Origin of the sequence: Arsenicicoccus sp. oral taxon 190, from assembly GCF_001189535.1 — a bacterium.
GTDB lineage: Bacteria > Actinomycetota > Actinomycetes > Actinomycetales > Dermatophilaceae > Arsenicicoccus.
Genome location: NZ_CP012070.1, coordinates 57,672 through 113,017, shown reverse-complemented (window position 1 = coordinate 113,017; position 55,346 = coordinate 57,672). Strand labels below are relative to the sequence as shown.

58 protein-coding genes, 1 tRNA gene and 1 riboswitch (1 of these 60 only partly in view) are annotated in these 55,346 nt (G+C 73.4%); of the genes, 47 read left to right on the top strand and 12 right to left on the bottom strand.

Annotated features, from left to right (window positions below):
- From ADJ73_RS00540 to ADJ73_RS00490, 11 genes are all read left to right on the top strand, one after another.
- Nucleotides 1-131, top strand: the final stretch of a protein-coding gene (locus ADJ73_RS00540; RefSeq protein WP_050346635.1) for a hypothetical protein. The gene continues 793 nt to the left of window position 1, outside the view; the window shows 131 of its 924 coding nt (coding positions 794-924); its start codon lies beyond the left edge, outside the window; it ends in the stop codon at nt 129-131.
- Nucleotides 128-1,099, top strand: a complete 972-nt coding sequence (locus ADJ73_RS00535) for a DUF1839 family protein (RefSeq protein ID WP_050346634.1) — start codon at nt 128-130, stop codon at nt 1,097-1,099. The genes ADJ73_RS00540 and ADJ73_RS00535 overlap by 4 nt, the downstream gene beginning before the upstream one ends.
- Nucleotides 1,096-3,633, top strand: coding sequence for a glycosyl hydrolase 2 galactose-binding domain-containing protein (locus ADJ73_RS00530; protein WP_050346633.1), 2,538 nt, complete (start codon nt 1,096-1,098; stop codon nt 3,631-3,633). Before ADJ73_RS00535 ends, ADJ73_RS00530 begins: the two co-directional genes overlap by 4 nt.
- A gap of 68 nt (nt 3,634-3,701) precedes the next feature.
- Complete coding sequence (locus ADJ73_RS00525; RefSeq protein ID WP_156188047.1) at nt 3,702-4,235, top strand: hypothetical protein; 534 nt, start codon at nt 3,702-3,704, stop codon at nt 4,233-4,235.
- A gap of 10 nt (nt 4,236-4,245) precedes the next feature.
- Entirely contained in the window at nt 4,246-4,929 is a 684-nt protein-coding gene (locus ADJ73_RS00520) for a MazG family protein (protein ID WP_050346631.1), read from the top strand.
- A gap of 169 nt (nt 4,930-5,098) precedes the next feature.
- Complete coding sequence (gene eno / locus ADJ73_RS00515; protein WP_050346630.1) at nt 5,099-6,388, top strand: phosphopyruvate hydratase; 1,290 nt, start codon at nt 5,099-5,101, stop codon at nt 6,386-6,388.
- 205 nt (nt 6,389-6,593) lie between these two features.
- Entirely contained in the window at nt 6,594-7,103 is a 510-nt protein-coding gene (locus ADJ73_RS00510) for an FtsB family cell division protein (RefSeq protein ID WP_050346629.1), read from the top strand.
- A gap of 94 nt (nt 7,104-7,197) precedes the next feature.
- Nucleotides 7,198-7,737, top strand: coding sequence for a DUF501 domain-containing protein (locus ADJ73_RS00505; protein WP_050346628.1), 540 nt, complete (start codon nt 7,198-7,200; stop codon nt 7,735-7,737).
- Nucleotides 7,734-8,699, top strand: coding sequence for a Ppx/GppA phosphatase family protein (locus ADJ73_RS00500; protein ID WP_050346627.1), 966 nt, complete (start codon nt 7,734-7,736; stop codon nt 8,697-8,699). Before ADJ73_RS00505 ends, ADJ73_RS00500 begins: the two co-directional genes overlap by 4 nt.
- 74 nt (nt 8,700-8,773) lie before the next feature.
- A riboswitch (FMN riboswitch) is annotated at nt 8,774-8,905 on the top strand.
- 119 nt (nt 8,906-9,024) lie between these two features.
- The gene (locus tag ADJ73_RS00495) at nt 9,025-9,804 is read left to right on the top strand and encodes an ABC transporter permease (RefSeq protein WP_156188046.1); all 780 of its coding nucleotides are present in this window, start codon (nt 9,025-9,027) and stop codon (nt 9,802-9,804) included.
- 39 nt (nt 9,805-9,843) lie between these two features.
- Nucleotides 9,844-10,893 carry an ABC transporter substrate-binding protein gene (locus ADJ73_RS00490; protein WP_050346626.1) on the top strand — a complete coding sequence of 350 codons (1,050 nt, stop codon included), beginning with the start codon at nt 9,844-9,846 and terminating at the stop codon, nt 10,891-10,893.
- 106 nt (nt 10,894-10,999) lie between these two features.
- Here the strand turns inward: ADJ73_RS00490 and ADJ73_RS00485 are convergent, their stop codons facing one another.
- Nucleotides 11,000-11,902 (bottom strand): hypothetical protein, encoded by a 903-nt coding sequence (locus ADJ73_RS00485; protein WP_050346625.1) that lies wholly within the window; start codon nt 11,900-11,902, stop codon nt 11,000-11,002.
- 452 nt (nt 11,903-12,354) lie between these two features.
- Between ADJ73_RS00485 and ADJ73_RS00480 the strand changes: the two genes are divergently transcribed.
- From ADJ73_RS00480 to ADJ73_RS00465, 4 genes are all read left to right on the top strand, one after another.
- Nucleotides 12,355-12,687, top strand: coding sequence for a PadR family transcriptional regulator (locus tag ADJ73_RS00480; protein ID WP_050346624.1), 333 nt, complete (start codon nt 12,355-12,357; stop codon nt 12,685-12,687).
- Complete coding sequence (locus ADJ73_RS00475; RefSeq protein WP_050346623.1) at nt 12,684-13,328, top strand: hypothetical protein; 645 nt, start codon at nt 12,684-12,686, stop codon at nt 13,326-13,328. Before ADJ73_RS00480 ends, ADJ73_RS00475 begins: the two co-directional genes overlap by 4 nt.
- On the top strand, nt 13,325-13,774 hold the full coding sequence (locus ADJ73_RS00470) for a hypothetical protein (protein WP_050346622.1): 450 nt from the start codon (nt 13,325-13,327) through the stop codon (nt 13,772-13,774). The genes ADJ73_RS00475 and ADJ73_RS00470 overlap by 4 nt, the downstream gene beginning before the upstream one ends.
- Before the next feature lie 137 nt (nt 13,775-13,911).
- A complete protein-coding gene (locus ADJ73_RS00465; RefSeq protein WP_050346621.1) occupies nt 13,912-14,739 on the top strand; it encodes a uracil-DNA glycosylase in 828 nt (275 codons plus the stop codon).
- 39 nt (nt 14,740-14,778) lie between these two features.
- Here the strand turns inward: ADJ73_RS00465 and ADJ73_RS00460 are convergent, their stop codons facing one another.
- On the bottom strand, nt 14,779-16,200 hold the full coding sequence (locus tag ADJ73_RS00460; RefSeq protein ID WP_050346620.1) for a tyrosine phenol-lyase: 1,422 nt from the start codon (nt 16,198-16,200) through the stop codon (nt 14,779-14,781).
- Between the two features lie 370 nt (nt 16,201-16,570).
- Here ADJ73_RS00460 and pgi point away from each other — a divergent pair, with 370 nt between their 5' ends.
- The 4 genes from pgi (at nt 16,571) to ADJ73_RS00440 (ending at nt 19,639) form a co-directional block, all read left to right on the top strand.
- The gene (gene pgi / locus ADJ73_RS00455; RefSeq protein ID WP_050346619.1) at nt 16,571-18,250 is read left to right on the top strand and encodes a glucose-6-phosphate isomerase; all 1,680 of its coding nucleotides are present in this window, start codon (nt 16,571-16,573) and stop codon (nt 18,248-18,250) included.
- Between the two features lie 28 nt (nt 18,251-18,278).
- Nucleotides 18,279-18,351: transfer RNA gene (locus ADJ73_RS00450), tRNA-Leu, on the top strand.
- Between the two features lie 107 nt (nt 18,352-18,458).
- Nucleotides 18,459-19,271, top strand: coding sequence for a Bax inhibitor-1/YccA family protein (locus ADJ73_RS00445; protein ID WP_050349161.1), 813 nt, complete (start codon nt 18,459-18,461; stop codon nt 19,269-19,271).
- A 5-nt stretch (nt 19,272-19,276) separates the two neighbouring features.
- Nucleotides 19,277-19,639 carry a hypothetical protein gene (locus ADJ73_RS00440; protein WP_156188044.1) on the top strand — a complete coding sequence of 121 codons (363 nt, stop codon included), beginning with the start codon at nt 19,277-19,279 and terminating at the stop codon, nt 19,637-19,639.
- Here the strand turns inward: ADJ73_RS00440 and ADJ73_RS00435 are convergent.
- Both ADJ73_RS00435 and ADJ73_RS00430 read right to left on the bottom strand, forming a co-directional pair.
- The gene (locus ADJ73_RS00435) at nt 19,632-20,855 is read right to left on the bottom strand and encodes an acetyl-CoA C-acetyltransferase (protein WP_050346618.1); all 1,224 of its coding nucleotides are present in this window, start codon (nt 20,853-20,855) and stop codon (nt 19,632-19,634) included. The two genes, ADJ73_RS00440 and ADJ73_RS00435, sit on opposite strands and share 8 nt — an antisense overlap.
- Nucleotides 20,856-20,875: 20 nt before the next feature.
- Nucleotides 20,876-21,883, bottom strand: a complete 1,008-nt coding sequence (locus ADJ73_RS00430) for an SGNH/GDSL hydrolase family protein (protein ID WP_253272623.1) — start codon at nt 21,881-21,883, stop codon at nt 20,876-20,878.
- Nucleotides 21,884-22,172: 289 nt separating this feature from the next.
- Between ADJ73_RS00430 and ADJ73_RS00425 the strand changes: the two genes are divergently transcribed.
- Nucleotides 22,173-22,697, top strand: a complete 525-nt coding sequence (locus tag ADJ73_RS00425) for a hypothetical protein (protein WP_050346617.1) — start codon at nt 22,173-22,175, stop codon at nt 22,695-22,697.
- Between the two features lie 144 nt (nt 22,698-22,841).
- Complete coding sequence (locus tag ADJ73_RS00420; RefSeq protein ID WP_050346616.1) at nt 22,842-23,624, top strand: enoyl-CoA hydratase-related protein; 783 nt, start codon at nt 22,842-22,844, stop codon at nt 23,622-23,624.
- Nucleotides 23,625-23,712: 88 nt separating this feature from the next.
- On the opposite strand, the gene ADJ73_RS00415 is transcribed toward ADJ73_RS00420, so the two are convergent.
- The gene (locus ADJ73_RS00415; RefSeq protein ID WP_050346615.1) at nt 23,713-24,561 is read right to left on the bottom strand and encodes a helix-turn-helix domain-containing protein; all 849 of its coding nucleotides are present in this window, start codon (nt 24,559-24,561) and stop codon (nt 23,713-23,715) included.
- Nucleotides 24,562-24,615: 54 nt separating this feature from the next.
- Here ADJ73_RS00415 and ADJ73_RS00410 point away from each other — a divergent pair, with 54 nt between their 5' ends.
- The 3 genes from ADJ73_RS00410 to ADJ73_RS00400 are packed head-to-tail and all read left to right on the top strand — an operon-like array spanning nt 24,616 to nt 25,865.
- Nucleotides 24,616-25,176, top strand: coding sequence for a maleylpyruvate isomerase family mycothiol-dependent enzyme (locus tag ADJ73_RS00410; protein WP_050346614.1), 561 nt, complete (start codon nt 24,616-24,618; stop codon nt 25,174-25,176).
- Nucleotides 25,177-25,215: 39 nt separating this feature from the next.
- Nucleotides 25,216-25,473, top strand: a complete 258-nt coding sequence (locus ADJ73_RS00405; protein WP_050346613.1) for a type II toxin-antitoxin system Phd/YefM family antitoxin — start codon at nt 25,216-25,218, stop codon at nt 25,471-25,473.
- Nucleotides 25,470-25,865, top strand: coding sequence for a PIN domain-containing protein (locus ADJ73_RS00400; protein ID WP_050346612.1), 396 nt, complete (start codon nt 25,470-25,472; stop codon nt 25,863-25,865). Before ADJ73_RS00405 ends, ADJ73_RS00400 begins: the two co-directional genes overlap by 4 nt.
- Nucleotides 25,866-25,893: 28 nt before the next feature.
- On the opposite strand, the gene msrA is transcribed toward ADJ73_RS00400, so the two are convergent.
- Nucleotides 25,894-26,610, bottom strand: coding sequence for a peptide-methionine (S)-S-oxide reductase MsrA (msrA, locus tag ADJ73_RS00395; protein WP_050346611.1), 717 nt, complete (start codon nt 26,608-26,610; stop codon nt 25,894-25,896).
- Nucleotides 26,611-26,628: 18 nt separating this feature from the next.
- Entirely contained in the window at nt 26,629-27,594 is a 966-nt protein-coding gene (locus tag ADJ73_RS00390) for an acyl-CoA thioesterase (RefSeq protein ID WP_050346610.1), read from the bottom strand.
- Between the two features lie 64 nt (nt 27,595-27,658).
- Between ADJ73_RS00390 and ADJ73_RS00385 the strand changes: the two genes are divergently transcribed.
- Nucleotides 27,659-29,008, top strand: a complete 1,350-nt coding sequence (locus ADJ73_RS00385) for a glutamate mutase L (protein WP_050346609.1) — start codon at nt 27,659-27,661, stop codon at nt 29,006-29,008.
- Between the two features lie 76 nt (nt 29,009-29,084).
- On the opposite strand, the gene greA is transcribed toward ADJ73_RS00385, so the two are convergent.
- Together greA and ADJ73_RS00375 are read right to left on the bottom strand one after the other, a co-directional pair.
- Nucleotides 29,085-29,576, bottom strand: a complete 492-nt coding sequence (greA, locus tag ADJ73_RS00380) for a transcription elongation factor GreA (protein WP_050346608.1) — start codon at nt 29,574-29,576, stop codon at nt 29,085-29,087.
- A gap of 153 nt (nt 29,577-29,729) precedes the next feature.
- On the bottom strand, nt 29,730-30,158 hold the full coding sequence (locus ADJ73_RS00375) for a DUF4307 domain-containing protein (protein WP_050346607.1): 429 nt from the start codon (nt 30,156-30,158) through the stop codon (nt 29,730-29,732).
- Between the two features lie 104 nt (nt 30,159-30,262).
- On the opposite strand from ADJ73_RS00375, the gene mca reads away from it, so the two are divergent.
- The 8 genes from mca (at nt 30,263) to ADJ73_RS00335 (ending at nt 37,769) form a co-directional block, all read left to right on the top strand.
- On the top strand, nt 30,263-31,285 hold the full coding sequence (mca, locus tag ADJ73_RS00370) for a mycothiol conjugate amidase Mca (protein WP_082177079.1): 1,023 nt from the start codon (nt 30,263-30,265) through the stop codon (nt 31,283-31,285).
- A complete protein-coding gene (locus tag ADJ73_RS00365) occupies nt 31,282-31,533 on the top strand; it encodes a hypothetical protein (RefSeq protein ID WP_050346606.1) in 252 nt (83 codons plus the stop codon). Before mca ends, ADJ73_RS00365 begins: the two co-directional genes overlap by 4 nt.
- A 35-nt stretch (nt 31,534-31,568) precedes the next feature.
- Nucleotides 31,569-32,336 (top strand): isoprenyl transferase, encoded by a 768-nt coding sequence (locus tag ADJ73_RS00360; RefSeq protein ID WP_050346605.1) that lies wholly within the window; start codon nt 31,569-31,571, stop codon nt 32,334-32,336.
- A 318-nt stretch (nt 32,337-32,654) separates the two neighbouring features.
- A complete protein-coding gene (locus ADJ73_RS00355; protein WP_253272747.1) occupies nt 32,655-33,890 on the top strand; it encodes a PhoH family protein in 1,236 nt (411 codons plus the stop codon).
- Between the two features lie 77 nt (nt 33,891-33,967).
- Complete coding sequence (locus ADJ73_RS00350; RefSeq protein ID WP_050346603.1) at nt 33,968-34,213, top strand: FeoA family protein; 246 nt, start codon at nt 33,968-33,970, stop codon at nt 34,211-34,213.
- Nucleotides 34,210-36,336: a ferrous iron transport protein B gene (gene feoB / locus ADJ73_RS00345; protein ID WP_050346602.1), complete on the top strand. Its 2,127-nt coding sequence runs from the start codon at nt 34,210-34,212 to the stop codon at nt 36,334-36,336. The genes ADJ73_RS00350 and feoB overlap by 4 nt, the downstream gene beginning before the upstream one ends.
- Nucleotides 36,333-36,650 (top strand): FeoC-like transcriptional regulator, encoded by a 318-nt coding sequence (locus ADJ73_RS00340; protein WP_050346601.1) that lies wholly within the window; start codon nt 36,333-36,335, stop codon nt 36,648-36,650. The genes feoB and ADJ73_RS00340 overlap by 4 nt, the downstream gene beginning before the upstream one ends.
- Before the next feature lie 114 nt (nt 36,651-36,764).
- Entirely contained in the window at nt 36,765-37,769 is a 1,005-nt protein-coding gene (locus ADJ73_RS00335) for a S41 family peptidase (RefSeq protein WP_050346600.1), read from the top strand.
- A gap of 508 nt (nt 37,770-38,277) precedes the next feature.
- On the opposite strand, the gene coaA is transcribed toward ADJ73_RS00335, so the two are convergent.
- Nucleotides 38,278-39,261, bottom strand: a complete 984-nt coding sequence (gene coaA / locus ADJ73_RS00330) for a type I pantothenate kinase (RefSeq protein WP_050349160.1) — start codon at nt 39,259-39,261, stop codon at nt 38,278-38,280.
- 31 nt (nt 39,262-39,292) lie between these two features.
- Here coaA and glmS point away from each other — a divergent pair, with 31 nt between their 5' ends.
- The 12 genes from glmS to ADJ73_RS00270 all read left to right on the top strand — a co-directional run bounded on the left by glmS (nt 39,293) and on the right by ADJ73_RS00270 (nt 50,980).
- Nucleotides 39,293-41,146 carry a glutamine--fructose-6-phosphate transaminase (isomerizing) gene (gene glmS / locus ADJ73_RS00325; RefSeq protein WP_050346599.1) on the top strand — a complete coding sequence of 618 codons (1,854 nt, stop codon included), beginning with the start codon at nt 39,293-39,295 and terminating at the stop codon, nt 41,144-41,146.
- 31 nt (nt 41,147-41,177) lie between these two features.
- On the top strand, nt 41,178-41,528 hold the full coding sequence (locus ADJ73_RS00320; protein ID WP_050346598.1) for a holo-ACP synthase: 351 nt from the start codon (nt 41,178-41,180) through the stop codon (nt 41,526-41,528).
- 57 nt (nt 41,529-41,585) lie between these two features.
- On the top strand, nt 41,586-43,109 hold the full coding sequence (locus ADJ73_RS00315; RefSeq protein ID WP_050346597.1) for a bifunctional ADP-dependent NAD(P)H-hydrate dehydratase/NAD(P)H-hydrate epimerase: 1,524 nt from the start codon (nt 41,586-41,588) through the stop codon (nt 43,107-43,109).
- A gap of 4 nt (nt 43,110-43,113) precedes the next feature.
- The gene (alr, locus tag ADJ73_RS00310; RefSeq protein WP_050346596.1) at nt 43,114-44,277 is read left to right on the top strand and encodes an alanine racemase; all 1,164 of its coding nucleotides are present in this window, start codon (nt 43,114-43,116) and stop codon (nt 44,275-44,277) included.
- Nucleotides 44,262-45,677, top strand: coding sequence for an alpha/beta fold hydrolase (locus tag ADJ73_RS00305; protein ID WP_050346595.1), 1,416 nt, complete (start codon nt 44,262-44,264; stop codon nt 45,675-45,677). Before alr ends, ADJ73_RS00305 begins: the two co-directional genes overlap by 16 nt.
- Entirely contained in the window at nt 45,674-46,162 is a 489-nt protein-coding gene (gene tsaE / locus ADJ73_RS00300; RefSeq protein WP_253272622.1) for a tRNA (adenosine(37)-N6)-threonylcarbamoyltransferase complex ATPase subunit type 1 TsaE, read from the top strand. Before ADJ73_RS00305 ends, tsaE begins: the two co-directional genes overlap by 4 nt.
- A 5-nt stretch (nt 46,163-46,167) precedes the next feature.
- Nucleotides 46,168-46,557, top strand: coding sequence for a PPOX class F420-dependent oxidoreductase (locus tag ADJ73_RS00295; protein ID WP_050346594.1), 390 nt, complete (start codon nt 46,168-46,170; stop codon nt 46,555-46,557).
- A 28-nt stretch (nt 46,558-46,585) separates the two neighbouring features.
- Nucleotides 46,586-47,824, top strand: coding sequence for an MFS transporter (locus tag ADJ73_RS00290; RefSeq protein WP_253272621.1), 1,239 nt, complete (start codon nt 46,586-46,588; stop codon nt 47,822-47,824).
- Between the two features lie 73 nt (nt 47,825-47,897).
- A complete protein-coding gene (tsaB, locus tag ADJ73_RS00285; RefSeq protein ID WP_050346593.1) occupies nt 47,898-48,569 on the top strand; it encodes a tRNA (adenosine(37)-N6)-threonylcarbamoyltransferase complex dimerization subunit type 1 TsaB in 672 nt (223 codons plus the stop codon).
- Between the two features lies 1 nt (nt 48,570).
- Nucleotides 48,571-49,059, top strand: a complete 489-nt coding sequence (gene rimI, locus ADJ73_RS16765) for a ribosomal protein S18-alanine N-acetyltransferase (RefSeq protein WP_050346592.1) — start codon at nt 48,571-48,573, stop codon at nt 49,057-49,059.
- Nucleotides 49,056-50,105, top strand: coding sequence for a tRNA (adenosine(37)-N6)-threonylcarbamoyltransferase complex transferase subunit TsaD (gene tsaD, locus ADJ73_RS00275; RefSeq protein WP_050346591.1), 1,050 nt, complete (start codon nt 49,056-49,058; stop codon nt 50,103-50,105). The genes rimI and tsaD overlap by 4 nt, the downstream gene beginning before the upstream one ends.
- 44 nt (nt 50,106-50,149) lie before the next feature.
- Nucleotides 50,150-50,980, top strand: a complete 831-nt coding sequence (locus tag ADJ73_RS00270) for a ribokinase (protein ID WP_050346590.1) — start codon at nt 50,150-50,152, stop codon at nt 50,978-50,980.
- Between the two features lie 108 nt (nt 50,981-51,088).
- Here the strand turns inward: ADJ73_RS00270 and ADJ73_RS00265 are convergent, their stop codons facing one another.
- The gene (locus tag ADJ73_RS00265; protein ID WP_050346589.1) at nt 51,089-52,306 is read right to left on the bottom strand and encodes a THUMP-like domain-containing protein; all 1,218 of its coding nucleotides are present in this window, start codon (nt 52,304-52,306) and stop codon (nt 51,089-51,091) included.
- A gap of 214 nt (nt 52,307-52,520) precedes the next feature.
- Here ADJ73_RS00265 and groES point away from each other — a divergent pair, with 214 nt between their 5' ends.
- Together groES and groL are read left to right on the top strand one after the other, a co-directional pair.
- Complete coding sequence (gene groES / locus ADJ73_RS00260) at nt 52,521-52,814, top strand: co-chaperone GroES (RefSeq protein ID WP_050346588.1); 294 nt, start codon at nt 52,521-52,523, stop codon at nt 52,812-52,814.
- A 99-nt stretch (nt 52,815-52,913) separates the two neighbouring features.
- Entirely contained in the window at nt 52,914-54,533 is a 1,620-nt protein-coding gene (gene groL / locus ADJ73_RS00255; protein ID WP_050346587.1) for a chaperonin GroEL, read from the top strand.
- A 161-nt stretch (nt 54,534-54,694) separates the two neighbouring features.
- Here groL and ADJ73_RS00250 read toward each other — a convergent pair whose 3' ends face one another.
- Nucleotides 54,695-54,973 carry a WhiB family transcriptional regulator gene (locus ADJ73_RS00250; RefSeq protein WP_050346586.1) on the bottom strand — a complete coding sequence of 93 codons (279 nt, stop codon included), beginning with the start codon at nt 54,971-54,973 and terminating at the stop codon, nt 54,695-54,697.
- Nucleotides 54,974-55,346: the final 373 nt, after the last annotated feature.

The window sequence follows — 55,346 nt, the reverse complement described above, 5'->3', positions numbered from 1 at the left end:
AGCCCGCGCACAGCTCGTGCATCGGCTTCGGGCTCGAGCGGGTCACCGTCGCGCTCTTCGCGACGCACGGCATGGATGTCCCGTCCTGGCCGGCGGAGGTGCGCGGCCGGCTCGGTCTCGACCCGCGATGAGGCTCGACCACCTCGACGCGCGGACCTTCACCCCTCACCGGCTGCACGCCGACGACCGGGTGTGGACCCAGACCAACTGCTACCTCGACATCTGGATCGAGATCGTGGCCGCGCTGGGGGCCGACCCCGAGGCGCTGGGCGTGGTGGCGTTCAGCGGTGGCACGGTCCCCGGCGCCTGGGCCTTCCTCAAGCCGCAGACCGACGACCTCCGCGCGCTCTACGGCCTCGAGGTCGGCGAGATCAACCTGTGGCGCACCGTCGAGGAGCACGTCCTGGAGCACCTCGCCGCGGGCGAGCTCGTGACCGTCGAGTCCGACGCCTGGTGGCTGCCGGACACCGAGGGCGTGTCCTACCGCACCGAGCGCGTCAAGACCACGATCGTGCCGGTCCGGGTGGACCCGCGTGAGCGCACCATGACCTACTTCCACAACAGCGGCCTCTACGCCCTGTCGGGGGAGGACTACGACGGTGCGCTCGCCGTCGAGGGCACCGAGTCGTGCACCCCCCAGCCGTATGTCGAGCGCGTCCGTCTCGCCGAGCCGGTGCCCGGCGGCGCCACGCTGCGGTCGCGGGCCCGCACCCTGGCCCGGGAGCACCTCGCGCGCCGGCCCGCGGACAACCCGGTGGTCGAGCTCGCCGCGTCGGTGCGGGCGCTGCTGCCCTCGTTGCCCGACCGGGGGATGGACTTCTTCCACCGCTACTCCTTCACCTCCACCCGCCAGCTCGGGCTCACCGCGCAGGCGGCCGCCGACGCCAGCCGCTGGCTCGCGCGGGGCGGGGGCCCGGGGGCCGATGAGCTGGACTCTGCGGCAACGGACTTCGACGTCGTCTCCCAGGAGATGAAGAACCTCCAGTTCGCCCTGGCGCGGATCACCGGCGGGCGCCGGCGCGACGTCGAGCCCACCCTGCAGCGCGCCGTCGAGCACTGGGGCCGGGCCGTCGACCGCGCCGCCACCACGCTCGGATGAGCGCCTCGACCGGGGGCGCCGCCCCGCCCATCCGGTGGCACGTCCGCCGGTCCCCGGCGGGTGCCGACCTCGACCCCGCCACCCTGCCCGACGACGGCTGGCTGCCCGCGACCGTCCCCGGCTCGCTCGCGGCCACCCCGCAGGTCGCCGCCACCTACGGCCCGCAGGCGCTGGCCGACGCCGACCACGCCGCGTGGTGGTGGCGCGGCGAGCTGACCCTCGCAGCACCGCTGCCGGACGCCCAGCTCGTGCTCGACCGCCTCACCACCCACGCCGACGTCCACGTCGACGGCATACGGGTCCTGCGCAGCGACAACGCCTTTCGACGGCACGTCGTCGACGTGGGCGACCTCACGGCCGGGCCGCACGAGGTGGCGGTGCGGATCGCGTCGTTCGACGAGACGCCGGTGCCCCGCAGGCCCCGGCCGCGCTGGCGCAGCTCCCTGGTCCCCGATGCCACGCTGCGCTGGCGGCGGACCCCGCTGCTCGGGCGCATCCCCACCTGGGAGGGGGCGCTGCCGCCGGTGGGGATCCTCGGCGCGGTCACGCTGCGCGCCAGACCGCGGGTCGAGGTGGTCGCGCTGCAGACCGGCGCGGAGCAGCGCGGTGAGGGCTGGCTCGGCACACTGTCGCTGCACCTGCGCGCTCAGGCCGGTGCCGAGCCGCTCGACGACACCCGGGTCACGCTCGACGGGGTCGCGCTCCCCGCCTCCTGGTCCCCGGCCGAGGACGGCGTCCAGCACCTGCGCCTGCGCCACGAGGGGCGCCACGCCGCGCTGTGGTGGCCGCACACGCACGGCGAGCCCACCCTGCACCACCTGCGCGTCGAGGTGGCCGGCGAGACCGTGCTGGACCGACGGGTCGGCTGGTCCCGCACCGAGGCTCGCCGCGACGACGGCCGCTTCGCGCTGGTCGTCAACGGCGTCGACGTCTTCGTCCGGGGCGCCGTGTGGACGATGACCGACCCCCGGGGCTGGGTCAGCGACCGCGGGCAGGTCGCCCGGGACCTCGACGCGCTCGCAGGCGCCGGCCTCAACCTCCTGCGGGTCCCCGGGACCGGCACCTACGCCGACGACGTGCTGCGCGAGCTCGCGGCCGAGCGGGGCCTGCTCGTCTGGCAGGACGCCATGCTCGCGACCTTCGACCCGCCGGAGGACCCGGCCTGGCTGGCCGAGCTGGAGGCCGAGCTGGTCGACCAGCTGACGCCCTGGCAGGGGTGGCCGCACCTCGCGGTGGTCTGCGGCGGGACCGAGACCGAGCAGCAACCCACGCTGCTGGGGCTGCCCGCCTCCCGCCGTCGCATGACCGCCGTCCACGACCTGCTCCCGCGCCTCGCGCGCGAGCTGGCGCCGGGCGCCGTCCACGTCACCTCCAGCCCCTCCGGCGGCCCCCGGCCCGTCAGCCTCCAGCACGGGGTCAGCCACTACTTCGGGGTCGGCGCCTACCAGCGACCGCTGGAGGACGCCCGCACCGCGCCGGTGTCCTTCGCCTCGGAGGCGCTGGCGTTCGGCATACCGCCGGAGGCGTCCGGCCTGGACGCCCTGGGAGCCCCCGACGACCGAGGGCCCGGCTCGGACTGGCGGCGCGCCGCGCCCCACGACCGGGGCGCCGGCTGGGACTTCGTGGACGTCACCGACCACTACGTGCCGGCCGTCGCGGACCCCGCCCGGGTCCACGCCGACCGCGACGAGCAGGAGCGCTGGGAGGACCTGCAGCGGCTGGCCGCGACCACCGCCATCACCCAGACCTTTGCCGTGTGGCGCTCCTCGCTCACCCCGACCGCGGGCGGCATCGTCCTCGCCCACCGGGACCTGGCGCCCGGGCCCGGGTGGGGCTTGCTCGACGCCGCGGGCGCCCCCAAGGCCCCGCTGCTGGCGCTGCGGGACGTGCTGGCCCCGGTCGCCCTGCTGCTCGTGGACCGCGGGCTCGACGGCATCGTGCTCGAGGCCGTCAACGACACCTCCGAACCCGTCTCCGGCACGCTCCTCCTGGCCGCGCAGGACCGGCACGGCTCCACCGTCCTCGACGCCACCCGGGAGCTCGCGGTGCCGCCGCGCGGCCGGGTCCAGGTGGAGGTGGAGGAGGAGCTCGGGGGCTTCCGGGACCTCGGGTGGAGCTGGCGATTCGCGCCCGAGCCGGCCTACTCGCTGCTGCGTGCCACCTGGCGCACGGCCCACGGGGACGTCACCGCCGCCCGGCTCCTCGTTCCCGTCCCCACGGGCAGCGCCGAGCCCGACCTCAGCGCCGTGGCCCGGCGCCACGGACCTGCCGTCCACGTCGACGTGACCGCGATCGGCCCCGGGGTCGCGGGCGTCCACGCCCACCTGCCCGGGTGGCGCGCCGACACGGGCTGGTGGCCGCTCGCCCAGGGTGACACCCGCCGGCTGGTGCTGCGCCCCGAGCGCCCCGACAACCCCGACAACCCCGACAAGCCAGACAACCATGGCGGCCCGCGCCCGGCGAGCGTGGTCGTGGCGAGCCTCACCGGCGCCCCGCTGCGGGTGCCGGTCGAGGCGGACCGGGACACCGACTAGGCTGTGCCGCGTGCCCTGCCGCCGCCGAGCGGGTCGGGCTGTCGACAGAAGGCGAAAGGACCCTGAAGGTGCCTGCTTCCCAGCGCGTGCTCACCGGCACGATGGTCGTGGTGGTCGCCGCCACCGGACTCCTCTCCGCGTGCGACGAGCGCGCCGAGTCGCGAGCCGCGGCGATCGTCGACGGTCAGACGATCCTCGAGTCGGATGTGCAGAAGGCCACCCGGGAGTTCAACACGGGGTCCAGCCAGGCGACGCAGCCGGTCCAGCCGTCCAACGTCGTGAGCCTGCTGACCTACGGTCACTTCGTGCTCCCGGCCATGCAGCAGGCCGGCAAGGGCATCTCCGACGACATGGCCAAGAAGTACCTCGACAAGATCGACGACCCGAGCCCGGCCACGCTGGCCTTCGTGAAGTCGGCCGTCGCGCTCAACAACATGGACGACGCGACCCGGACCAAGGTCGCCGAGGAGCTCCGCGGCGCGTCGATCAAGCTCAACCCGCGCTACGGCACCTTCGACCCCAAGGCGCTGGAGATCAAGCCCGAGGCGCGCAACTGGCTGGTCGCCGACGCGACCGCGACCACCGCCCCCGGCGCCCCCTGACCCGCCCGCGATGACCGGCACCGCGCCCGTCGGGCCGACCCCGCGCGGCGCGCGACTCCTCGAGCTGGTCCAGGTCATGGACCGGTTGCGCTCGCCCGGCGGCTGCCCCTGGGACGCCGAGCAGACGCACGAGACGCTGGCGCCGTATGCCGTCGAGGAGGCCCACGAGCTGGCCGACGCGATCGCGTCCGGCGACCGGGCCCACCTCGTGGAGGAGCTCGGGGACGTGCTGCTGCAGGTGGTCTTCCACGCCCGCGTCGGCCAGGAGCACCCCGACACCCCCTTCGACGTCGACGACGTGGCGGCGGGGATCATCGCCAAGCTCGAGCGGCGCCACCCGCACGTCTTCGCCGACACCGTGGTGTCCGGCGCCGCCGACGTGGAGGCCAACTGGGAGACCATCAAGGCCGCGGAGAAGCCCCACCGCTCCGGGGTCCTCGACGGCGTCCCCGCCTCGCTGCCCGCCCTGGCCCTCGCCGGCAAGCTCGCCTCCCGGCTGGAGCGGTCCGGCCGCGGCCACCTGGTCGCTGACGCCGCCGACGCCGCGACCGACGCGACCGGTGCGCCCGGTGAGGACCTGGGCGCGGCGCTGCTGGCCCTGGTGCTGCAGGCCCGCGCCCGGGGCATCGACCCCGAGCAGGCGCTGCGGGCGACCGTCCGCGACGTCGCCGCCGCGGCCGACCGCCCCACCTGAGCGGCGGCCAGGTCGGCACACGGCCCGGCTGCGGGCGCCCGATCGGCATACGGCCCGGACCGTCCACGGGTCGGACGTCGGCTCGGTTCACCCGCCACCGGCGGCGTGCGCCCCCAGGGTCACGGGATAGGCTCGAGACGCACCGTAGACATCGATCAGGAGAGTTCTTGTGGCCAACATCGAAGCAGTAGGCGCACGCGAGATCCTCGACTCGCGCGGCAACCCCACCGTCGAGGTGGAGGTGGCCCTCGAGGACGGCACCATCGCCCGCGCGGCCGTCCCCTCCGGCGCCTCCACCGGCGCCTTCGAGGCCGTGGAGCGGCGCGACGGCGACAAGGGTCGCTACCTGGGCAAGGGCGTCGAGGACGCCGTCAACGCGGTCCTGGACGAGATCGCCCCGCGGGTCCTGGGCTACGAGGCCACCGAGCAGCGCCTCGTCGACGCCGAGATGATCGCCCTCGACGGCACCGACAACAAGGGCTCCCTCGGCGCCAACGCCATCCTGGGCGTCTCGCTCGCCGTGGCCAAGGCCGCCGCCGAGTCCGCCGGCCTGCCGCTGTTCCGCTACGTCGGCGGCCCCAACGCCCACGTCCTGCCGGTCCCGATGATGAACATCCTCAACGGCGGGTCCCACGCGGACTCCAACGTCGACATCCAGGAGTTCATGATCGCCCCCATCGGCGCGCCCTCCTTCAAGGAGGCGCTGCGCTGGGGCGCCGAGGTCTACCACGCCCTCAAGTCCGTGCTCAAGGAGCGCGGCCTGGCCACCGGTCTCGGCGACGAGGGCGGCTTCGCCCCCAACCTCGAGTCCAACCGCGCCGCGCTGGACCTCATCCTCGACGCGATCCGCGCGGCCGGCTACGAGCCCGGCAAGGACATCGCGCTGGCGCTGGACGTCGCGGCCTCGGAGTTCTTCCAGGACGGCTCCTACGCCTTCGAGGGCGGCACCAAGTCGGCCGACGAGATGATCTCCTACTACGCCGAGCTCGTCGCGGCCTACCCGCTGGTGTCGATCGAGGACCCGCTCAACGAGGACGACTGGGAGGGCTGGAAGGCCATCACCGAGCAGCTCGGTGACAAGGTCCAGCTGGTCGGCGACGACCTCTTCGTCACCAACCCCGAGCGCCTCCAGCGCGGCATCGCCAGCGACACCGCCAACGCGCTGCTGGTCAAGGTCAACCAGATCGGCTCGCTCACCGAGACGCTCGACGCGGTCGACCTGGCCCAGCGCAACGGCTACCGCTGCATGATGTCCCACCGCTCCGGCGAGACCGAGGACGTCACCATCGCCGACCTGGCCGTCGCCACCAACTGCGGCCAGATCAAGACCGGCGCCCCGGCCCGCTCCGAGCGCGTGGCTAAGTACAACCAGCTGCTGCGCATCGAGGAGGAGCTCGACGACGCCGCGGTCTACGCCGGTGCGGGCGCGTTCCCGCGGTTCAAGGGCGCCAACGCCTAGTCTGGGGTCCATGCCGTCCAGCAGCTCCCGAGGAGGGACGCCCCGCACCGCGAGGCGTCCCTCCTCCGGTGCTGCCCCCGGGGCGTCGCGGCGACCTGCCGGGGCCTCCGGCCAGGCCCGCCGCCCCGGCACCAGCCCCCGCCGGACCTCCTCGGCCGGCGAGAGCGGGGCCGGTGGAGGCAGCGGAGGCGGTAGCGGCCGGCGGATGCGCCCGGCGACGCTGCGGCGGCTGGCCGGGCTCGCCGCCATCGTCGTGATGCTCGCGATCATGCTGGTGCCGACGCTGCGCCGATACCTCGAGCAGCGCGACCAGATCACGTCGCTGCAGCGGTCCATCGTCGAGCAGCAGCGGCAGGTCCAGGACCTGTCCGCCGAGCGCGCCCGGTGGGACGACCAGGCGTATGTCGAGCAGCAGATCCGCGCCCGGCTGCACTTCGTCAAGCCGGGGGAGACCAGCTACACCGTGCTCGACCCCGACAGCGGTCGCAGCACCTCGGTGGACGCCAAGGTGGTGGGCGTGGACCTCGCGTCGCAGGACCTGCCGTGGTACGGCCAGGTGTGGTCCTCCCTCGACTCCGCCGACCGGCTCGGCGCGGCACCGGGAGCCACGACGTCGCCCGGCTCCACCCCGCACATCCAGAACACCCAGCCCGCACCCGCCACCTCCACCCCGTCCGCGCGGCCGGGCGCGACCAGCCCCACCAGCCGCCGCTGACCACCCCTCGCCGGGCGGACAGCCGCTGCCCCGACGCGCGGCGGGCCCGGCGGCATACGGACCCCACCTCGCGGGTCGGAAGGAGCACCCCGCCGTGACCAGCAGCGAGGCCACCCCGCCCGAGGGGCTCACCCCCGACGACGCCCAGGCCGTGCAGGCGCAGCTGGGCCGGTCCTCCCGCGGCGTCGTCGAGGTCGCCCACCGCTGCCCCTGCGGGCGACCCGACGTGCTGCGCACCCGACCCCGGCTGCCCGACGGCACGCCCTTCCCGACGACCTACTACGCCACCTGCCCGCGGCTCACCGGCGCGCTGTCCACCCTGGAGGCCGCGGGGGTCATGCGCGAGATGACCGCGCGGCTGCAGGACGATGAGCAGCTCGCGGCCGCCCATGCCCAGGCGCACGAGGCCTACCTCGCCGACCGGGCCGAGCTCGGCTCCGTCCCCGAGATCGAGGGCGTCTCCGCCGGGGGGATGCCCACCCGCGTCAAGTGCCTCCACGTCCTCGCCGCCCACGCCCTCGCCGCCGGCCCGGGGGTCAACCCGCTGGGGGACGAGGCGGTGGCGGCGGTGGGGCAGTGGTGGTCCCCGGGCCTGTGCGTCGTCGAGACCGAGGACGGCTGGCAGCGTCGATGAGCCCGGGCGCTGCTCACCGGGTCGCGGCGATCGACTGCGGCACCAACTCGATCCGCCTGCTGGTCGCCGACGTCGACCCGGCCACCCGCGCGATCCACGACGTGACCCGCCGCATGGAGGTGGTGCGGCTGGGCGAGGGCGTCGACCGCACCGGTCGCATCAGCGACGCCGCGATGGCGCGGGCGCTCGCCCGGTGCGAGGAGTATGCCGAGGACTGCCACCGTCTCGGCGTCGAGCGGGCCCGGTTCGTCGCCACCTCGGCGTCGCGGGACGCCAGCAACGCCGCCGACTTCGCGGCCGGGGTGCAGGGGGCGTTCCGTGACCTCGACCTGTCGCCGGAGGTCGTGAGCGGCGCCGAGGAGGCCGAGCTGTCCTTCCTCGGGGCCACCGGGGACCTCGCCGCGGCCGGGGTGCCGGGCCCCTACCTCGTCGTCGACGTCGGCGGCGGCTCCACCGAGCTGGTGCGCGGCACCACCCACGTGGAGGCCGCCCGCTCGGTCGACATGGGCTGCGTGCGCTTCACCGAGCGCCACCTGCACCACGACCCGCCCACCTCCGAGGAGGTCGCCGCGGCGCTCGCCGACGTCGACGCCCACCTCGAGGAGGCCCTCGCCACCGTCCCCCTCGCCGGGGTGCGCACGCTGGTCGGGGTGGCCGGCACCGTCACCACCGTCGCCGCCCACGTCCTGCGGCTGCCGCACTACGACTCCGGGGTCATCCACCTGTCGCAGGCGCGTGCCGAGGAGATCGGGCGCGCCTGCGAGGACCTGGTGCGGATGCCCCGGGAGCAGATCGCCGCGCTCGGCTTCATGCACCCCGGCCGGGTCGACGTCATCGCCGCCGGGGCGCTGCTGTGGGGCCGCGTGGTGGAGCGCGTCGTCGCCGCGGGGGCCGACCCCGTGGTCGTGGTCTCCGAGCGGGACATCCTCGACGGCGTCTGCCTCGGGCTCGCCGCACCCTGAGGGTGACGCCGGTCCGGGCTCGTCCGCCGGACCGCGGCCCGGGACCGCCCGCTCAGCGCCTAGACTGTCGCCAGCACGTGCTCCGGGGTCGGTGCAATTCCGAGCCGGCGGTGACAGTCCGCGACCCGACCACCTCTCGAGGTGGGCGGTTGACCTGGTGAAACTCCAGGACCGACGGTGAAAGTCCGGATGGGAGGCAGCACGCGGCGTCGACGTGGCGTCGGCCGGGACGATCGTCCTGCCCGACCCCGCGCGGGCGCGCGTCCGTCGACCGACGGTGACCCCGGACGCGGCATACGTGGCCTGGAGTCGACCGGAGGTGAGGATGAGCCGCCCACGCAGCCGCGGCCTGCTCGCGCCGCTGGTCCTCGGTGCCGTCCTGCTGGTGGCCTGGCAGCTGACCGTGTCCTTCTCCGGGCTGCCCGGCTTCGTGCTGCCCGGTCCCGGAGAGGTGCTCGCCCGGCTGGCGGGGATGCTCTCCGGGTCGACGGTCTGGCCCTACGTCGGCCTCACGCTCGCCGAGGCCGTCGGCGGCTGCGCCCTCGGCGCCGCCGTCGCGCTGCCGCTCGCCGTGCTCGTCCACCGGTCGAGCTGGGCCAACGCCGCGATCACGCCCTTCCTCGGCGCGACGCAGGCCATCCCCGCCATCGCCCTCGCCCCGCTGCTCGTGCTCTGGGTCGGCTACGGCTTCACCGCGATCGTCACGCTGTGCTCGCTGATGGTGTTCTTCCCGATCCTCATCTCCTCGGTCGTCGGGCTCGTCCACGTGCCCCAGGAGGTCGTCGACGCCGCGCGCATCGACGGCGCGGGCGGCTGGGACCTGCTGCGCCACGTCGAGGCGCCGCTCGCGCTGCCCAACGTCCTCGCCGGGATCCGCAACGGCTTCACCCTGTCCATCACCGGCGCCGTCGTGGGGGAGATGGTCATGGGCGGCCAGGGCCTCGGGACGCTCCTCACCCTGCAGCGCGACGCCGTCGACACGGCAGGGATGTTCGCGGTGATCGGGATGCTCTGTGCCATCGCCGCGACGGCATACGTGCTGCTGCAGGTCGTGGAGCGACGCTCCACCATCGTCGCGGACGTCCGCGACACCCCGCGGGGCTGACCCCCGCCACCCATCCATCCACCGAGAGGACCACCCCCCGTGACCATCAGCCGCCGATCGTTCCTCACGGCCGCCGGACTCGCCTCCGTCGTCGCCCTGTCCGCGTGCGGCGGCGGGGACGGCGCGGTCGTCCGCAGCAGCGGCGCGAGCGCCTCCGCTGGGGGTGGGGGCGGGGGCGGCCGCGCGACGGTGGGCCTCAGCTACATCCCCAACGTGCAGTTCGCGCCGTGGTACATCGGCATTAAGGAGGGCTACTTCAGCCGCCGCGGGGTCGATGTGTCGGTGCGGCACCACGGCACCCAGGAGGGGCTCTTCACCGCGCTGACCTCCGGCCAGGAGGACCTCCTCATCGCCGGCGGCGACGAGCTCGTCGAGGCGCGCGCCAAGGGCCTGGACCTCGTGGCGGTCGCCTCCTACTACCGCACGTACCCCGTCGAGCTGGTCGTGCCCGAGTCCTCGCCCATCCGGACGGCTGCGGACCTGCGAGGACGTCGCCTCGGCGTGCCCGGCCGGTATGGCGCCTCCTGGCTCGGGGCCCTGGCGGCCTTCAAGGACGCGGGGATCTCCGCCGACGACGTATCGGTCACCGAGATCGGCTACACCTCCCAGGCCGCGCTGGCGACCGGCAAGGTCGACGCCGTGACCGGGTTCAGCAACAACGACACGGTGCAGATGCGGCTGGCCGGGCTGAAGGTGCGGTCCGTCCCGCTGACGCGCTCGGGCTCCGTGCCGCTGGTGTCGATCTCGCTGGTGACCACGCGGGCCTACCTCGAGGCGCACCCGGACACCGTGAGGTCGGTCGCCGACGGGATGCTCGACGGCATCCAGACCATGAAGGACGACCCGGACCGGGCGATGAAGGACTCCGCGGCGTTCGTGCCCAACCTGGGGGAGGAGAAGGCCGCCACGACGGCCCGGGCCACCCTGAAGGCCACGACCGCCGTCATGCTCGGGCCGGGCGGCACGGTCACCGGCAAGCTGGTGCCGAGCCAGTGGCAGGCGATGTCGACCTTCATGCGCTCGCAGGGCCTGATCACGCGGGACGTCCCCGCCTCGCAGGCGATGACCACGGAGCTCGTGTCGCGCTGAGCGTCGACGGCCGACGGGACGGCCGCGGGGACGGCCGCCGGGGACGGCCGCCGGGGACGGTCGACGGACTCGCCGGCGTCCCGGTCATGCGCCGCCGGCGTCGCGATCAGCCGCCGCCGGCGGCGCGGTGCTCGGGCCAGGACCAGCGGATCCCGTGCACCCCGGCGGCTGCCGGCTGGTGCACCACGTGGACGTGGTCGCCGCCGGCCAGGGACAGCTCACGGGTCTCGGCGTCCGGCGCGTCCGAGCGGCGGCGGGCGAACTCGTGCACCGTCGTCGGCACGAGCCGGCGGTCGAAGGTGACCTCGAGGACCAGGAGCGGGATCTCCGACAGCGACCACCGGAAGTAGTCGTGGGCGAGGGCGTCGTTGCCGTCCTCGATCTCGACCTCGTGCACCACCGTCTCGCCGGCGGAGAGTCGGCGGTCGAAGTGCAGCTCGGCGACGACGACCCCGGCCGCTCGGTCGCGCACCACGCGACCGAGCCGGCACCCGGCGATCGCCGTGATCCGCACCAGGTCGACGTCGCCGCCCGGGTCGACCCCGTGCGCGATGGCCTGACGGTCGGTGGCGGCGGTCATGCGCAGCGCCATCGTGGTGCGCCGGCTCACCAGGCTGCCCCGGTGGTCCAGCAGGATCCGGTCGTGCGCCCCGAGAATCTCCAGCGGCGGGGTGGCCTGCATCCCGAGCTGCTCGAGCAGGTTGTCGTAGGCCTCGGCGTAGGACACCACAGGCCTTCCCGGCACAGGGCGGTCGTCGGCCTCGTCCACCAGCTGCCGCAGCGACCCGGCCGGCACCGCCAGGATGCGCTCGAGCTCGTCGACGACGGCGAGCGATCGCGGGGACCGGGGCACCCGGTGCCCGTGCTGCCACTGGCTGAGGGTGCTGACGGCCACCGGCAGGCCCACGGCCGCGAGCCGGGCCTGCACCCGGGCGAGCGGGAGCCGGCGTCGCGACAACGCCTCCTCCAGTGCCGCCGCGAAGCGGGAGGTCCCTGCTGGCTGGTCCATCTGCCTCCTCCCGCAGCTCGTGAAGGTTCTCGCCGACGGGGGCACCGGGCCCGTGAATGCCGTGCTGAGAGCCGTGAACGCCCTTCACGGTAGCGCCCCGGCCTGGACGTGGTCTTTCCGGGTCGACGGGCGGGAACCTACGGTGGCACCACCCCAGCACGTCAGGTCGAGAGTGGATCCCCGCGGTACCTCTCGGCCCTCCCAGGGCTCCGGCAGGACGCCGAGCCCGGCCGCCACCCCCTCGGGCGGTCAACGGCGTGCGTTGCGCCCCTGCTCACGGCGCGACGCACGTCGTCCACGTGGGGCGTCGCCGACTGCGATGCCCCGGACGCCCGTCCGGACCGACTCCGCCGCCACGGTCCGGGCGGGCGTTCTTCATATCCCGGTATTCCGCTCTGGACGCTATTGCGCTATCCACGGTAGTCTGCGAACCGAAGAACCAGGAGGTGCACATGGAGACCACCCAGCTGGTCAAGGGGGTGCTCGACCTCGCCGTGCTCGCCGTCGTGGCCCGCGAGGACGGCTACGGCTACGACGTGGTGCGACGCATCCGGGCGGCCGGGCTCGAGGACGTGGGGGAGGCCAGCGTCTACGGCACGCTGCGCCGCCTCTTCGCCGGCGGCGCCCTCACCTCCTACGTCGTCCCGAGCGACGAGGGACCGCACCGCAAGTACTACGGCATCACCAAGGAGGGGCGCGCGACCCTCGAGCGGCAGGGCAAGACGTGGCGCGCCTTCGCCGGGACCATGGAAGACCTGCTCAAGGACGCGGAGGCAGTGGCATGAGTGGCGACACGATCGTGCTGGGAGACAACGAGATCCGGGACTACGTCACCAGGGTCCGGCGGGCGCTGGACGACCTGCGCGCCGACGACCTCGACGAGCTGACCGTTGGGATGGAGGCGGACCTCGCCGAGATCCGTTCGGAGGCAGGCTCGCTCCTCGCGCGCCTGGGCGAGCCGGAGGACTACGCCGTCGAGCTGCGGGCCGCCGCCGGTCTGCCCCCACGATCCGCCGTGGCCTCCCGCATCAGGGGGATGCGGGAGGCCGCGGCTCAGCTGCAGGCGGCGTATGCCGAGACGGTGCAACGGCATACGTGGCTGCGGGCCACCCAGGACTATCTCGTGACGCTGCGGCCGGCGTGGTGGCTGGCGCGGGCGTTCCTGGCCGTGTGGTGCCTCCACGGCATCCTCGGGGTGGGTGCCCCGGTGAGCGTCCTGCTGCTGCTCGTCGCGGTCCCCGTGAGCGTCTGGCTCGGGCTGCGGCGCCGGCAGCGCTCCCACGCCACCGCCGTGACCATGGGGCTGCTCGACACCGTGGGCGTCCTGGTCGCGCTGGTCTTCGCCGGGCAGCTGGTCGACCGGTTCTACGGCTTCCCCGACGACCTGCTGCGGCAGGCGCAGGCGCCGGTGTCGGCGCCGGGGTGAGCAACGACGGGTCGCAGGTCTCCAACGTCTTCGTCTACGACGAGCAGGGTCGGCCGGTGCCGCAGGCGCGGCTCTTCGACGAGGCTGGGCGGCCGCTGGTGGTGCGCCCGGAGGAGGAGCGGGTCGCGCCGGCCGACGAGTACGGCCGGCAGCAGCCCAACGTCGTGCCGCGCGCCGTGGCCGGCGGTGACCCCTGGCACCCCACCCAGGAGGTGTTGGACCGGGGGGAGCAGTCCTGGCGCCCGCCCGCGTCGCTGCCGTCGCTCCTGGCGGAGCAGCCGACGGCCACGATCAGCCCCAGCGCGTCCCCCACGACGACGACGGGTCCGACGCCCCCGACCCCGCCACCGGCGACGAGTCCGACGACTGGCCCGAGTGGCCCCCCCGGCGCGACGACGGCCCCCACGCCCACCGCAAGCCTCTCTTCCGGCCCCGTGCGTCCCTGACCACAGATCGACCGGCCTCGGTCCGATCATCCTGGTGAGCTAACCCCGGCTGATCCGCCTACCGGCGGCCGCTCGATCAGCCTGGTGAAGCAACCCCGGCTGATCCTGCGGCCGCCGGTAGGTGGGAGGGTGGGGGGATGAGTGAGCCGCGACTGCACCCCGGCACGGGCGACCCGCACCCCTCGCCGGTGCCGCCGGGCACCGGATGGCCCGGCGACCCCTCCCGGCCGCGCACCCCGCGCGCCGCCGAACCGGACGACGTGGTGCGGCTGGCCGGGTCGGCCCGGTCGCTGGCGCAGCTGGACGCCCGCGTCGCCGTCTGCCGCGCCTGCCCGCGCCTCGTCGCCTGGCGCGAGACGGTGGCGCGCACCAAGCGGGCGGCGTTCGCGGACCAGCCCTACTGGGGGCGCCCCGCGCCGGGCTGGGGCGACCCGCGGCCGCGGGCACTCATCGTCGGCCTTGCCCCCGCCGCCCACGGCGCCAACCGCACGGGCCGCATCTTCACGGGTGACCGCAGCGGGGACTGGCTGTATGCCGCCCTCCACCGCGCCGGTTTCGCCAACCAGCCGACCAGCGTCCACGCTGCGGACGGCCTCGAGCTGACGGGGATCCGGATCACCGCCCCGGTCCACTGCGCCCCGCCGGACAACGCGCCCACCACTCACGAGAAGGCCACCTGCGCCCCCTGGCTGGACCGCGAGCTGACGCTCGTGGAGCCGGATCTCGTGAGCGTCCTCGCGCTCGGCGGCATCGGGTGGGCGCAGGCGATCAGCGCCGCCCGCCGTCTCGGCTGGACGGTCCCGCGCCCGGCGCCGCGCTTCGGCCACGGCGCCGAGGCCACCCTGGTCACCGCGCGGGGCCGGCAGATCCGCCTGATCGGGTGCTACCACGTGAGCCAGCAGAACACCTTCACCGGCCGGCTGACCGAGGCCATGCTCGACGACGTGGTGAGACGGCTGGTCTGACGCCGCCCCACCACGTCGGGTGGGCCCGCTGGGCGAGCCTCAGTGCGCGAGCGCGTGGTCCTCGCGGGAGCCCTCGGCCACGGGCAGCGGGGAGGCCGGCAGCGGCTCGAACCGCGACGTGAAGAACCGCAGCGTCGGCGGCTCGTAGACGAAGCGCAGCCCCCGGATCGACTCGCGCCGCCGCCATACGGCGATCACCGCGTCGGCCACGACGTCCATGTGGGCGTTGGTGTAGACGCGGCGGGGGATGGTCAGGCGGACCAGCTCGAGCTTGGGCATGTTGTGCTCGCCGGCCTTGTTGCGGCCCGAGGAGACGATGCCGCGCTCCATCGCGCGCACCCCCGACTCGACGAAGATCTCGGCCGCGAGGGACTGGGCCGGCAGCTCCTCCTGCGGCACGTGCGGCAGGAAGGCGCGCGCGTCGAGGAAGACCGCGTGGCCGCCGATGGGCTGCACGACGGGGATGCCCGCCTCGACCAGCCGCTCGCCGAGGTACCGCACCTGCCCGATCCGGTGGGCGAGGTAGTCGTCGTCCAGGGCCTCCCGCAGCCCCACGGCCATGGCCTCCAGGTCGCGACCGGCCAGCCCGCCATACGTCGGCATCCCCTCGTAGACGACCACGAGCTCGCGGGCCTTGACCAGGATCTGCTCGTCGCGCATGGCGAGGAAGCCGCCGATGTTGACCAGGCAGTCCTTCTTGCCCGACATGGTGAGGCCGTCGAAGTGGGACAGCATCTCCTTGGCGATCTCCGCGCAGCTCTTGTGGGCGTAGCCCTCCTCGCGCTGCTGGATGAAGTAGGCGTTCTCGGCCAGCCGCGTCGCGTCGGACCACAGGATGATGTGGTGCCGGTCGCAGACCTCGCGGACCGCCCTGATGTTGGCCAGGGACACGGGCTGGCCGCCCGCCATGTTGACGGTCAGCGCGACGTTGACGTAGGCGATCTGGTCGGCGCCGACCTCGTCGATCAGGGCCTCGAGCTTGGCGATGTCGACGTTGCCCTTGAAGGGGTGGATCGCGGCCGGGTCGTGTGCCTCGTCGATGATCACGTCGTGGAAGGTGCCGCCGACGAGCTCCTGGTGCGCCCGCGTGGTCGTGAAGTACATGTTGCCCGGCACGTGCTGGCCCGGCGTGATGAGGATCTGGGAGATCAGGTGCTCGGCGCCGCGGCCCTGGTGGGTGGGGCAGGTGTAGGGGAAGCCGTAGCACTCCTCGACGGCGTGCCACAGGTTGTCGAAGGAGCGGGCGCCGGCGTAGGCCTCGTCGCCCAGCATCATCGCGCTCCACTGCGCGTCGCTCATCGCGGAGGTGCCGGAGTCGGTCAGCAGGTCGATGTAGCAGTCCTTGCTCCGGAGCAGGAAGGTGTTGTAGCCCGCGTCCCTGATCGCCCGCTCGCGCTCCTCGCGCGTCGTCATGTGCAGCGGCTCGACCATCTTGATGCGGTACGGCTCGGCCTGGACCATGGGTCTCCCTCTCTCCGGTTGTCTGTCCACCCGACTGTGCTCGTGGCTATCAATCTGCGCAACCCAGGGGAGACTCATTGGGCAACCTGCACACAAACCCCGCCCGTATGCCGCCCAGCGCGGCACAACCTGGCCACGCCCCGGGTCCTGGGTCGCCCGACGGCCTCCGGGTTGACCGTTCAAGCGTTGCAGGACCAGCCGCTCGATCGCGGTGCGCAGTGCTCCCACCTGCACATCTGTCCCCACCGGGGTCCCCAGCCGGGGCTCAAGGTGGTTAGATCGGAGGTGTGGCCCCCGGCCACACAGCGATGACAAGGGCGTCCTCGCCGCGCACCACCGACGTCAGACATCACCGCGAGGAAGGTTCGTCATGCCCCACCCTGTCGACCCGACGACGACCGACGCCTGGCAGGCCCTGACCGCCGCCCACGAGCAGCTGCGACCGAACCTGCGCGGCTGGTTCGCCGCCGACCCCGACCGGGCCGCCCGGTTCAGCTTCGACGCCGCGGACCTGCACGTCGACCTGTCCAAGAACCTCCTCGACGAGGAGGTGCTGCGCAGCCTCGTCGCCCTCGGGGAGCAGGTCGGCGTCGTCGAGCGGCGTGAGGCGATGTTCTCCGGCGAGCGGATCAACGTCACCGAGAAGCGCGCCGTGCTGCACACCGCGCTGCGCGCCCCGCGGGGCACCGTCGTGGAGGTCGACGGCCAGGACGTCGTGCCGGAGGTGCACGAGGTGCTCGACAAGGTCTACGCCTTCGCGGACGAGGTGCGCTCGGGCCGCTGGACCGGCGTGACGGGCCGGCGCATCAAGACCGTGGTCAACATCGGCATCGGCGGCTCGGACCTCGGCCCCGTCATGGCCTACGAGGCGCTGAAGCCCTACGGCCAGGAGGGGCTGGAGCTGCGCTTCATCTCCAACATCGACCCCACCGACGTGCACGAGAAGACCGCCTACCTCGACCCCGAGGAGACGCTCTTCATCGTCGCGTCCAAGACCTTCACGACGCTCGAGACGCTGACCAACGCCCGCCTCGCCAAGAAGTGGCTGCTCGACGGTCTGGCCGAGCGCGGCGCCATCCGTGAGGGTGACAGCGACCAGGCGCTGTCGGCGATCGCGCAGCACTTCGTCGCCGTCTCCACGGCGCTGGACAAGGTTGCGGAGTTCGGGATCAACCCCGCCAACGCCTTCGGCTTCTGGGACTGGGTGGGCGGCCGCTACTCCGTCGACTCGGCGATCGGCACCTCCCTCGTGGTCGCCATCGGGCCGGAGCGGTTCGCGGAGCTCCTCGCCGGGATGCACGCGATGGACGAGCACTTCCGCACCACCCCGCTGGAGCGCAACGTGCCCGCGCTCATGGGCCTGCTCAACATCTGGAACGTCAACTTCCTCGGCGCCGAGACGCACGCCGTGCTGCCCTACGCGCAGTACCTCCACCGGTTCCCGGCATACCTGCAGCAGCTGACCATGGAGTCCAACGGCAAGGGGGTCCGCTACGACGGCAGCCCGGTCACCTGCGACACCGGCGAGGTCTTCTGGGGCGAGCCCGGCACCAACGGCCAGCACGCGTTCTACCAGCTGATCCACCAGGGCACCCGGCTGGTCCCGGCCGACTTCATCGCGTTCGCCAACCCCAGCCACCCGCTGCAGGACGGCGCGCAGGACGTGCACGAGCTCTTCCTCGCCAACTTCCTCGCCCAGACCGCGGCCCTGGCCTTCGGCAAGACCGCCGAGGAGGTGCGCGCCGAGGGCACCGAGGAGGCGCTGGTCAGCGCGCGTGTCTTCTCCGGCAACCGCCCCACCACCTCGATCATGGCGCCCTCGCTGACGCCGTCGACGCTGGGGCAGCTGATCGCGCTCTACGAGCACATCACCTTCGTCCAGGGCGTCGTGTGGGGCATCGACTCCTTCGACCAGTGGGGCGTCGAGCTCGGCAAGAAGCTCGCCAAGGAGGTGGGCCCGGCCATCGAGGGCGACCAGGAGGCGCTCGCGCAGCAGGACCCCTCGACCCGCGCGCTGATCGACTACTACCGGGCTCACCGCTCCCGCTGAGGTCCGGCCCGGCACCTATCCTGGCGGTGCCCTCGTAGCCCAACGGCAGAGGCAGGCCACTTAAAATGGCTCGAGTGCGGGTTCGACTCCCGTCGGGGGCACCGCCGCGCTCGCCCCGCCTGTCGGGAACATTTCAGGTCGCTGTGGCGTCATGCTGGACGAGACCGTCGCCGTGAGCGTGACGGCCCGATCACTGGGAGACACCACGATGAGCAACCCGATCTTCGACCGCGTCGACCGGGAGGCACAGCGCGGCTACGCAGGTTTTGGCCAGCAGCAGCGCGTGCCCGACCTGTCCGCCGGGCAGCTGCAGGACATGTATGCCGCCCCCTCGGTCACCCCCACGCACGAGCGCCGGGTGACCCTCGACGACGTCATGATGAAGGCGCTGCTGCTGTTCGGCATCCTCCTCGGCGTCGGCGCCGTCAGCTGGTACGCCTCGGCCCTCATGCCGGGCACCAGCGTCGTCCTGCTCTTCGGCGGCATGATCGGGACCCTGATCCTCGGTTTCGTCATCGCCTTCAAGAAGGTCATCAGCGTCCCCCTCATCGTCACCTACGCCGTGCTGGAGGGCGCCTTCGTCGGGGCCGTCAGCCAGGCCTTCGAGCGCGCCTACCAGGGCGCGGTCCCCACCGCGGTGATCGCGACGCTGTGCGTCTTCGGCGCCATGTTCGCCGGCTGGAAGGGTGGCTTCATCAAGGTCACCGACAAGTTCCGCCGCATGATGGGCATGGCCCTGCTTGGCTACGCGATCTTCGCGCTGATCAACCTCGGGGCCGCGCTGCTCGGCGTCGGCGGCGGCTGGGGCTTCGGCGGCAGCGGCCCGATCGGCATCGCGATCTCGCTCTTCGCCACGGGCCTCGCGGCCTTCACCCTGGCCCTGGACTTCGACTCCATCGACAACGCCGTCCGCTCCGGCGCCCCCGAGAAGTACTCCTGGCTGCTCGCGCACGGTCTCGTCGTGACGGTCGTGTGGCTCTACATCGAGATGCTGCGCCTCGTCGGGCGCTTCCGCGACTGAGTCGTATGCCGCCCGCCCGTCTGCCCGACGAGGTCCGGGTCGAGCTGGAGCGCGTGCTCCGGCGGTGGCAGCAGCTGCCGCTCGACCACGCGCTCCGCGCGTCCGGGGACGTCCGCGCGCTCGCGCAGGCGCTCGCCGACGAGGTGGCGGACGCCGAGGGCCGGCCCCGCGAGGCGCTGCCCGAGCTGGGGCCGGCGACCCTGCTGCACCAGCTCCAAGTCTGCGTCTACGACGCCGCCCGGCACGAGGCTCTCCGGGACGACGCCGCCTCGCACGACACCGCCCGCCTGAGCCCCGAGGGGCAGCAGGCGGGCGGCATACGGGAGCTCGCGCAGCGGCTGGCGCAGCTGCGGCGCGCGGTCAGCTGAGGCGCTCGTAGATGATGGCCATGCCCTGGCCACCGCCGACGCACATCGTCTCCAGGCCGAAGGTCGCGTCGCGGGTCTGCAGCGAGTGCAGCAGCGTCGTCGTGATGCGGGCGCCCGTCGAGCCGAAGGGGTGACCCAGCGCGATCGCGCCCCCGTGGACGTTGAGCTTGTCGAGGTCCATCCCGAGGTCGTCGGCGCTCGGCAGCACCTGCGCCGCGAAGGCCTCGTTGATCTCGTAGAGGTCCATGTCGCCGATGGTCATGCCGGCGCGGGCGAGGGCCTGGCGGGAGGCCTCGACCGGGCCGAGGCCCATGATCTCGGGGGAGAGGGCGCTGACGCCCGTCGAGACGATGCGGGCCAGCGGGGTGATGCCGAGCTCCTTGGCCTTGTCCGCGGCCATGACGACCACCGCGGCCGCCCCGTCGTTGAGGGGGCAGCAGTTGCCGGCGGTGATGGTGCCCTGCTCGCGGAAGACGGGCTGCAGCGTCTGCACCTTGTCCAGCGTGACGCCGGCGCGGGGGCCGTCGTCGGTGTCGACCACGGTGCCGTCCGGCAGCGTGACCGGCGTGATCTCCTCGGCGAAGAAGCCGCTGCGGATGGCCTCCTCGGCGAGGTTCTGGGAGCGCACGCCCCACTCGTCCTGCCGCTCGCGGGAGATGCCGCGCAGGGTGGCGACGTTCTCGGCGGTCTGGCCCATCGACAGGTAGATGTCCGGCAGCAGCCCCTCCTCGCGCGGGTCGCTCCACGTGGTGTTGTCCGCCGCGATGCGCTGCATGCGCTCCTCCGCGGACCGGAAGCGGGGGTTCTTGGTGTCGTCGGCGGACCCGCCGGCGCCCGCGAAGTCCTTGTAGCGCGAGACGCACTCGACCCCGCCGGAGACGAAGACCTCGCCCTCGCCGGCCCGGATCGCGTGGAAGGCCATGCGGGTGGTCTGGACCGAGCTCGCGCAGAACCGGTTGACCGTGGCGGCGGGCACGTGGTCGAGGTCGGCCAGGATGGCCACGACCCGCGCCATGTTGGCGCCGTGCTCCCCGGACGGCTCGGCGCAGCCGAGGTAGAGGTCGTCGATGAGCGAGCGGTCTAGGCCCGGCACCTTGTCGAGCGCGGCACGCACGACGTGGGCGGCGAGGTCGTCCGGGCGGACATCCTTGAGCGAGCCCTTGAAGGCCCGCCCGATCGGGGTCCGGGCGGTCGAGACGATGACGGCGTCCTTCATGGCACTCCTTCGTGACGTGGTTACTGCCCAGTATGCCGTGAGGTGCGGGGCCGACGCATGCCGGCGACGTCGGGGTGGCGCAACCGGCGCAGCACGGCCCGCCGGGTGCTGGTCGCGACGGAGCGGTCGGCCGCGCTGACCTCCGTGCCCGGGTGGGCGACGGCGTGCACCGCGGCGACGTGCAACGGGCCCACACCCTCGCCGCGGGCGTGCTCGAGAGGTCGGTCCGACTCCGGCCAGAGCCCCAGGGTGGCGGCGACCGACGGGAGGATGGCCGAGGCGGCGCGGGCATAGCCGGCCGCCGAGGGGTGGAACTGGTCCTTGGAGAACATCAGCGCCGGCTCGGCGAGGAAGTCGGGGCCGATGAGGTCCCCCAGGCTGACGGTGCGGGCGCCGGCCTCCACGGCGGCGACGGTCTGGGCCGCCGCCAGGTCGCGCGACCAGCGGCTCACCAGCCACCGCAACGGCTGCGGCAGCGGCTCCACCGTGCCGAGGTCCGGGCAGGTCCCCACGATGACCGTGGCGTCGGTGCCCTGCAGGCGGCGGATGGCGTCGGCGAGGAAGCCCACGGCCTCGGCGACGTCCTTGCGGTGGGTGACGTCGTTGCCGCCGACGATCACGACGACCACGTCGGGCGCCGGCGCCCGCTGCAGCAGGTCGTCGACCTGGGCGTCCAGGTCGCAGGACTCCGAGCCCACCACGGCGGCGTTGGTCAGCCGCACGGGCCGGCCGGCGATGGCGGAGATGCCGTGCGCGAGGGTCGCGCCGATGGTCTGGCGTCGGTGGTCCACCCCGAGCCCCGCGGCCAGCGAGTCCCCGAGGATGCCCAGCTCGATCGGGTCGCCGAGGCCGGCGCCATACACGTCCGAGTCCGGGGGTGCGCTCTCGAAGGGCTTGCCGACGATCCTGCGGACCATCCGGGCCTCGGCCTTGAGCAGGCCGTAGCTCGCAGCCCCGAGACCCGCCGCGCCCACGAGGCCGTAGCCCCCGCCGCGCGCCATACGCGCCATCACGCTCAGCGTCCCCACCTCGCTCTCGACCGTGCTGCTGCCTGACCCTGAGCCTAACGAGCCGACCGGTGCGAGGGTGCCCGCGCCGAGCCGGGACCCGACACCGGTGGTCGATGGGTCCGCGCCAGAGTGCCCAGGGGACAACGAGACTCGGCTACTTGTCGGGAATGCGCAGGTGGCATCGGCTCGCTGCCCCGAGTTTCGCTCGTGTTCATGTCGAGGTGGCCGCCGGGATGCTCGGGCCGAGTCGAATGAAGCCTCGCAACGTCCGGCCCTCGGGGGGACCGGCGCCATCCAGGAGGCCCGTGTGAGCACCGCAGGACGCGGCAGCGGCGTCACGGCCCTGCCCGGGTGGTGGAGCTCCGTGCACCAGGCGGAGCAGCAGGCGCTGCAGAGCCTGCGCGGCAGCGACGTGCGCACCGCCTGCACCCACGTGACCGACGGGATCGCGCTGGTCACCGTCGAGCTCGGGCCCGGCCAGCCGTCCCCGGGGACGCAGCATGGGCACGACCGGTGGGCCACCCTGGCGCGGGACGCCGTGGCCGACCACCAGGCGCACTTCGGGGGGAGGCTGTTCGTCTTCCAGGGCCAGTGCGAGCTCACCGGATCCCTCAGCGCGGCCGACGTGATCGAGCGCACCGTCATCGACGAGCTCGTGGTCCCCGGGCACCCCGGGCGGATCCCCGGCACCGCCCGGGTCGAGGGGCTGGACTTCGTCCGGCCGGTGTTCCGCCAGGGGAGCGTGGTGCTGACGCTGCGGCCCACCGGCCCCGGGGTGTTCCAACCCTTCGAGCGGGCCCGCTCCGCAGGCGTGCTGCGGCCGACCATCTGAGGGCGTGCCCTGCGCGCCGCGCCCTGCGCGGCGTGACCGCTCGGGGCACCCGGACCGCCGACGGGCGTCCGAAGGGTGGGTGTGGCCTGGTCCGCCCCGGACCGGGTTGCCAGACTGCCGGGACACGCCCGATCGAGGGGATCCATGGCAGCCGAGCTCGTGCGCACCGACCGCACCGGCGCCGTCACGACGGTGACGATGACCAACCCGAGACAGCGGAATGCGCTCTCCATCGACATAATCCGCGCCCTGCGCGACGCCCTCGCCGAGGTGGGTGGCACCGACACCCTCGCCGTGGTGCTGGCGGCGGAGGGGCCCGTCTTCAGCGCCGGGCACGACTTCCGCGACATGGCGGGGGCGACGACCGGGTCGGTCACCGCCCTCTTCGAGCTGTGCACGTCGCTGATGGACACGGTCCAGGCGATGCCGCAGCCCGTGATCGCCCGGGTCCACGCCCTCGCTACGGCCGCCGGGTGCCAGCTCGTCGCGACCTGCGACCTGGCGGTGGCCGCCGAGACGGCGGGCTTCGCGCTGCCGGGGGGACGCGGCGGGCTCTTCTGCCACACGCCGCTCGTCGCGGTGGCGCGCAACGTCGGCCGCAAGCGGGCCCTGGAGATGGCGCTGTCCGGCGACGTCGTGGATGCCGCCACGGCCCTCGAGTGGGGGCTGGTCAACATGGTGGTCCCCGACGACGAGCTCGACGAGGCCGTGGCCGCCCTCGTGGCGCGGGTGACCCGGGGCAGCGCCGCGCAGCGGGCGGCCGGCAAGCGGCTGTTCTACGCCCAGGTCGGACGGGACCAGGCGGAGGCCTACGCGCTGGCGATCGCCGCGATGGCGGACGGCGCCGTCGGGGCCGACGGGCAGGAGGGGATGGCGGCCTTCCTCGAGAAGCGGGCGCCCAGGTTCACCAGCACCCCGCAGGGCTGATCGGGGAACGCTGGGTGCGTATGGCGCCATTGCGGTTCCCCGATCCTGGGCGTGTCCCGGTCAGCCCACTCGACCCGGTCGGCCGCCCTCACGCCCCGGTCCGCTGCAGCGTGGCGAACTCTCGAGGCGAGTAGCCCGTCGCCGTCCGGAAGTCGCGCGAGAAGTGCGCCTGGTCGGCATAGCCCAGGTCCGCGGCCACGTCGGCGAGGCTGCCGACCTGCTGCCGCAACCGGTCCGCCGCCTCGTGCAGGCGGCGACGACGGACGAGCCACAGCGGGCTCAGCCCCAGTCGGCGCGAGGTCAGCCGCTGGAGAGACCGCTCGGACAGTCCCAGCCGCTCGCACAACGACGTCACCGTGAGCACCGAGCCGTCCTCCTCGACCGTGCGCACGACCTCGTTCACGAGGCGGTCCTCCGGTCCGAGCGGGCCGAGGCGGGCGACCCGGTCCTCCACCAGCGTGCGGCCGGCGGCGTGGGCAGCCTCGTCGCCGGGGTCCTCGCTCATCACCGCTCGCAGGAGCCCCGGCAGGTCGCGGAGCAGCGGGACGGTGGCGAGGTCGGCATACCGGTCGGTGATCCCGCGGACCGGACCGCCGAGGAGCGGCTGCCCGGCCGCGGGCGCGAGCTTCACGCCGAACGCCCACCCGCGGCCCTCCAGCACCGTGGTCGACAGGCCTCGCTGCGGACCGACGAACCGCGCATAGGTGGGCGTGACGACGGCGAGGGTGACGGGGTACTGCAGGACCTTCTGGACGCGGCCACGTTGGTCGGGGACGTCCCACACGGGCACCCAGTAGCGCCGGATCCAGCCGGTCAGCTCGTCCGGCGGCAGGTGGCGGCTGATCTCGAAGGTGTCGTCGGACGGGTCCCGCAGGTGCGCCCGCTCGATGTCGTCGGGTGCCCGGCCAGGCTGTCGGGAATCCTCAAGACCGCCCATGGCCGCCGAGCCTAGCGTCGAGACGTCCGATCCCGACCTGCCGAGGAGGCAGCCATGACCACCTCACCCGCCACCGACCCCAACCCCACCCTCGCGAGCTGGCGGCAGCACGCCGCACCCTTCACGGACGTCGTGGAGGCCGTCACCGACTGGGACGCCGCCAGCCCGTGCGAGGGCTGGGCCGCTGCCGACGTCGTGGCGCACGTCGTGGACACCGAGCGAGACTTCCTCGGCGGGCAGGGGCTCGACCTGCCGGCGCAGACCGGCGACTCGCCGGCCGAGCGGTGGGCGGCCCACGAGGCAGCGGTGTCGGACCTGCTGGCCGACCCCGCCGTCGCCGACCGGACCTACGACGGGCACTTCGGCCCCACGACCGTCGGGGCCACCCTGGCCCGCTTCTACGGCTTCGACCTGCTGGTGCACCGCTGGGACCTCGCGCGCTCGCAGGGCCGCGACGCGTCCTTCACTGACGCCGAGCTCGACGAGATCGATGCGGCGGTCGACGGATTCGGTGAGCACGCCTACGCCCCAGGCATCTTCGCCCGACCGGTCGAGGTGCCCGACGGCGCCGACCGGGTCGCCCGGGTGCTGGCGCGGACGGGCCGGCGCGCCTGACCCTGCCCCGGCCGTGCGCAGAGGGCTAGGTTTGCGCACATGACGATCATCGCGGCCCGAGAGCTGAGGAACCACACCGGAGCCCTCCTCGCCCGTGTCGCTGCGGGTGAGCGACTCACCATCACCCACCGCGGCGAGCCCGTGGCGGAGCTGACCCGTGCGGGACATCGACGCCGCCGCTACCTGGAGCGGGACGAGGTGCTCGCCGTCTTGCACTCGGGTCGGGGCGGATCCTGGACCCAGGACCAGGCCTGGATCGGCGGAGGCACCACCGACGACCTCGGGCCCATCGGGTGACGGCGGGCCGGCTGGACACGAGCGTCTGGATCGCGGGCGAGATCGGTCGCCCCATCTCCGTGGAGGCACTCCCCGAGCGGTCGTACGTCTCGGTGATCACCGTTGCCGAGATCGAGGCCGGCGTCCTCGCAGCCGGCGACGTCGCGACCCGCGCCGCACGCATGGCGACCGCCACCGCGCTCGCCATGGTCGAGTCGCTGCCGGTCGACGGACCGGTAGCACGTGAGTGGGCGACGATGCGGGTCCTGCTCCGCGACGCCGGTCGGCGCGTCAACGTCAACGACCTCTGGATCGCCGCCACCGCCCGTGCCCATGACCTGACGGTCTACACCCAGGACGGAGACTTCGACGTGCTGGCCGAGATCGGTGGGATCCGCGTGGTCCACGTGTGAACCGTGGTCGGCGCCGGCTGAGGCCGAGTCAGGCGCGGGGCGGCTCCACCGTCGTCTGCGCGGGCAGGTCGTCGCTGGACACGAGCCCGACCGGGCAGGTGTAGCCGTTGGGTCCGTGGTTGCAGTAACCGCCGGGGTTCTTGTGGAGGTACTGCTGGTGGTAGTCCTCCGCGAAGTAGAACGGGCCCGCGTCGTCAGCCGACCGCAGCTCGGTGGTGACGTGACCGTGCCCGCGCGAGGTCAGCAGCTCGTCGAAGGCCGCGCACGCCGCGCGAGCCTGCGCCTCCTGCAGCGGCGTGGTCCAGTAGATCGCCGAACGATATTGGGTGCCAACGTCGTTGCCCTGACGGTTGGCGGTCGTCGGGTCGTGGTTCTCCATCAGGGTGGCGACGAGCCGGTCTGCGCCGACCTGCGCCGGGTCGTAGGCCACGAGCACCGTCTCGGTGTGCCCGGTGCGGCCGCTGCACGTCTCCTCATAGGTGGGGTTGGGGGTGAACCCGCCCATGTAGCCCACCGCCGTGCCGACCACGCCGGGCACCTGCCAGAAGATCCGCTCCAGCCCCCAGAAGCACCCGCCCGCGAGGTAGAGGACCTCGGCGGGTGCACCGTCCGGCGTCTCCCAGGGCCCGGTGAGCGGGGCGTCCAGGACCGTATGCCGCGCCGCCAGCCCGCTCATCGCCGTCTCGCGGCCGGCCAGGGCCTCGTCGCGGGTGACCATCACGGGGGTGGGGCGTCCGAAGATCATGCGTCCAGTCTCGCACGCTCACTGCGGGGCGTCGGGCGCTGCCGCAGGGATGGGACGGCGCAGCCGCTCGCGGATGTCGATCATCGCCTTGGCGTGCTCCTGCAGCGCGAGGTCCTCGGGGCGCTGGGGGTTCCACGACCGGACGTGCTGCTTGTGGCCGTCCTCGTCGAGCGCGACGAGGACCATGGTGCAGTGCGTCGTCGTGCGCATCTCGCCGGTGCGCGGGTTGCCGGAGCGGACGTGCACCGACACGTGCATCGAGGAGTGGCCGGTGTAGATGAGCCGCGCCTCGACCTCGACCACGTCCCCGATCAGCAGGGGGCGGTAGAACCGGACGCCGCCGGCGTAGACCGCGATGACGTTGCCCTGGTGCCAGCGCTCGGCCACCAGCGTCGCCGCCTCGTCGATCCAGCGCATGACGATGCCGCCGTGCACCTTGCCGCCCCAGTTGACGTCGGTCGGCGCGGCCATGAAGCGCAGCGTCTCCCGGCAGGCGTCGGTGTCGTCGGTGTAGCGCTGCCGCTCCATGTCGGCCTCGATCGCCTGCCTGACCTCGACGCGGCTGCGGGCGAGGGCCTGCTGCTCGCGCTCCCAGTCGTCCTGCGGCACGAACTCCGGCACCGCAGCGGGCCGCCCGTCCTCGCCCATGGACACGAAGATCAGCAGGCACTGGGTGTTGATCGTGAGCTCGCCGTCGCGCGGGTCGCCCGAGGAGACGGTCGCCACGATGTGCATCGACGAACGCCCGGTGTGGACCACGCGGGACTGCACCTCGACCAGGTCCCCGACCTCGACGGGGCGGGTGAAGTGGATGTTGCCGACATACGCGGTCACGCAGTAGGTGCCGGACCACCCTGCGGCACAGGCATATCCGGACTTGTCGATCCACTCGAGCATGCGCCCGCCACCGACCCGGCCCCGGACGTTGCCGTCCGTCGGGGCGGCCATGAAACGGAGGGTCACGCTGCGCTGGGTGCCGGGCATGGCCTCAAGGCTAGTGAATCGGGCGCGCGAGTCCGCCCGACGAGGGGCGGATAGCCTGACCGCCATGTCTCGCGTGCTGTGCGTCGATGTCGGCTCGACCTTCACCAAGGCGGTGGTCGTCGAGACGGAGACCGGTGAGCTCGTGGCGCGGGCCGAGACGCCGACCACCGTGACGACGGACGTGCTGGAGGGCTACCGGACGGTGCGCGGCCTGATCGAGGAGCAGCTGACCGAGCAGCTGACCGAGCAGGTGAGCGACGCGCCGATCGACGAGGTGCTGATGTGCTCCAGCGCGGGTGGGGGGCTGCGGCTGGCAGTCGTGGGCTACGAGCGGACGGTCACCGCCGAGGCGGGCCACCGCGTGGGTCTGTCGGCCGGCGCCAAGGTCGTGCACGTGAGTGCGGGGGAGCTCGACGGGCAGGGCATCCGCGACCTGCGGGCCAGCCGCCCCGACGTCCTCCTGCTGGTCGGCGGCACCGACGGGGGCAACGCAGAGGTGCTGCGGCACAACGCGACTCGTCTGGCACGGGCCCGCGTGACCATGCCGATCGTGGTGGCCGGCAACGTCGAGGCCCGCGACGGGGTCGTGGCGATCCTCGAGGGGGCCGGTCGCCGCGTCGTCGCCACCGACAACGTCGTCCCGCGCATCGGCGTCATCGCGCCGGAGGGGGCGCGGGGCGCCATACGGGAGGTGTTCCTGGAGCACGTGATCGGCGGCAAGGGGCTGTCGCGGGGACCGGAGTTCGCGCGGCTGGTGCGCGCCGCGACGCCCGACGCGGTGCTGAGCGGGGTCGAGGTGCTGGCGGCGCTGCACGACGGGGACGTGCTGGTCGTGGACGTGGGGGGCGCGACGACCGACGTCTACTCCGTCATCGAGCCGCAGGGCGAGGACGCGACGCTGCGCAAGCACGTCGTGGGCACGCTGTGGGCGATGCGCACCGTCGAGGGGGACCTGGGGATGCGGTGGAACGCCCCCACCGTCGTCGAGGCGGCCCCCGCCGAGGGGCTCGCCGTGAGCGAGGGGCTGAGCACGTATGCCGATCGCGTCCACGCCGACACCGGGCACCTGCCGGTCGACGCGCTCGAGCGCAGGCACGACGCCGAGCTGGCTCGCCTCGCCGCCACGATCGCGGTGCGACGGCACGCGCGCCCGGACCGTCCCACCGGCGACGTCGCGCTGGTGCTGGGGTCCGGCGGCGCGCTGCGGCACGGCGGGGCTGCTGAGGCGTCGGGCACCGTCGCGGACGCCGTCCTCGGGGCGGTCACCAGCGACTGGGCCGGCGGCTGGCGGGTGCCCGACCAGGCCAGGAAGGCGGTCGACGAGGACTACCTGCTGTGCGCGGTGGGGCTGCTGGCCGGGGTGGACCGGGCTGCGGCCGAGCGCGTGGCGCGTCGGCTGCTGGGTGGGCGCTAGGCGGACACAGATCAGCCGGCCTTCGTCCGATCGACCTGGGGAAGGAAGGCCGGCTGATGTGGCTACCGGCGGTAGGTCAGGCGCGGTAGGGCGTGGCGTTCTTGATCTTGACCGTGATGGTCTTGCCGTTGGGGGCCTCGTAGGAGGCGGAGTCGCCCTTCTTCTTGCCGTTGATCGCGGCACCGAGCGGGGACTTCTCGGAGTAGACCTCCAGGTCCTCGTCGCCGGCCATCTCACGGCTGCCGAGGAGGAAGGTCAGGTCGTCGCCGAGGAGGTCGACGGTCACGACCATGCCGGGCTCGACGATGCCGTCGTCCGCCGGGGCCTCGCCGACCTTGGCCGTCTCCAGCAGCTGCTTGAGCTGGCGGATGCGGGCCTCCATCTTGCCCTGCTCCTCCTTGGCCGCGTGGTAGCCGCCGTTCTCCTTCAGGTCACCCTCGTCGCGGGCGGCCTCGATGCGCTTGGCGATCTCGATGCGGCCGGGGCCCGACAGCTGCTCGAGCTCGCCCTTGAGGCGGTCGTAGGCCTCCTGGGTCAGGAAGCTCTGGGGAGCGGTGGTCTCGGTCACGGTGCAACTCCTGCTCATCGTCGACGCCCGCCGGACGGCGGGCCGCTAGGTCACGAAAAATGAGTCCGGACCGGGGACGGTGGCTCCTAGGCCGTCCGTAGCAGGGTCCAGACCCATCGCGCTGAAAGATCCAGTGTACCAACCGGCCGTCGATCAGGCTCGGCGGCACTCCTTCACCGTGCCCGTGACGGCGCGCGCCGCGGTGCGGACCGTGACCTTGCGGCGCACCACGGACGACCCGTCGGCCGGCAGCGTCAGCGGCACCGCCCCGACGGTGGCGAAGCGCACGTCCAGGGCCTTCACCTGGCAGGTCACCACCCAGTCCTCCGGCTTCTCCACCTCGACGTCCACCGTCACCGAGCGGTCGTCCACGACCTGGTAGCCCACCACGTGGTAGGTGATGGCGTCCCGGGCGTTCATCACCCCGATCCACGTCAGCAGCGCGAGGGCGGGCACCAGGATCAGCGCGGACACCCACCACCAGCGGCGGTTGCCGAGCCGCGGCACGGAGGGCTGGTCCAGCTCGTCGGCATACGCGCTCTCCTCGTCGTGGGGGTCATGCGGGGCGAGCGGCTCGGGCACGACGAACTCCTGCTGCGGCTGGGGGCACAATGGTGGTCGCCCCCACCGTAGTCCCGCCGGAAGGACCCCTCGTGACCGACACCGCCCGTGGCCCGCTGCGGCTCATGTGCGTGCATGCCCATCCCGACGACGAGTCCAGCAAGGGCGCCGCCACGATGGCTCGCTACCGCAGCGAGGGGCACGAGGTGCTCGTCGTCACCTGCACCGGGGGCGAGCGCGGGGACGTGCTCAACGACAAGCTCAAGGACGACCCGCACATCCAGCGCAACCTGCCGGAGGTCCGCCGCCAGGAGATGGCCACGGCCCGGGAGATCCTGGACGTCGGGCAGGTCTGGCTCGGTTTCGTGGACTCCGGTCTGCCCGAGGGGGATCCGCTGCCGCCGCTGCCCGACGGCTGCTTCGCGCTGGAGCCGCTGGACGTGACCACCGAGGCGCTGGTGCGGGTGATCCGCGACTTCCGCCCGCACGTCATGACCACCTACGACGAGAAGGGTGGCTACCCCCACCCCGACCACGTGATGACCCACGTGGTGTCGATGGCGGCCTTCGATGCCGCGGGTGACGCCGACCGCTACCCCCACGCCGGGGCGCCCTGGCAGCCGCTGAAGATCTACTACAACCAGACCTTCTCCAAGGCCCGCATCCAGGCCTTCCACGACGCGATGCTCGCCGAGGGCCTCACCAGCCCCTACGACGACTGGCTCAAGGGCTGGCGGGACCGCCCGGCGCGGCACGTCACCACCAAGGTGGACTGCGCGCGGTGGTTCCCGGTCCGCGACGCGGCGCTCATCGCGCACGCCACCCAGGTCGACCCGGACGGTGCGTGGTTCCAGGTCCCGCTGGCGATCCAGGAGCGGGTGTGGCCATATGACGACTTCGAATGCGGCCTGTCCTACGTGCCGGTGGCGGAGGGGGAGGACGACCTCTTCGCCGGTCTCGGGAGCCTGGAGGAGGCGGACGCCCTGGCCCGCCGCGACGACCTGACCATCGCCTACGACGGGCGGGTCCCGGTGGCCGACGCGTCACCCGCCGCCCGTGCGGCAGACGCGGCGGACGCGGCCCGCGAGGCCGGACCCACCGACGAGCTCGACGAGCTGCAGGCCCACCACGAGGAGGACGAGCGATGAACCCCGGCGGCAACGGCGATCTCTACAGCCAGATCGGGCCCGGCTTCGTGGCCTTCGTGGTGATCTTCGCCCTGGCCCTGGCGATGTGGTTCCTGGTGCGCAGCATGAACTCCCACCTGCGGCGGGTCCGGTACCAGCAGGCCGAGGACGAGCGTCGCGCGCGAGAGACCGGCGCGGCCCAGGGGGAGACGGGCGTGGCGCCGGGGGAGACCGGCGGGCGCGGGGCCGGAGGCTCCCGCCAGGAGTAGCGTGTCCCCGTCCGCAGACCCAGGAGGTCCGAGCCGTGCGTAGCCCTGTCGGCAACCCGTTGTACAGCGCCTACGAGCGGCGGTTGCTCGGTCAGCTGCCGGCGGACCGGATGCCGCGGCACGTGGGCGTCATGCTCGACGGCAACCGGCGGTGGGCCAAGGCCAAGGGCGCCGGCACCGCCGAGGGTCACCAGGCGGGCGCGGACCGCATCGAGCACCTGCTGCAGTGGTGCGAGGAGGTCGGCATCGAGTACGTCACGCTGTGGCTGCTCTCCACCGACAACCTCGCCCGCCCCGAGGCCGAGCTCGCGCCGCTGCTGCAGATCATCCAGGACGCGGTGGCGGCGCTCGCGTCCCAGCAGCGGTGGCGGATCCGGCTCGTCGGGGCGCTCGACCTGCTGCCGCTGCCGACCGCGGCGGCGCTGGGCGCGGCGCAGGAGGCGACCGCCGACATCGACGGGCTGGTGTGCAACATCGCCGTGGGATACGGCGGGCGCCGCGAGATCGCGGACGCCGTCAAGGACCTGCTGCGGGCCGAGGCCGCGCGGGGGCGCACCCTCGAGCAGATCGTCGAGAGCCTCGACGTGGACCAGATCGCTGACCACCTCTACACCAAGGGGCAGCCCGACCCGGACCTTGTCATACGGACGAGCGGGGAGCAGCGGATCGGCGGTTTCCTGCTGTGGCAGTCGATCCACAGCGAGTTCTACTTCTGCGAGGCCTACTGGCCCGACTTCCGCCGCGTCGACTTCCTGCGCGCGCTGCGCTCGTATGCCGACCGCGAGCGCCGCTACGGCTGCTGACCGACCCGCGCGGGTGAACTTCGGCTGAACCCCGACGCGGCGCGGCGGCAATTGACGAGCGGCGGGCGGGGGGTGGACGTAGCGTGACGGGCATCCGGCGCACGGGCGTCGGGTGGGAAGGCCTGACGTTGAGGGAGCGACTCGAGCTCCGGGCGGAGGGCCGGCCCCGGCCCTGCGGGCGTCGGGAACCGGCCAACGGACCGAGAGCAAGCGCGGCGCCGCAGCCGCGCGTGGGGAGTCACCGTGTCGCAGACCAGCACTGACGAGCGCCGCACCTACGTCGTGGACACCTCCGTCCTGCTGTCGGACCCACGGGCGATGCTGCGGTTCGCCGAGCACGAGGTGGTGCTGCCCGTCGTCGTCGTGACCGAGCTGGAGGCCAAGCGCCACCACCCGGAGCTCGGCTACTTCGCCCGGCAGGCGCTGCGGCTGCTCGACGACCTGCGGGTCAACGAGGGCCGGCTGGACCACCCCGTCGCGGTGGGGCGGGACGGCGGCACCCTGCGGGTCGAGCTCAACCACACCGACCCCACCGTGCTGCCCGACGGTTTCCGCCTGGGGGACAACGACACCCGCATCCTCGCGGTCGCCAAGCACCTGGCCGACAGCGGCAAGCACGTCACGATCGTGAGCAAGGACCTGCCGATGCGGGTCAAGGCCTCGGCGGTGGGCATCGACGCCGAGGAGTACCGCCACGAGTGGAAGGTCGACTCGGGCTGGACCGGCATCACCGAGCTGACGGTGGAGCCCGAGCAGCTGGACCAGCTCTACGAGTCGGGCCGGGCCGAGATCGCCGCGGCCAAGGACCTGCCGGTCCACACCGGTCTGGTGCTGTCCTCGGCGCGGGGCAGCGGCCTCGGCCGGGTCGGCGCCGACGGGGCGGTCCGCCACGTCCGTGGCGACCGGGACGCCTTCGGGCTGCACGGCCGCTCGGCGGAGCAGCGCATCGCCCTGGACCTGCTGCTGGACCCGGACGTCGGGATCATCTCGCTCGGTGGCCGGGCGGGGACCGGCAAGAGCGCGCTCGCGCTGTGCGCCGGCCTCGAGGCGGTCATGGAGCGCCGCCAGCACCGCAAGGTCATCGTGTTCCGCCCGCTCTACGCCGTCGGGGGCCAGGAGCTCGGCTACCTCCCCGGCACCGAGAACGAGAAGATGGGCCCCTGGGCGCAGGCGGTCTTCGACACGCTGGGGGCGGTCGTGTCCTCCGAGGTCGTCGAGGAGGTCATCGACCGGGGCCTGCTCGAGGTGCTGCCGCTGACCCACATCCGGGGTCGCTCGCTGCACGACGCGTTCGTGATCGTGGACGAGGCGCAGTCGCTGGAGCGCAACGTGCTGCTGACCGTCCTGTCCCGCATCGGGCAGAACTCCCGGGTGGTCCTCACCCACGACGTCGCCCAGCGTGACAACCTGCGCGTCGGGCGCCACGACGGGGTGGCCGCGGTCATCGAGACCCTCAAGGGGCACCCGCTCTTCGCCCACGTCACCCTCACCCGCAGCGAGCGCAGCCCGATCGCGGCGCTCGTCACCGACCTGCTGGAGGGGCTCGAGATCTGACCTCGCGAGCGCGGGCCGTCCCGCTGTGAGGAACACCTCGTTTAGGCGTGCCTAACCTGAGGCGTATCGTGGTCGGCATGACCTCGACGACCCTGCAGGCGGCCCCGCCCCGCAAGCCGGTGCGACTCGGCCTCGTCGACCTGCCGCTCGCGCCCCGCCGCCGGCTCGCCGAGCTCGGCCTGCGCACGGGCGCGACCGTCGAGGTGCTGCACCTGACCGCCGGCGGCGGCCGGGTCGTGGCCGTGGCCGGGGCGCGCATCGCGCTGGACCGCTCGACGGCTGCCGGGATCCAGGTCTTCGTCCCCGAGGGCCGGGCCGTATGACGACCGGGCTCGTCGACACCCCGCGGGACGGCTCCGAGCCGCAGCACGTCACCGCGAGCTCCGTCCCCAGCTGCCACAGCGACGCGGGCGGCCCGGCGGCCGCGCCCGGGTCCGCGGTGGTGGCGCTGGCGGGGTCGCCCAACGTCGGCAAGTCCACGCTCTTCAACGCCCTGACCGGGGCCAAGCGGCACATGGGCAACTGGCCGGGCACCTCGGTCGAGGTCGGGCGTGGGGCCTGGCGGTTCGAGCGCACCGCGTGCCCGCAGGGGGACGGCTGCCGCTGCCCGGCCGACGCGCCGTGCGCCCGCGGCACCACCGAGGTGGACCTGGTGGACCTGCCGGGCGCCTACAGCCTCGACCCGGCCTCTCCCGACGAGGAGCTCACCCGCGCGCTGCTCGTCGACAAGCCGCCCGCGGAGCGCCCCGACCTCGTCGTCGTGACCGTCGACGCGGCGCACCTCAGCCGCAGCCTCTACCTGGTCGCGCAGGTGCGCGAGCACGCGCTGCGCGTCGTGGTGGCGCTGACCATGAACGACGTGGCCGCCCGCCGCGGCATCGCCGTCGACACCGCCGCGCTCGCGGCGGCGCTCGGCGCCCCCGTGGTGCCGGTCGACCCGCGCCGCCGCGGCGGGCTGCAGCAGCTCGCCGACGCGGTGGTCCAGACCCTCGCCGCCCCGGTGCCGGCGCCGCGGGGCGGTTCCGGCATACGGCCTGACGGCCCGGAGGACAACCCGGACGGGCTCGACCTGGTCGGCCCGCCCGAGGCCCTGGACCCGGTGGACCACGAGCTGGCGCAGGCGGACGACCGGTTCGCGTGGGTGGAGCAGGCCGTGGTGCACGCCGCCCACGAGAGCGCGCAGACCCGGACCGGGTGGACCGACCGGATCGACGGCGTCGTCACCTCCCGGCTGTGGGGCCCGCTGGTCTTCCTCGTGGCGATGTGGCTGGTCTTCCAGCTGACGACGACCGTCGCGGCGCCGATGCAGGACTGGCTGGACGGCCTCTTCACCGGGCCCGTGTCGTCCGCCGCCGGTTGGCTCATGGAGCGGATCGGCCTGGGGCACAGCCCGGTCCGGGGCTTCCTCGTCGACGGGCTGATCGCCGGCGTGGGGATGCTGCTGACCTTCGTGCCGCTGATGACGCTGATGTTCGCGCTGCTGTCGCTGCTGGAGGACTCCGGCTACATGGCCCGCGCCGCCGTGGTGACCGACCGGCTGATGCGCTCGATAGGGCTGCCCGGCCGGGCCTTCCTGCCGCTCGTCGTCGGCTTCGGGTGCAACGTGCCGGCGATCGCCGCCACCCGCACCCTGCCCAACGCCCGCCACCGGGTCATGACCTCGCTGCTGGTGCCGCTCACGTCGTGCACGGCGCGGCTGACGGTCTACGTGCTCATGGCGACGACCTTCTTCCCCGACCACGCCGGGAGCGTCGTCTTCGCGATGTACCTCCTGTCGATCCTGCTGGTCGTCCTGCTCGGCCTGGCGCTGCGTTCCACCCTGTGGCGCCGGGTGGGGGACGAGCCGCTGATCCTGGACCTGCCGCCCTACCAGGTGCCGCACCTGCGGCTGATGGCCTCCCAGACGTGGGTGCGGCTGCGCGGCTTCCTGCGGACCGCGAGCGGCATCATCGTCGCCACCGTCGTGGCCATCTGGCTGCTGCAGGCCACGCCGATGCCGGGGTCGGGGGAGAGGTTCGGGGAGGTGCAGACCGCCGACTCGGTCTACGCCGCCGGGGCCAAGGCGATCGCGCCGGCCTTCGCGCCCGCCGGCTACGGCGAGTGGCGCACCTCGTCCGCACTGGTCGTGGGCTTCGTGGCCAAGGAGGCCGTGATCTCCTCGTGGGCGCAGACCTACGCCGTGTCCGAGCCGGACAGCGAGCGCGCGCCTGGCCAGCTCGGCGACGTGATCCGCGCCGACTTCGAGCGCTCCTCGGGAGGCCACGGGATCGCCGCCGCCCTGGCCTTCATGGTCTTCCTGCTCGCCTACACCCCGTGCGTCGCCACCCTGGCCGCGCAGAAGCGCGAGATCGGCTGGCGCTGGACCCTCTTCGGCGTGGGCGTGCAGCTCACGCTGGCCTGGGTGCTGTCCGTCGTGGTCTTCCAGGTCGGTCGGCTGGTCGTATGACGCCCGCCCCCGCCACCCGCGGCCCGGGCCCGTTGCGCCAGGTGCTGTCGGCCTTCGAGGACGGAGCGGCGTCGCTGGACGAGGTCGCCCGCCGGACCGGGCTGACCCGCGCCTCGGTGGACGCGGCCGTGGACCACCTGGTCCGCATGGGGCGGGTCGACGCCCGCGAGCTGGCGGCGGGCTGCCCCGACGGCGGCTGCGGCAGCTGCGCCTCGGGGACGAGCGAAGGTGCGGCGGGCTGCGGCGCGCCCGGACCCTCCGGCCGGCGGTCGGGGCCCGTGCTGGTGCAGCTCACGCTGCGTCGACGCGACTGAGGCGCCGGTCGCCCGGGGGAGATGAGTCGGGGTGGGGTACGACCACGGTCTGACGCGCGGCAGGGCCCCCAGGAGGATGTCGTGGGGGCTCGGCCCGGCGCCAGGGTAGAGACCATGAAGCCTTCTGCCGGTCCTCACCGTGCTCGACGGATCCTCCTCTCCCTGCTGGTCTCCGGCGTCGTCCTGCTCGCGCTGGCCCTGCTGGCCGTCTGGCAGGTCGGCCCCCGCTACGGGGTCTACCTCGTGCCACCCTCGCCGGCGGCCTACGCCGACGACGCCCTTACCAAGATGGAGGCCGGCTACCACCCCACCGGTCCGGAGTGGGACCGGGCCCGGGCGGAGGCGGTCCGCAAGACCCGTGACGCGGACAGCTACGCCGCCACGCTGCCGGCGCTGCGCGAGGCTGTCGCGGTCGCCGGCGGCAAGCACTCGACGATCTTCGAGTCGGGCAAGGATCTCGGGTCCACCGACACCGAGCGTCCGCTGCCCCAGGTGAGCAACGCCCGCGGCATCACCACCGTCACCGTGCCCAAGCTCTCGGCGCCCGAGGAGGGCTTCCGCAACGACTACGCCACCCGGATCGCCAACGGCATCGACGCGCAGCGCACCCGCACGAGCTGCGGCTGGATCGTCGACCTGCGCAGCAACCACGGCGGCGACATGAGCCCCATGCTGTCGGGCCTGTCTGCGCTGCTCGGTGACGGCAAGGTCGGCGGCTTCGTGGACCGCAACGGCACGACCACCGACCTGACCCTCGCCGGCGGCACGGTCCGCGTGGGTGGGTCCGACCAGCACTCGGTGGGGGCCCGCGCCCGGGCCGCCGGGCCGGTCGCCGTGCTGCAGGGGCCGGACACCGGCAGCTCGGGCGAGGTGGTCGTGCTGGCCTTCAAGGGCGCCCAGGGGGCGCGCTCGTTCGGGGCGCCCACGGCCGGCTACTCCTCGGCCAACCAGACGGTGCGGCTCTACGACGGGACGGGGATGCTGCTGACCACGGCCGTGGACGTGGACCGGACCGGCGCGCGGTATGGCGGCGCGATCACCCCGGTCCAGCCGGCCCCCGTCGACCAGGCCGCAGCGGCCGCCACGACCTGGCTCCAGGGGCAGTGCGCCTCGTCGTGATCGGGCAAGGGTTGCTGGCGGCCGGCCGGTATCGGTCCGCCTTGGTCGGTCATCCGGCCGGTGTGGGCCCGCCCGCTGGCCTTGGCCGGTCGGCCGGCCGGTGTCGGCCCGCAGCCCTCGTTGAGAGGCGACAGATGGGGGTTGTCCCGCGCGGATGACCCCCACTTGTCGCCTCTCAACGCGTGGGTGCGGGTGGGGGGGAACGGGAGGGACGAAAGGGACGGGTGCGGTCGCTCGGCCCGCCTTGGGCGGTCAGCTGGCCGGTGTCGGCCCGCCCGCTGGCCTTGGCCGGTCGGCCGGCCGGTGTCGGCCCGCAACCCTCGTTGAGAGGCGACAGATGGGGGTTGTCCCGCGCGGATGACCCCCACTTGTCGCCACTCAACGTGCGGGTGTGGGCGGGGAAGAGTCGGGTGCAGCCGGGGCCGGAGGGACGGGAGGGACGGGAGAGACGAGCGGAGGGACGGGACGGGCGGGGAGGGACGGGGCGCGGTCGGCGTGGGTCCGGGGCTCAGAGCTTGCGCAGCAGCACGCGGCGCACCGAGTGGTCCTCGCCCTTGGTCAGCACCAGGTTGGCGCGACCTCGGGTGGTGACGACGTTGTCCTCGAGGTTGGGCCCGTTGATCTCCTCCCAGATCCGCAGTGCCGTGGCGCGAGCCTCGGTGTCGGAGAGGGCGGCATACCGGCGGAAGTAGGACTGGGGGTCGGCGAAGGCCGTCTGCCGCAGCTTGAGGAAGCGGTCGACGTACCACTTCTTGATGTGGTCGATGCGCGCGTCGACGTAGACCGAGAAGTCGAAGAAGTCCGACACCGCGAGCCCGAGCCGGCCGTCGCGGCGGGGCTGCGGCGCCTGCAGCACGTTGAGCCCCTCGACGATCAGGACGTCGGGCCGCTCCACCACGATGTGCTCGTCGGGCACGATGTCGTAGACGAGGTGGGAGTAGACCGGGGCCCGCACGCACGGCACGCCGGCCTTGACCTCCGAGACGAAGCGCAGCAGCGCCCGCCGGTCGTAGGACTCGGGAAATCCCTTGCGGTGCATCAGGCCCCGCTCGGTCAGCACGCGGTTGGGGTAGAGGAAGCCGTCGGTGGTGACGAGCTCGACCGTCGGGGTCGAGGGCCATCGCCGCAGCAGGTCGCGCAGCAGGCGGGCCGTGGTCGACTTGCCGACGGCGACCGACCCCGCCACCCCGATGATGAAGGGCGTCGCGGGCGGGGTGGACTCCATGAGGAAGTTGCTGGTCACCTGGTGCAGCTGGGTCGTCGCGTCCACGTAGAAGGACAGCAGCCGCGACAGGGGCAGGTAGACCTCCTCGACCTCCTGCAGGTCCAGCGGGACCCCGGTGCCCTGGATCCGCTCCAGGTCCCGCGCCGTGAGCGAGAGCGGGTGCCGGTCACGCAGCCTCGCCCACGCGGCCCGGTCCAGCTCCACGTAGGGAGTCGAGACCGTGGCTGTGGACACTCCGGCGGATGACACCCGGTCATTGTGGCGCATGCGCCCGCCCACCGCCGTTATCGTGATCGCCATGTGCGGAATCGTGGGATACGTCGGTCCTCAGGTGGACGGCAAGGCGCAGCAGGTGGTCCTCGAGGGGCTGGCCCGGTTGGAGTACCGCGGCTACGACTCGGCAGGCATCGCCCTGGTGTGCCCGCAGGGGGTGGAGTCCGCCAAGAAGGCCGGCAAGCTGGTCAACCTGCGCAGCGAGCTCGAGGAGCACCCGCTGGACGACGCGTCCACGGGGATCGGCCACACCCGGTGGGCGACGCACGGCGGCCCCACCGACGAGAACGCCCACCCGCACCGCGGTGGCACCGACAGCAAGGTGGCCGTCGTCCACAACGGCATCATCGAGAACTTCCACGCCCTCAAGACCGAGCTGCTCGCGGAGGGTGTGCACTTCACCTCCGAGACCGACACCGAGGTCGCGGCCCAGCTGCTGGCCCGCGCCTACCAGGGTGACCTGACGGCCGCCATGCTCGAGGTCGTCAACCGGCTCGACGGGGCGTTCACGCTGCTGGCGGTCCACGCCGACCACCCCGGCACCGTCGTCGCGGCCCGCCGCAACAGCCCGCTGGTCGTCGGGCTCGGCGAGGGCGAGAACTACCTCGGCTCCGACGTCGCCGCGTTCATCGGCTACACCAAGTCGGCGATGGAGGTCGACCAGGACCAGCTCGTCGTCATCACGCCCGACGACGTGCAGGTCATGGGCTTCGACGGCACCCCGGCCGAGGGCAAGCGCTTCGAGGTGACCTGGGACGCCGCCGCCGCCGAAAAGGGCGGCCACTCGTCCTTCATGGAGAAGGAGATCCTGGAGCAGCCCAAGGCCATCGCCGACACGCTGCTCGGCCGCACCGACGAGACCGGCAAGTTGGTGCTCGACGAGATGAACATCGACCCGGCCCGGCTGGAGCGCATCGAGAAGATCATCATCGTGGCGTGCGGCACCGCCTTCTACTCCGGCCTGTCCGCGAAGTACGCCATCGAGCACTGGACCCGGATCCAGACCGAGGTCGAGCTCGCCCACGAGTTCCGCTACCGGGACCCGGTGGTCGACGACCGCACCCTGGTCGTGTCCATGTCCCAGTCCGGGGAGACCATGGACACCCTCATGGCGGTCAAGCACGCCAAGGAACTCGGCGCGCTCACCATCGCCATCTGCAACACGTATGGCGCCACCATCCCCCGCGAGTCCGACGCGGCGCTCTACACCCACGCGGGGCCGGAGATCGCCGTCGCGTCGACGAAGGCCTTCACCGCCCAGATCGCCGCCTGCTACCTGCTCGGCCTCTACCTCGCGCAGCTGCGCGGCGGCAGCCACGCCGAGGACGCCCAGGCTGTCATGCGCGAGCTCGCCGAGATCCCGCGGCACGTCGACACCGTGCTGGACAGCATGGAGCGGGTCCGGGAGATCGCGCGGTTCATGTCCGACACCCGCTCGGTGCTCTTCCTCGGGCGCCATGTCGGCTACCCGATCGCGCTCGAGGGTGCGCTCAAGCTGAAGGAGATCGCCTACATCCACGCGGAGGGCTTCGCCGCGGGCGAGCTCAAGCACGGTCCGATCGCGCTGATCGAGCCCGGGCAGCCGGTCTTCATCGTCATGCCGGCGCAGGACAGCCCCTACGACCTGCACGCCAAGGTGGTGTCCAACATCCAGGAGATCCGTGCCCGCGGCGCCCGCACCCTGGTGATCACCGAGCAGGGCGACGAGGCAGTGCGCCCGTTCGCGGACGAGGTCATCGAGGTCCCCCGCACCAGCACGATGATGATGCCGCTGCTGTCGATCATCCCGCTGCAGGTCTTCGCCTGCGAGCTCGCCACGGCCAAGGGCCTGGACGTGGACCAGCCCCGCAACCTCGCCAAGTCCGTCACCGTCGAGTGACGGTGGGCGGCGGCATACGGGCGGTGTCGCGGTGATCCTCGGGGTCGGCATCGACGTCGTGGACATCGAGCGCTTCACCCGGACCCTGGAGCGCACCCCGGCGCTCGCCGACCGGCTGTTCACGGCCGGCGAGCGGGGGCTGCGCCCGGAGTCGACGGCCGCGCGGTTCGCCGCCAAGGAGGCCCTCGCCAAGGCGCTGGGGTCGCCGGGGTCCCTGGCCTGGCACGACGCGACCGTGGTCCGCGGCGAGCACGGCCGCCCGCACTGGGAGGTGCGCGGCAGCGTCCTGGCCCGGATGCAGGAGCTCGGGGTGACTAGGCTGCACCTGTCGCTCTCGCACGACGCGGGGGTGGCGTCAGCCTTCGTCGTCGCCGAGGCCTGACCCCACCCGACGCCGGGGCGGGGTCGTGACGCTACCCGCCCGAGGAGGCTGCTGCCCGTGATCCACGCCTGGTCCGTCGACGACGTCCGTGCCGCCGAGGAGCGCGCCATGGCCGCGCTGCCCGAGGGTGAGCTGATGCGGCGGGCCGCGCTGGGTCTCGCGACCGTCGTCGCCGCACGGCTGCCCGACGACGCGCGCGCCCAGCCGCTGGTCGTGGCCCTCGTCGGGGGCGGCAACAACGGCGGCGACGCGCTCTACGCGCTGGCGCACCTGGCCGAGCTCGTGGGCGAGCCGCTGGAGCTCGTGGCCGTGCTGACCTCGGAGCGCCCGCACCGCGGCGGCCTCAAGGCGGCCCGCAGCGCCAAGGTCGAGCTGGTCGACGCGACCACCGAGCCGGGTCGCGAGAGCGCCCGCAAGGCCCTGGCCGTGGCGGACGTGGTGCTGGACGCGGTGGTGGGGATCGGGGGCCGCCCGGGGCTGAGCGAGGACGTCTCGTCCCTCGTCGACGCCACCGGTCCCGACGCCCACGTCATCGCGGTGGACGTGCCGTCGGGGGTCGACCCGATGGCCGAGTCGCTCGAGGGGCCAGGGGTCTTCGCCGACGAGACCGTGACCTTCGGGTGCGCCAAGCCGGTGCACGTCCTCGGCACCGCCGACCGCTGCGGCCTGCTCACCCTCGTGGACATCGGGCTCGACCTGGACGAGTGGGTCCCGGTCGCCGAGCGCCTCGACCACGACGACGTCGCCGGGCTGTGGCCGGTGCCCGGCCCCGAGGACGACAAGTACTCCCGTGGCGTGGTGGGCGTGGTGGCCGGCGGCGAGGTCTACACCGGTGCCCCCATCCTGGCCGTCACCGCCGCGGTCTGCGCGGGGGCCGGGATGGCCCGCTACGTCGGGCCGCCCACCCCCACCGGCCTGGTCCGCGCCGCGGTGCCCGAGGCGGTCCACGGGGCCGGGCGGGTCCAGGCGTGGGTGGTCGGACCGGGGCTGGACCCCGAGCCGGAGCCGTGGGACCACCTCGGACGGGCGCAGGTCGACGCAGCGCGCGAGGCCCTGGCCGCAGACCTGCCCTGCGTCGTCGACGCCGGCGGCCTGGCGCTGCTGGACGGCCCGCGGGCGCACGCCGGAGCCCGGACCCTGCTCACCCCGCACGCCGGTGAGCTCGCCCGGCTCCTCGCCCGGATCGACCCGGAGGCCGCGGACCTGCAGCGCTCCGACGTGACCGGCGAGCCGCTGCGCTGGGCCCGCCGCGCCGCCGACCTGCTGCGAGCGACGGTGCTGCTCAAGGGATCCACGACGTATGTCGTGCCCCCGCCCGGCTCCGGCCTGCCCGTGCGGGCTCAGGCCGACGCGCCGGCGTGGGCGGGCACCGCGGGGTCGGGCGACGTGCTCGCCGGCCTCGCCGGAGCGCTGCTCGCGGCCGGGCTCGACCCGTTGGACGCCGGGTCCGTCGCGGCCCTGGTCCACGGGGTCGCGGCCCACGACGCCAACCCCGGCGGGCCGGTGCGGGCCCTGGACGTCGCCCACCAGCTGCCGCGCACCGTGGCGCGGCTGCTGACCCGGGCCGGGGAGGGCCGCTGACGCCATGACCGGGGTCACCTATGCGGGCGAGCTGTGCATCGACCTCGCCGCGATCAGCGACAACACGCGCCGCCTCGACGAGCTCGCCGGCAGCGCCGGTGTGATGGCCGTCGTCAAGGCCGGCGGCTACGGCCACGGCCTGGTGCCCTCGGCCCTGGCGGCCCTGCGCGGCGGGGCGACCTGGTTGGGTGTGGCCCAGCTGGCGGAGGCGCTGGCGCTGCGGGCCGCCGGCATCACCGCCCCCGTGCTGTCCTGGCTCTACGTGCCGGGCGCCGACCTCGAGGCGGCCGTGGCCGCGGAGGTCGACCTCGCGGTGTCGGCGCCGTGGGGGCTGGAGGCCGTCGCCGAGGCCGCCCGCGCCACCGAGCGCACCGCGCGGGTCCACCTCAAGGTCGACACCGGCCTCGGGCGCAACGGCGTGCTGCACGGCCAGGCCTACACCGACCTGCTGCACCGCGCCCGGGCGCTGGAGGCCGAGGGCGCCGTCGCGGTGGTCGGGATCATGCAGCACTTCGCCTACGCCGACTCGCCCGGGCACCCCGAGGTGCTGGCGCAGGTGGCGAGGTTCGACGAGGCGGTGGCGCAAGCCGAGGCCGCAGGGTGCCGCCCGCAGGTGCGTCACGTCGCCAACTCCGCCGCCACGCTGACCAACCCGAGCCTCGCCTACGACCTGGTGCGCCCCGGCCTCGCGGTCTACGGGCTGTCCCCGGTGCCCGACCTCGGCGGGCCGCAGGACTACGGCCTCACCCCGGCCATGACGTGGACAGCGCCGCTGTCCCAGGTCAAGGCGGTCCCCGCCGGCCAGGGCCTGTCCTACGGCCACGAGTACCACACCCCCACGGACACCCTCGTCGGGGTGCTGCCGCTGGGCTATGCCGACGGGCTGCCCCGCGCGGCGACCAACGTGGGCCCGGTCCAGGTGGCGGGGGAGCGGCATACGGTCTCGGGTCGCGTCTGCATGGACCAGGTGGTGATCGACCTAGGACCGGACAGCCCGGCGCAGGCCGGGGACCGGTGCGTGCTGTGGGGCACCGGCCGCGACGGCGAACCCACCGCCCAGGACTGGGCGGACGCGACCGGGACCATCAGCTACGAGCTGATCACCCGGGTCGGGGAGCGGGTGCCGCGGCGCTACCTCGGGGCGGAGGCGACGTGGCCGCTCCGCTGAACCCGATCACCCGCGCCATCACCGGGGTCGGCCTCGGGCTCGGGGCGGTCGCCGCGGGCGCCGCCGCCGGCCTCACCTCCCGGTCGCGGTCCATCGCCCCGGAGGCCGAGGACACCTACGACCTGCTCGCCGACGAGGAGCACGTCGTCGTCGCGGAGGACGGCACCGTGCTGCACGTCGAGGTGGACGTGCCGGCCGAGGTCGACCCGAGCCGACCGACGGTCGTGCTGTCGCACGGCTACACGCTGTCCACCAAGGCGTGGGTCTTCGTGCGGCGGCGGCTCAAGGCGGCCGGCTACCGCGTCGTCGCGTGGGACCAGCGCGGGCACGGCCGCTCGGGGGTGGGCTCGCGCGACTCCTACCGCATCGACGTGCTCGCCCAGGACCTCAGGTCCGTCATCGAGGCGACCACCCCGGAGGGCACGCTGGCGCTGGTGGGGCACTCGATGGGCGGGATGACCCAGATGGGCCTCGCCCGGCAGTACCCCACCCTCGTCACCGAGCGCTGCGTGGCCGTGGCCTTTGTCGCGACCAGCAGCGGCGGGACCGGGGACCTGCGGGTCCAGCTCGGCGACGCCTTCGGGCGGGCCGCGCAACGCGTCGGGCCCTACGCGCTCGCACCGCTCGCGGGCCGGCAGGGTTTCGTCGACCAGGCGCGGCGGGTGGCGCGGCAGGCCGAGGACTTCCTCACCTACCGCTACTCCTTCCACTCCCCGGTGCCGCTGAGCCTGCTGCGGTATGCCTCGGACATGATCATGGCCACCCCCGTGGAGGTGATGCAGGGCTTCCTGCGCACCCTGTCCCAGCACGACGAGCGCACGGCTCTGGAGACCTTCGCCGGGATCGAGGCGCTGGTCATCAACGGCGCCGACGACCTCATGACGCCGCCGCGGCACAGCGAGGAGATCGTGAGGCTGCTGCCCGCTGCGGAGCACGTCGTGGTCACCGACGCCGGGCACCTCATCATGCTCGAGCACCCCGACCTGGTGAGCGACCAGATCCTCGCGATGCTGCAGCGGGCCTCCCGGCACGAGCGGAGCGGCCTCAAGGCGACCGAGAGCGACGAGCGCGACCGGCGCGACGAGCCGCGCCGCGGGGGGCGCGTGCAGGTCACCGACCTCGGGCACCGACGGGCGTCGTTGTCGCGCGAGCAGCAGCGCCGGCGGCGCGAGCAGCTGGACCGGACCCGCGAGCAGCTCGACCGGACCCGCGCCCAGGTGGAGCGCTCCGCCGAGCGGCTGTCCCGCCAGGCCCAGGCGTTGGTCCGGGAGGCGCATCCGCAGCGCCCGCCCCGACCCGCCGGGCCGGCGCCGCGGACGGCCGGGCCGGCGCCGCGGACCGCCACGCCCGCACCCGACCGGACGGACGGGACCCCGACCCCCTCCCAGGAGGACCCATGACGGCACCGATGACGGCCCCCCTGACCGTGACCCTGCCCACCGCGGCGGACACCCAGGCCCTCGGCCGACGGCTCGGCGCGCTGCTGCGTGCCGGCGACCTGCTGCTGCTGACCGGTGAACTCGGGGCCGGCAAGACCACCCTCACCCAGGGCCTCGCCGAGGGGCTCGGGGTCCGCGGCCCCATCACGTCCCCGACCTTCGTCATCGCGCGGGTCCACCCCTCGCTGGTCGCGGGGCCGCCGCTGGTCCACGTCGACGCCTACCGGCTCTCGGGGGCGCTGGACTTCGACGACCTCGACCTGGACGCCTCGGTGGAGGAGTCCGTGACGGTGGTCGAGTGGGGCCACGGGGTCGCCGAGCTGCTCTCCGAGGACTACCTGGAGGTGGAGCTGACCGGGGAGGACGAGCGGGTCGCGAGGTTCACCGCGCACGGGCCCCGGTGGGTCGGCTCACCCGACCTCGAGGCGCTGCGTGGCCTAGGGTGAGCCCCATGCCGACCCCCACGCTCACCGCCCTCGCCCACGAGCGGTTCGTGTCGTTGACGACCTCCCGCCGGGACGGGCGCGGCGTGGCCACCCCCGTGTGGGTCGCGCGGGACGGCGACGCCCTGGTCGTCATCACCCCGGAGGGCACCGGCAAGCTCAAGCGGCTGCGGCATACCTCCCGGGTGACGCTGCGCCCCTGCGACCGGCGCGGCCGGGTCGCCCCGGACGCCCCCACCGTGGAGGGGACCGCGACCGTGTCGGACGACCCGTGGACGGTGTCGCGGGTGCGGGAGATCCTCGCCGCGAAGTACGGCCTGGAGTTCCGGGTCTTCATGGCGATCGAGCGGATCCTCAAGCGGGGCAACCCGTCCCGCGCGGTCATCACGATCCGGTGAGGGTGCCTCCCGAGGCGGGAGCACCGCCGTGGGCCTGCTGACCCGTCTCGGTTTCCCCGCCGTGGGGGACCACCGCCGGTTCGTCACCGCGATCGGCGTGGACGCCATCGGCAGCGGCGTCTTCATGCCGGTGTCCGTGCTCTACTTCCTGCGCACCACGGCGATCCCGCTCGAGGAGGCCGGGCTCGCGCTGTCCGTCGCGGCCGCGATCTCCCTGCCCGTGGTGCTGCTCGTCGGGCACCTCGTCGACCTAGTCGGAGCCAAGCGGGTCCTGCTGGCCGCCAACGCGATCCAAGCCGTCGGCTACGCCGGCTACCTGCTGGTCGAGGCGCGCTGGCAGATGCAGGTCGTGACCGCCCTCGTCGCCATCGGCCAGGCCGCCTTCTGGGCGTCCTACTCACCGACCGTCGCCGCCATCACCCGGCCCGGAGAGCGCGAGCTCTGGTACGGCTTCCTCGGTGCGCTGCGCAACCTCGGCTTCGCGGTGGGCGGACTCGTGGCGGGCCTCGCCATCACGATCGGCACCTCGACGGCCTTCCATCTCGTCGTGGCGGCGGACGCGGCGTCATACGTGCTCGCACTGGTGCTCCTGCTCGGGGTGCCCGCGCACGCCCCGGTGCGCTCGGGAGAGCGCGCCAACCCCCTGGCCGGGTTGACGATGGTGCTGCGGGACAGGCCTTTTGGCGCGCTGATCGTCGCCAACGGCGGCTATGCCCTGTGCGGGCTCGCGCTCAACTACGCGATGCCGATCTATGCGGCCGAGATGCTGCGGCTGCCCGGGTGGGTGACCGGCGCGATCTTCACGATCAACACGGTGATGGTGGGCCTCGGGCAGGGGCTCGTGGTGCGGGCGATGACGGGTCACCGGCGGCACCGGGTGATGGCGCTGGCCAACGTGGCCTACGCCGTCGGTTTCGTGGTGATGGCCGCGGCGGGGTGGCTGCCGGTGGGCGCGGCCGTCGTCGGGGTGCTGGTCGCGACCGTCGTCTACACGCTGGGGGAGCTGCTGGGCGGGCCGGTGCTGACGACGGTGGCCGTCGACTCGCGGCCGGCGGAGCTGCGGGGCCGCTACATGGCGGCCTACCAGCTGTCCTGGAATCTCGCCTCCATCGTGGGGCCGGTCGGGTTCGCGTGGCTGCTGGCGCGCGGGCCGGCGCCGGTGTGGGTCGTGCTGACGGTGGTGTCGCTGGCGGGGGTCGCGATGGCGCCGTTGCTGGCGCGGGTGCTGCCGGTGGCGGCGGCCCGGGTGACCAACGCAGCGAGCTGACCTACCGGCGGCCGCTCGATCAGCCTGGGGAGCGAAGGCCGGTCGATCCGCCTACCGCCGGTAGGGTTGTCGAGTGCTGCTTGCCATCGACACCTCCACCTCCGCCATCTCGGTGGCCCTGCACGACGGCACGACCACGGTGGCCGAGCGCACCGTCCTCGACGCCCGCGCCCACGGCGAGCTCGTCGCCCCCGGCATCGCCGGCTGCCTCGCCGACGCCGGGCTGACCGCGCGCGAGGTCGACGCGGTGGTCGCCGGCACCGGACCCGGTCCTTTCACGGGCCTACGGGTCGGCATCGTCACGGCGCGGGTCTTCGCCCTCGCGCGCTCGATCCCCGTGCACGGCCTGTGCTCCCTCGACGCGCTCGCCCACGAGGCCGCGAGCACGATGCTGCGTGGCACGGACCGATTCGTGGTCGCGACGGATGCGCGCCGCAAGGAGGTCTACTGGTGCGGTTATCGGGTCAAGTCCGGTGTGCTGGTCCGCGAGTCCGACCCGGCCGTATGCCGCCCCGCCGACCTCGCCCCCCTGCTCGACGGACGCGCGGTCGTCGGCCGGGGGCCCGTGCTCTACCCCGAGCAGCTGGGGGAGCCCCTCGACGGCGCCCCGCTCGACGTGTCCGCCGGATCCTTGGCCGACCTGGCCGCCCGCCGGCTGGCCCGCGGCGAGGACCTGTCCGACACCACCCCGCTCTACCTGCGCCGGCCCGACGCCGTCCCGTCGGCGCCCGCCGCGGGAGCCTGACGTGCTGCGCGAGCTGCGCTGGACCGACATCCCTCGCCTCGCCGAGCTGGAGCGCGAGGCCTTCGCCGACGACGCGTGGACCGAGCAGGCCTGGTGGGCCGAGCTCGCCGAACGCCCCCGACGCGACTACGTCGTGTGGGACGACCCGGCGCGTGGCGGCGTGGTGGGCTATGCCGGGCTCGACCACGGCACCGACGTCGCCGACGTGATGACGGTCGCAGTCGCCCCGGCGGCCCGCGGGCTCGGCCTCGGCCGGCGGCTGCTCGACGAGCTCGTCGACCGCGCCGCGGGTGGCGGCGCCGAGGCTCTGCTGCTCGAGGTCCGCGCCGACAACGCCGCGGCGCGAGCGCTCTACGACCGCAGCGGCTTCGAGACGATCAGCGTGCGCCGCCGCTACTACCAGCCCGGTGACGTGGACGCGCTGGTGATGCGCCGCCACCTGCCCGGCATACGACCTGATGACCCCGCGACCCAGGGAGAGTCCGCATGACCCGCACCGACGAGCCCCTCGTCCTCGGCATCGAGACCTCGTGCGACGAGACCGGCGTCGGGATCGTGCGCGGGCAGACGCTGCTCGTCGACGCGATCGCCAGCTCGGTCGACGAGCACGCGAGATTCGGCGGGGTGGTGCCCGAGGTGGCCTCCCGCGCGCACCTGGAGGCGATGATCCCGACGATCGAGCGCGCCTGCCGGGAGGCCAAGGTGCGCCTCGAAGACCTCGACGCCATCGCCGTGACCTCCGGGCCCGGGCTGGCCGGTGCCCTGCTCGTGGGGGTCGCGGCCGCCAAGGCGCTCGCCGTGGCCCTCGGCAAGCCGTTGTATGGCGTCAACCACCTCGCGTCCCACGTCGCCGTCGACATGCTGCAGCACGGGCCGCTGCCGGAACCGTCGCTGGCGCTGCTCGTCTCCGGCGGTCACTCCAACCTGCTGCTCGTGCCGGACATCACGCACGACGTGCGCCACCTCGGGCAGACCATCGACGACGCGGCGGGGGAGGCCTTCGACAAGGTGGCCCGGGTGCTCGGGCTCGGCTTCCCCGGCGGCCCGCACATCGACCGGGCCGCGCGCGAGGGGCAGATCGTCATCGACTTCCCGCGGGGGCTGACGGCGGGGAAGGACCTGGAGCGGCACCGCTACGACTACTCGTTCTCAGGGCTCAAGACGGCCGTCTCACGCTGGGTGCGGGCCAAGCAGGAGGCAGACGAGCACGTGCCGGTGGCGGACGTCGCCGCGAGCTTCCAGGAGGCGGTGGTCGACGTGCTCACCCGCAAGGCCCTGCTCGCCTGCCGGGAGCACGACGTCACCGACCTGGTCGTCGGGGGCGGCGTGGCCGCCAACTCCCGGCTGCGGGCCCTCGCCCAGGAGCGCTGCGACGCGGCGGGCGTGCGGCTGCGGGTGCCGCGCCCGGGGCTGTGCACCGACAACGGCGCGATGGTCGCGGCGCTCGGCGCCGAGATGGTCGCCCGGGGCCGCGAACCCTCCGACCTCGGCCTGCCCGCGGACTCCTCGCTGCCGGTCACGACCGTCTCCGTCTGAGGCGCCGGTCGACCGCAGCACCCGCGATGGGCAGGATGGGGCGCATGAGCCGCGTCTACGTCCTCGGGTCCCTCAACGTCGACCTCACCACCACGGTGCACCGACTGCCCCGCCCCGGCGAGACCATCGTGGGCGGCTCCACCCGGCGCACGGCCGGCGGCAAGGGCGGCAATCAGGCGATCGCGGCGGCGGCAACGGGTGCGGAGGTCGTGATGGTCGCGGCCATCGGTGGGGACGAGGCCGGGGCGGCATACCGAGATCGTTTGCAGGACAACATGATCGACGTATCACACGTGCGGGTCGTGGAGGGTGAGACCACCGGTCACGCCTACATCACCGTGGACCTCGAGGGGGAGAACCTCATCGTCGTCAGCCCCGGCGCCAACGCCGAGCTGTCGCCGCACCACATGGGGGTCCTGGACACGATGGCGGCCGGCGACGTGCTGCTCGTGAGCCTCGAGGTGCCGATCGAGACGGTGGCGGCGGCCGCGCGGCGGGTGTCGACGAGGGACATCCGCGTGGTGGTCAACGCCGCGCCCTACCACCACCTGCCGGTGGACGTCGTCGAGGTCGCGGACCCGTTGGTCGTCAACGAGCACGAGGCGTTGGAGCTGGCCGACGACGGGGCGTTCCCGGCGTCGCTGCTCGTGACCTTCGGTGCCGCCGGGGTGTCCTGGATGGGCGTCGAGCACCCGGCCACGCCGGTCCCGCCGGAGCAGGTGGTGGACACGACCGGTGCGGGGGATGCGTTCTGCGGCGCGCTGGCCGGACACCTCGCGCTGGGGGCGACGCACGAGGAGGCGGTGGCGGCCGCGCTGGCGGCCGGCGCCGACGCGGTGAAGCACGCCGGAGCCCAACGCAGCGCGCTGCTCTGACCACTCACCCGCGCACCTCCCCTCCCCGCGATCGTGGTCGGTTTTGGTGCGTGGGCGACCAAAGGGGACCACGATCTCGGGAGGGTGGGAGGGGAGGGGGGCTGGGGGTCAGGCTGGGGTGACGTGGATCGCCGTGGGGCGCCCGGCCATGCGGGTGAGGATCAGCGTGGCGGGCCGCGAGCCCTTGAGCCTCAGCGTCCTGCGCAGACGGTCCGGGTCGACGTCCACGCCGCGCTTCTTGAGGGTGACGGTGGCGCAGTCGATCCCGCGCAGGTAGGCACGGATCGCCTTGTCCTGCAGCGGGATCTGCTCCACGACCCGAAACCTCCTGGCCCACGGGAGGTCTCGCTCGACCCCCGCCGTCACGTAACCGACCCCGTCGTCGAGCTCGACGCCCCCGGTCCGGGCCTCCAGGGCGCCGACCAGACCCGCCCGCAGCACCGCGCGGTCCGGCTCGTAGATCCACTCGGCCAGCCCCTGCGGGACGCCCGGGCGGTCCGCCGGGACGTCGTCCTCGGTCACGACGGCCGCTGTGGGGGAGGCGATCTCGCCACCCATCACCAGCGCCGTGCGCCCGTCGTGACGGGCGGCGGCGCCCCACCACAGCGTGCACTCGAGGACCTCGCCGCGCCAGGACACCCACTGCGCCTCGGTGCCCTCGGGCCGGGCCGCGTGGGCGAAGGCCGGTGAGAGCTTGGCCCCCGCCGCCGGGACCCGGCCCGCGACGTCCTGCACAAGCTCCCAGGACGGGGCCAGGTCGTCGAGCCGGAAGGTCCTGCGCGTCCGTCCCGTCGCGTCGGCGACCCCGGGGGTGCGTCGGGCCGGGTCGAGCCAGACGGCCGTATGCCGGTCCCCGCCGGCCAGCTCGCCCGCCACCTCCTCCGCGCGGGCGCACCGCACCTCGCGCCCCAGGTTGTGCGTCGCGAGCGTGGCGGTGACCTCGTCGGCATCGATCGCGTCGACCACCGACCCCGCCGCCGCCATCGCCCGGCCGTCCAGGGCGAGACCGCAGCCCAGGTCGAGCACCCGCTCGGCGCCCGCGTCCCGCAGCCGCGCGGCGTGGTGGGCCGCGATGGCCGGGCGGGTGGCCTGCTCGAGCCCGTCGACGGTCAGCAGCAGCTCGTCGACCGCGTCGCCGAGCTTGGTGCGGCCCCGGGTCCGCAGCATCGACTGGGTGAGCACCGCCGCGACCTGGTCGGCGTCGAGACCCGTGCGGCGCAGTCGCTGGGAGGTGGCGAGGGCGGCGCTGTCGGCATACGGGCCCAGACCGGCGAGGATGGCGAGCGCCTCGGGCGAGGTGAGCCACCGGGCCGTCGCGAGATCCATGCCGCCATCCTCTCTCACGCTCGAGCTGCGCTGGCACTCGACTTGACCGAGTGCCAAGGGCTTCCTAGATTGTGGGTTAGCACTCTCGACAGGCAAGTGCTAACCGGTTCTGAGCTGGTCGACCCCCGCGACGGCGACCATCGACGGCCGATCAGCACGTCGAGGGCCACCACATCTGTCCACTCTCGACATTCCCGAAGGGGAGGTCACCACAGTGTCGGTTTCCATCAAGCCGCTCGAGGACCGCATCGTCGTCAAGTCCGTCGAGGCCGAGCAGACCACCGCGTCCGGCCTGGTCATCCCGGACACCGCCAAGGAGAAGCCCCAGGAGGGCGAGGTCCTGGCCATCGGCCCCGGCCGCATCGACGACAAGGGCAACCGCGTCCCCATGGACGTGCAGGTCGGCGACAAGGTCATCTACTCCAAGTACGGCGGCACCGAGGTCAAGTTCGGTGGTCAGGAGTACCTCATCCTGAGCGCCCGCGACGTCCTCGCCGTCGTGGGCTGACGGCTGATCGCCCACCACTGACGTCTGGGAGCCCCGGCCCGAGCCTTCGCGGCTGGGGGCCGGGGCTCTCGTCATACACCTAGAGACAGAAGGACACTCATGGCCAAGACGCTTGAGTTCAACGACGACGCGCGCAAGTCCCTCGAGCGCGGCGTCGACGCCCTCGCCAACGCCGTCAAGGTGACGCTCGGCCCCAAGGGCCGCAACGTCGTCATCGACAAGAAGTGGGGCGCCCCCACCATCACCAACGACGGCGTGACCATCGCCCGCGAGGTGGAGCTGGACGACCCCTACGAGAACCTCGGCGCGCAGCTCGCCAAGGAGGTCGCCACCAAGACCAACGACATCGCCGGTGACGGCACCACCACCGCGACCGTGCTCGCCCAGGCCATGGTCAAGGAGGGCCTGCGCAACGTGGCCGCCGGCGCCGCCCCGGCCGGCGTCAAGCGCGGCATGGACAAGGCCGTCGACGCCGTGTCCGAGCGGCTGCTCGCCAACGCCCGCGAGATCGAGTCCAAGGACGAGATCGCCAAGGTCGCCGCCCTGTCCGCCCAGAACGACGAGGTCGGCTCGCTCATCGCGGACGCCTTCGACAAGGTCGGCAAGGACGGCGTCATCACGGTGGAGGAGTCCTCGACCGCGTCCACCGAGCTCGAGTTCACCGAGGGCATGCAGTTCGACAAGGGCTACATCTCCCCCTACTTCGTCTCCGACCCGGAGCGCATGGAGGCCGTCCTCGAGGACGCCTACGTCCTGATCAACCAGGGCAAGGTCTCGGCGATCGCCGACATCCTGCCGCTGCTGGAGAAGGTCGTGCAGGCCGGCAAGCCGCTGCTGATCATCGCCGAGGACGTCGACGGCGAGGCGCTGTCCACCCTGGTGGTCAACAAGATCCGCGGCACCTTCAACGTGGTGGCCGTCAAGGCCCCCGGCTTCGGTGACCGTCGCAAGGCGATGCTCGCCGACATCGCGGTCCTCACCGGTGGCCAGGTCGTCGCCGAGGAGGTCGGCCTCAAGCTCGACCAGGTCGGTCTCGAGGTGCTCGGCCAGGCCCGTCGCGTGGTCGTCTCCAAGGACAACACCACGATCATCGACGGCTCGGGCGACACCGACGCGGTCAACGGTCGCGTGGCCGAGATCAAGGCCGAGATCGAGCGCACCGACTCCGACTGGGACCGTGAGAAGCTCCAGGAGCGTCTCGCCAAGCTCGCCGGTGGCGTCTGCGTCATCAAGGTCGGCGCCCACACCGAGGTGGAGCTCAAGGAGAAGAAGCACCGCATCGAGGACGCCATCTCCGCGACCCGCGCCGCGATCGAGGAGGGCATCGTCGCCGGCGGTGGCTCGGCCCTGGTCCACGCGGTCAGCGCCATCGACGAGCTCGGGCTGACGGACGACGAGGCCACCGGTGCCAACATCGTCCGCAAGGCCGCGGCGGAGCCGCTGCGCTGGATCGCCGAGAACGCCGGGCTCGAGGGCTACGTCGCCGTCCACAAGGTCGGCGAGCTCGAGGTCGGCACGGGTCTGGACGCCGCCTCCGGGGAGTACGTCGACCTGGTCAAGGCCGGCATCATCGACCCGGTCAAGGTGACCCGCTCGGCGCTGCGCAACGCCGCGTCGATCGCCTCGATGGTCCTGACGACCGACACCCTCGTGGTCGAGAAGCCGGAGGAGGAGCCTGCCGCTCCCGCCGGTGGCCACGGGCACGGTCACGGCCACTGATCGCCCGGTCGGGTCCCCGACGACCTGACCGTATGCCGAAGGCCGCCCACCCCCTCGCGGGGCGTGGGCGGCCTTCGTCGTGCGTGCCGGGCAGCGCGGCCTCCCGGGGAGCTCCGGCCTGAGCGCCGGCGCGAGCTGCCGGCTGAGCTGTGAGGGGGGCCTCAGGCGATCGCGGCGTAGTAGGACTCGCGCTCGTCCTCGGTCATGCCGCCCCAGACGCCATACGGCTCGCGCACCCGCAGGGCGTGCTCGCGGCACTGCTCGAGCACGGGACAGGCGATGCAGACGGCCTTGGCGGCGCCGTCGCGGTTGCGCCGGGCGGGGCCGCGCTCGCCCTCGGGGTGGAAGAACACGTCGGGGTTCTCACGGCGGCAGGATCCCTGCAGCTGCCAGTCCCACTGGTCGGCGACGGGTCCGGGAAGGCGGCTGATCTCGGCCATGACGTGCTCCTGGTCCGGGCGGGTGTCACACCGCCGACGTGGGCCGGGAGCCGGGTCAATCATCATCCGTTTGCAACGCATAATGATGTAATGACCGACATACTCACGAGTAACCTCAAGAACTCGCGCAGGTCCGGACCGCGCCGCCGGGGTCGACGGTGCTGAGCTGACGGTGTTGAACCTACCCGCGAAATCGTGCTGACTTCAAGGGGTGATGGCAGCCATTGCAGCCGATGTGACGAGTTCGTCAACGTGTGCATAAACTTCCGTCACATTGTGTATTGGATTCCGACGCTCGGTCATTGTTGTGGCATGCGGGTGGATTGCCCGAGACCGAGGGTTAACGAACCGTCGACGCGGGTTGGCTAGAGGA

Coding starts and splice junctions, on each gene's coding strand:
- ADJ73_RS00535 (WP_050346634.1), top strand. CDS start 128: ATGAGGCTCGACCACCTCGACGCGCGGACCTTCACCCCTCACCGGCTG.
- ADJ73_RS00530 (WP_050346633.1), top strand. CDS start 1,096: ATGAGCGCCTCGACCGGGGGCGCCGCCCCGCCCATCCGGTGGCACGTC.
- ADJ73_RS00520 (WP_050346631.1), top strand. CDS start 4,246: ATGACCGGCACCGCGCCCGTCGGGCCGACCCCGCGCGGCGCGCGACTC.
- ADJ73_RS00510 (WP_050346629.1), top strand. CDS start 6,594: ATGCGCCCGGCGACGCTGCGGCGGCTGGCCGGGCTCGCCGCCATCGTC.
- ADJ73_RS00500 (WP_050346627.1), top strand. CDS start 7,734: ATGAGCCCGGGCGCTGCTCACCGGGTCGCGGCGATCGACTGCGGCACC.
- ADJ73_RS00495 (WP_156188046.1), top strand. CDS start 9,025: ATGAGCCGCCCACGCAGCCGCGGCCTGCTCGCGCCGCTGGTCCTCGGT.
- ADJ73_RS00485 (WP_050346625.1), bottom strand. CDS start 11,902: ATGGACCAGCCAGCAGGGACCTCCCGCTTCGCGGCGGCACTGGAGGAG.
- ADJ73_RS00480 (WP_050346624.1), top strand. CDS start 12,355: ATGGAGACCACCCAGCTGGTCAAGGGGGTGCTCGACCTCGCCGTGCTC.
- ADJ73_RS00475 (WP_050346623.1), top strand. CDS start 12,684: ATGAGTGGCGACACGATCGTGCTGGGAGACAACGAGATCCGGGACTAC.
- ADJ73_RS00465 (WP_050346621.1), top strand. CDS start 13,912: ATGAGTGAGCCGCGACTGCACCCCGGCACGGGCGACCCGCACCCCTCG.
- ADJ73_RS00460 (WP_050346620.1), bottom strand. CDS start 16,200: ATGGTCCAGGCCGAGCCGTACCGCATCAAGATGGTCGAGCCGCTGCAC.
- pgi (WP_050346619.1), top strand. CDS start 16,571: ATGCCCCACCCTGTCGACCCGACGACGACCGACGCCTGGCAGGCCCTG.
- ADJ73_RS00445 (WP_050349161.1), top strand. CDS start 18,459: ATGAGCAACCCGATCTTCGACCGCGTCGACCGGGAGGCACAGCGCGGC.
- ADJ73_RS00440 (WP_156188044.1), top strand. CDS start 19,277: ATGCCGCCCGCCCGTCTGCCCGACGAGGTCCGGGTCGAGCTGGAGCGC.
- ADJ73_RS00435 (WP_050346618.1), bottom strand. CDS start 20,855: ATGAAGGACGCCGTCATCGTCTCGACCGCCCGGACCCCGATCGGGCGG.
- ADJ73_RS00420 (WP_050346616.1), top strand. CDS start 22,842: ATGGCAGCCGAGCTCGTGCGCACCGACCGCACCGGCGCCGTCACGACG.
- ADJ73_RS00415 (WP_050346615.1), bottom strand. CDS start 24,561: ATGGGCGGTCTTGAGGATTCCCGACAGCCTGGCCGGGCACCCGACGAC.
- ADJ73_RS00410 (WP_050346614.1), top strand. CDS start 24,616: ATGACCACCTCACCCGCCACCGACCCCAACCCCACCCTCGCGAGCTGG.
- ADJ73_RS00405 (WP_050346613.1), top strand. CDS start 25,216: ATGACGATCATCGCGGCCCGAGAGCTGAGGAACCACACCGGAGCCCTC.
- msrA (WP_050346611.1), bottom strand. CDS start 26,610: ATGATCTTCGGACGCCCCACCCCCGTGATGGTCACCCGCGACGAGGCC.
- ADJ73_RS00390 (WP_050346610.1), bottom strand. CDS start 27,594: ATGCCCGGCACCCAGCGCAGCGTGACCCTCCGTTTCATGGCCGCCCCG.
- ADJ73_RS00385 (WP_050346609.1), top strand. CDS start 27,659: ATGTCTCGCGTGCTGTGCGTCGATGTCGGCTCGACCTTCACCAAGGCG.
- mca (WP_082177079.1), top strand. CDS start 30,263: ATGTGCGTGCATGCCCATCCCGACGACGAGTCCAGCAAGGGCGCCGCC.
- ADJ73_RS00365 (WP_050346606.1), top strand. CDS start 31,282: ATGAACCCCGGCGGCAACGGCGATCTCTACAGCCAGATCGGGCCCGGC.
- ADJ73_RS00355 (WP_253272747.1), top strand. CDS start 32,655: ATGCTGCGGTTCGCCGAGCACGAGGTGGTGCTGCCCGTCGTCGTCGTG.
- ADJ73_RS00350 (WP_050346603.1), top strand. CDS start 33,968: ATGACCTCGACGACCCTGCAGGCGGCCCCGCCCCGCAAGCCGGTGCGA.
- feoB (WP_050346602.1), top strand. CDS start 34,210: ATGACGACCGGGCTCGTCGACACCCCGCGGGACGGCTCCGAGCCGCAG.
- ADJ73_RS00340 (WP_050346601.1), top strand. CDS start 36,333: ATGACGCCCGCCCCCGCCACCCGCGGCCCGGGCCCGTTGCGCCAGGTG.
- ADJ73_RS00335 (WP_050346600.1), top strand. CDS start 36,765: ATGAAGCCTTCTGCCGGTCCTCACCGTGCTCGACGGATCCTCCTCTCC.
- coaA (WP_050349160.1), bottom strand. CDS start 39,261: ATGCGCCACAATGACCGGGTGTCATCCGCCGGAGTGTCCACAGCCACG.
- glmS (WP_050346599.1), top strand. CDS start 39,293: ATGTGCGGAATCGTGGGATACGTCGGTCCTCAGGTGGACGGCAAGGCG.
- alr (WP_050346596.1), top strand. CDS start 43,114: ATGACCGGGGTCACCTATGCGGGCGAGCTGTGCATCGACCTCGCCGCG.
- tsaE (WP_253272622.1), top strand. CDS start 45,674: ATGACGGCACCGATGACGGCCCCCCTGACCGTGACCCTGCCCACCGCG.
- ADJ73_RS00295 (WP_050346594.1), top strand. CDS start 46,168: ATGCCGACCCCCACGCTCACCGCCCTCGCCCACGAGCGGTTCGTGTCG.
- tsaD (WP_050346591.1), top strand. CDS start 49,056: ATGACCCGCACCGACGAGCCCCTCGTCCTCGGCATCGAGACCTCGTGC.
- ADJ73_RS00270 (WP_050346590.1), top strand. CDS start 50,150: ATGAGCCGCGTCTACGTCCTCGGGTCCCTCAACGTCGACCTCACCACC.
- ADJ73_RS00265 (WP_050346589.1), bottom strand. CDS start 52,306: ATGGATCTCGCGACGGCCCGGTGGCTCACCTCGCCCGAGGCGCTCGCC.
- groL (WP_050346587.1), top strand. CDS start 52,914: ATGGCCAAGACGCTTGAGTTCAACGACGACGCGCGCAAGTCCCTCGAG.
- ADJ73_RS00250 (WP_050346586.1), bottom strand. CDS start 54,973: ATGGCCGAGATCAGCCGCCTTCCCGGACCCGTCGCCGACCAGTGGGAC.